The 57671-nt window shown below is 39.6% G+C and carries 52 protein-coding genes (2 of these 52 cut by a window edge); 45 read left to right on the top strand and 7 right to left on the bottom strand.

What is annotated here, in order from left to right; genetic code table 11:
• The 7 genes from radA to ACTO1Y_RS06200 form a co-directional block, all read left to right on the top strand.
• Positions 1 to 112 carry the final stretch of a DNA repair protein RadA gene (gene radA / locus ACTO1Y_RS06230; protein WP_303942265.1) on the top strand. Its footprint begins 1253 nt before the window's first position, so 112 of the gene's 1365 nt are visible here — the last part of the coding sequence; the start codon falls outside the window, past its left edge; its stop codon occupies positions 110 to 112.
• 70 nt (positions 113 to 182) lie between these two features.
• Positions 183 to 878 (top strand): TIGR00266 family protein, encoded by a 696-nt coding sequence (locus ACTO1Y_RS06225; RefSeq protein WP_441348681.1) that lies wholly within the window; start codon positions 183 to 185, stop codon positions 876 to 878.
• A gap of 162 nt (positions 879 to 1040) precedes the next feature.
• Positions 1041 to 1535 carry a beta-class carbonic anhydrase gene (locus ACTO1Y_RS06220; protein ID WP_441348680.1) on the top strand — a complete coding sequence of 165 codons (495 nt, stop codon included), beginning with the start codon at positions 1041 to 1043 and terminating at the stop codon, positions 1533 to 1535.
• A gap of 215 nt (positions 1536 to 1750) precedes the next feature.
• Positions 1751 to 2719 carry a ribose-phosphate diphosphokinase gene (locus tag ACTO1Y_RS06215; RefSeq protein WP_006150516.1) on the top strand — a complete coding sequence of 323 codons (969 nt, stop codon included), beginning with the start codon at positions 1751 to 1753 and terminating at the stop codon, positions 2717 to 2719.
• A 271-nt stretch (positions 2720 to 2990) separates the two neighbouring features.
• A complete protein-coding gene (gene abpA / locus ACTO1Y_RS06210; protein WP_441348679.1) occupies positions 2991 to 3623 on the top strand; it encodes an amylase-binding adhesin AbpA in 633 nt (210 codons plus the stop codon).
• A 76-nt stretch (positions 3624 to 3699) separates the two neighbouring features.
• Positions 3700 to 4542, top strand: coding sequence for a class B sortase, LPKTxAVK-specific (gene srtB, locus ACTO1Y_RS06205; protein ID WP_373114004.1), 843 nt, complete (start codon positions 3700 to 3702; stop codon positions 4540 to 4542).
• Positions 4543 to 4682: 140 nt separating this feature from the next.
• The gene (locus ACTO1Y_RS06200; protein ID WP_441348678.1) at positions 4683 to 5120 is read left to right on the top strand and encodes a CoA-binding protein; all 438 of its coding nucleotides are present in this window, start codon (positions 4683 to 4685) and stop codon (positions 5118 to 5120) included.
• A 28-nt stretch (positions 5121 to 5148) separates the two neighbouring features.
• On the opposite strand, the gene ACTO1Y_RS06195 is transcribed toward ACTO1Y_RS06200, so the two are convergent.
• Positions 5149 to 6159, bottom strand: coding sequence for a YeiH family protein (locus ACTO1Y_RS06195; protein WP_441348677.1), 1011 nt, complete (start codon positions 6157 to 6159; stop codon positions 5149 to 5151).
• Positions 6160 to 6313: 154 nt separating this feature from the next.
• Between ACTO1Y_RS06195 and ACTO1Y_RS06190 the strand changes: the two genes are divergently transcribed.
• From ACTO1Y_RS06190 to ACTO1Y_RS06175, 4 genes are read left to right on the top strand one after another with little or no spacing between them, the layout of a single operon-like run.
• Positions 6314 to 7483 (top strand): pyridoxal phosphate-dependent aminotransferase, encoded by a 1170-nt coding sequence (locus tag ACTO1Y_RS06190; RefSeq protein WP_254727195.1) that lies wholly within the window; start codon positions 6314 to 6316, stop codon positions 7481 to 7483.
• Positions 7480 to 8250 (top strand): DNA repair protein RecO, encoded by a 771-nt coding sequence (gene recO, locus ACTO1Y_RS06185; protein ID WP_235083604.1) that lies wholly within the window; start codon positions 7480 to 7482, stop codon positions 8248 to 8250. Before ACTO1Y_RS06190 ends, recO begins: the two co-directional genes overlap by 4 nt.
• Complete coding sequence (plsX, locus tag ACTO1Y_RS06180) at positions 8247 to 9239, top strand: phosphate acyltransferase PlsX (protein ID WP_006150504.1); 993 nt, start codon at positions 8247 to 8249, stop codon at positions 9237 to 9239. The genes recO and plsX overlap by 4 nt, the downstream gene beginning before the upstream one ends.
• 1 nt (position 9240) lies before the next feature.
• Positions 9241 to 9477, top strand: coding sequence for an acyl carrier protein (locus tag ACTO1Y_RS06175; RefSeq protein WP_235083605.1), 237 nt, complete (start codon positions 9241 to 9243; stop codon positions 9475 to 9477).
• A gap of 53 nt (positions 9478 to 9530) precedes the next feature.
• Here ACTO1Y_RS06175 and cysK read toward each other — a convergent pair whose 3' ends face one another.
• Complete coding sequence (gene cysK, locus ACTO1Y_RS06170) at positions 9531 to 10457, bottom strand: cysteine synthase A (protein ID WP_006150537.1); 927 nt, start codon at positions 10455 to 10457, stop codon at positions 9531 to 9533.
• Positions 10458 to 10603: 146 nt separating this feature from the next.
• The gene (locus ACTO1Y_RS06165; protein ID WP_441348676.1) at positions 10604 to 11239 is read right to left on the bottom strand and encodes a YigZ family protein; all 636 of its coding nucleotides are present in this window, start codon (positions 11237 to 11239) and stop codon (positions 10604 to 10606) included.
• A gap of 55 nt (positions 11240 to 11294) precedes the next feature.
• Here ACTO1Y_RS06165 and ACTO1Y_RS06160 point away from each other — a divergent pair, with 55 nt between their 5' ends.
• The 19 genes from ACTO1Y_RS06160 to polA all read left to right on the top strand — a co-directional run bounded on the left by ACTO1Y_RS06160 (position 11295) and on the right by polA (position 32217).
• A complete protein-coding gene (locus tag ACTO1Y_RS06160) occupies positions 11295 to 12593 on the top strand; it encodes a DEAD/DEAH box helicase (protein ID WP_441348675.1) in 1299 nt (432 codons plus the stop codon).
• The gene (locus ACTO1Y_RS06155) at positions 12590 to 13252 is read left to right on the top strand and encodes a ComF family protein (RefSeq protein WP_006150533.1); all 663 of its coding nucleotides are present in this window, start codon (positions 12590 to 12592) and stop codon (positions 13250 to 13252) included. Before ACTO1Y_RS06160 ends, ACTO1Y_RS06155 begins: the two co-directional genes overlap by 4 nt.
• 79 nt (positions 13253 to 13331) lie before the next feature.
• Positions 13332 to 13880 carry a ribosome hibernation-promoting factor, HPF/YfiA family gene (gene hpf / locus ACTO1Y_RS06150; protein ID WP_006150510.1) on the top strand — a complete coding sequence of 183 codons (549 nt, stop codon included), beginning with the start codon at positions 13332 to 13334 and terminating at the stop codon, positions 13878 to 13880.
• 216 nt (positions 13881 to 14096) lie between these two features.
• Positions 14097 to 15305: an acyl-CoA dehydrogenase FadE gene (gene fadE / locus ACTO1Y_RS06145; protein WP_441348674.1), complete on the top strand. Its 1209-nt coding sequence runs from the start codon at positions 14097 to 14099 to the stop codon at positions 15303 to 15305.
• Between the two features lie 103 nt (positions 15306 to 15408).
• On the top strand, positions 15409 to 16257 hold the full coding sequence (locus ACTO1Y_RS06140) for a 3-hydroxybutyryl-CoA dehydrogenase (protein WP_006150532.1): 849 nt from the start codon (positions 15409 to 15411) through the stop codon (positions 16255 to 16257).
• A gap of 18 nt (positions 16258 to 16275) precedes the next feature.
• Positions 16276 to 17454, top strand: a complete 1179-nt coding sequence (locus ACTO1Y_RS06135) for an acetyl-CoA C-acetyltransferase (protein WP_441348673.1) — start codon at positions 16276 to 16278, stop codon at positions 17452 to 17454.
• 277 nt (positions 17455 to 17731) lie between these two features.
• Positions 17732 to 18511, top strand: coding sequence for an enoyl-CoA hydratase/isomerase family protein (locus ACTO1Y_RS06130; protein ID WP_269797869.1), 780 nt, complete (start codon positions 17732 to 17734; stop codon positions 18509 to 18511).
• A gap of 16 nt (positions 18512 to 18527) precedes the next feature.
• Positions 18528 to 19253 carry a CoA transferase subunit A gene (locus tag ACTO1Y_RS06125; RefSeq protein ID WP_441348672.1) on the top strand — a complete coding sequence of 242 codons (726 nt, stop codon included), beginning with the start codon at positions 18528 to 18530 and terminating at the stop codon, positions 19251 to 19253.
• 1 nt (position 19254) lies between these two features.
• Complete coding sequence (locus tag ACTO1Y_RS06120; RefSeq protein ID WP_006150518.1) at positions 19255 to 19905, top strand: 3-oxoacid CoA-transferase subunit B; 651 nt, start codon at positions 19255 to 19257, stop codon at positions 19903 to 19905.
• 124 nt (positions 19906 to 20029) lie between these two features.
• A complete protein-coding gene (locus ACTO1Y_RS06115) occupies positions 20030 to 20938 on the top strand; it encodes a LysR family transcriptional regulator (RefSeq protein WP_269797867.1) in 909 nt (302 codons plus the stop codon).
• A 16-nt stretch (positions 20939 to 20954) separates the two neighbouring features.
• Positions 20955 to 22067 carry an acyl-CoA dehydrogenase gene (locus ACTO1Y_RS06110; RefSeq protein WP_441348671.1) on the top strand — a complete coding sequence of 371 codons (1113 nt, stop codon included), beginning with the start codon at positions 20955 to 20957 and terminating at the stop codon, positions 22065 to 22067.
• A 4-nt stretch (positions 22068 to 22071) separates the two neighbouring features.
• Positions 22072 to 22986, top strand: a complete 915-nt coding sequence (locus ACTO1Y_RS06105; RefSeq protein WP_006150515.1) for an MBL fold metallo-hydrolase — start codon at positions 22072 to 22074, stop codon at positions 22984 to 22986.
• A gap of 111 nt (positions 22987 to 23097) precedes the next feature.
• Positions 23098 to 24036: a DUF561 domain-containing protein gene (locus ACTO1Y_RS06100; RefSeq protein ID WP_441348670.1), complete on the top strand. Its 939-nt coding sequence runs from the start codon at positions 23098 to 23100 to the stop codon at positions 24034 to 24036.
• A gap of 180 nt (positions 24037 to 24216) precedes the next feature.
• Complete coding sequence (locus tag ACTO1Y_RS06095) at positions 24217 to 26190, top strand: DHH family phosphoesterase (RefSeq protein WP_441348669.1); 1974 nt, start codon at positions 24217 to 24219, stop codon at positions 26188 to 26190.
• Complete coding sequence (rplI, locus tag ACTO1Y_RS06090) at positions 26187 to 26639, top strand: 50S ribosomal protein L9 (protein WP_441348668.1); 453 nt, start codon at positions 26187 to 26189, stop codon at positions 26637 to 26639. The genes ACTO1Y_RS06095 and rplI overlap by 4 nt, the downstream gene beginning before the upstream one ends.
• 42 nt (positions 26640 to 26681) lie before the next feature.
• Positions 26682 to 28040: a replicative DNA helicase gene (gene dnaB, locus ACTO1Y_RS06085; RefSeq protein WP_441348667.1), complete on the top strand. Its 1359-nt coding sequence runs from the start codon at positions 26682 to 26684 to the stop codon at positions 28038 to 28040.
• Entirely contained in the window at positions 28037 to 28303 is a 267-nt protein-coding gene (locus tag ACTO1Y_RS06080) for a Veg family protein (RefSeq protein ID WP_006154753.1), read from the top strand. The genes dnaB and ACTO1Y_RS06080 overlap by 4 nt, the downstream gene beginning before the upstream one ends.
• 94 nt (positions 28304 to 28397) lie before the next feature.
• Positions 28398 to 29519, top strand: a complete 1122-nt coding sequence (locus ACTO1Y_RS06075; protein ID WP_441348666.1) for an SH3 domain-containing protein — start codon at positions 28398 to 28400, stop codon at positions 29517 to 29519.
• A gap of 64 nt (positions 29520 to 29583) precedes the next feature.
• Positions 29584 to 32217 (top strand): DNA polymerase I, encoded by a 2634-nt coding sequence (polA, locus tag ACTO1Y_RS06070; RefSeq protein ID WP_235083616.1) that lies wholly within the window; start codon positions 29584 to 29586, stop codon positions 32215 to 32217.
• 116 nt (positions 32218 to 32333) lie between these two features.
• Here polA and ACTO1Y_RS06065 read toward each other — a convergent pair whose 3' ends face one another.
• Together ACTO1Y_RS06065 and ACTO1Y_RS06060 are read right to left on the bottom strand one after the other, a co-directional pair.
• The gene (locus ACTO1Y_RS06065; RefSeq protein WP_441348665.1) at positions 32334 to 33782 is read right to left on the bottom strand and encodes an APC family permease; all 1449 of its coding nucleotides are present in this window, start codon (positions 33780 to 33782) and stop codon (positions 32334 to 32336) included.
• Positions 33783 to 34206: 424 nt separating this feature from the next.
• Positions 34207 to 36294 carry a GH92 family glycosyl hydrolase gene (locus tag ACTO1Y_RS06060; protein ID WP_441348664.1) on the bottom strand — a complete coding sequence of 696 codons (2088 nt, stop codon included), beginning with the start codon at positions 36292 to 36294 and terminating at the stop codon, positions 34207 to 34209.
• A gap of 147 nt (positions 36295 to 36441) precedes the next feature.
• On the opposite strand from ACTO1Y_RS06060, the gene ACTO1Y_RS06055 reads away from it, so the two are divergent.
• The 15 genes from ACTO1Y_RS06055 to ACTO1Y_RS05985 all read left to right on the top strand — a co-directional run bounded on the left by ACTO1Y_RS06055 (position 36442) and on the right by ACTO1Y_RS05985 (position 56046).
• Positions 36442 to 37836: a hypothetical protein gene (locus ACTO1Y_RS06055; protein ID WP_441348663.1), complete on the top strand. Its 1395-nt coding sequence runs from the start codon at positions 36442 to 36444 to the stop codon at positions 37834 to 37836.
• Between the two features lie 127 nt (positions 37837 to 37963).
• Positions 37964 to 39244 carry a glycoside hydrolase family 125 protein gene (locus ACTO1Y_RS06050; RefSeq protein ID WP_441348662.1) on the top strand — a complete coding sequence of 427 codons (1281 nt, stop codon included), beginning with the start codon at positions 37964 to 37966 and terminating at the stop codon, positions 39242 to 39244.
• Between the two features lie 241 nt (positions 39245 to 39485).
• Positions 39486 to 42131 (top strand): alpha-mannosidase, encoded by a 2646-nt coding sequence (locus ACTO1Y_RS06045; RefSeq protein ID WP_441348661.1) that lies wholly within the window; start codon positions 39486 to 39488, stop codon positions 42129 to 42131.
• Between the two features lie 84 nt (positions 42132 to 42215).
• Complete coding sequence (locus ACTO1Y_RS06040) at positions 42216 to 43085, top strand: ROK family protein (protein ID WP_441348660.1); 870 nt, start codon at positions 42216 to 42218, stop codon at positions 43083 to 43085.
• The gene (locus ACTO1Y_RS06035) at positions 43079 to 44959 is read left to right on the top strand and encodes a beta-N-acetylhexosaminidase (protein ID WP_441348659.1); all 1881 of its coding nucleotides are present in this window, start codon (positions 43079 to 43081) and stop codon (positions 44957 to 44959) included. Before ACTO1Y_RS06040 ends, ACTO1Y_RS06035 begins: the two co-directional genes overlap by 7 nt.
• 201 nt (positions 44960 to 45160) lie before the next feature.
• Entirely contained in the window at positions 45161 to 46090 is a 930-nt protein-coding gene (locus tag ACTO1Y_RS06030) for an ABC transporter permease (protein ID WP_441348658.1), read from the top strand.
• Between the two features lie 13 nt (positions 46091 to 46103).
• Positions 46104 to 47024 carry a carbohydrate ABC transporter permease gene (locus tag ACTO1Y_RS06025; RefSeq protein WP_441348657.1) on the top strand — a complete coding sequence of 307 codons (921 nt, stop codon included), beginning with the start codon at positions 46104 to 46106 and terminating at the stop codon, positions 47022 to 47024.
• A 106-nt stretch (positions 47025 to 47130) separates the two neighbouring features.
• On the top strand, positions 47131 to 48624 hold the full coding sequence (locus ACTO1Y_RS06020; RefSeq protein WP_441348656.1) for an ABC transporter substrate-binding protein: 1494 nt from the start codon (positions 47131 to 47133) through the stop codon (positions 48622 to 48624).
• Positions 48625 to 49005: 381 nt separating this feature from the next.
• Positions 49006 to 50199: an L-lactate MFS transporter gene (locus tag ACTO1Y_RS06015; protein ID WP_441348655.1), complete on the top strand. Its 1194-nt coding sequence runs from the start codon at positions 49006 to 49008 to the stop codon at positions 50197 to 50199.
• 196 nt (positions 50200 to 50395) lie between these two features.
• Positions 50396 to 51382 carry an oxygen-dependent tRNA uridine(34) hydroxylase TrhO gene (gene trhO / locus ACTO1Y_RS06010; protein WP_006151074.1) on the top strand — a complete coding sequence of 329 codons (987 nt, stop codon included), beginning with the start codon at positions 50396 to 50398 and terminating at the stop codon, positions 51380 to 51382.
• Positions 51383 to 51509: 127 nt separating this feature from the next.
• On the top strand, positions 51510 to 52370 hold the full coding sequence (locus tag ACTO1Y_RS06005) for a DUF4299 family protein (protein ID WP_441348654.1): 861 nt from the start codon (positions 51510 to 51512) through the stop codon (positions 52368 to 52370).
• A gap of 144 nt (positions 52371 to 52514) precedes the next feature.
• Complete coding sequence (locus ACTO1Y_RS06000) at positions 52515 to 52994, top strand: TM2 domain-containing protein (protein ID WP_441348653.1); 480 nt, start codon at positions 52515 to 52517, stop codon at positions 52992 to 52994.
• Between the two features lie 206 nt (positions 52995 to 53200).
• Positions 53201 to 53584 (top strand): TM2 domain-containing protein, encoded by a 384-nt coding sequence (locus tag ACTO1Y_RS05995; RefSeq protein WP_441348652.1) that lies wholly within the window; start codon positions 53201 to 53203, stop codon positions 53582 to 53584.
• Positions 53585 to 53674: 90 nt separating this feature from the next.
• Positions 53675 to 54862: a hypothetical protein gene (locus ACTO1Y_RS05990; protein ID WP_441348651.1), complete on the top strand. Its 1188-nt coding sequence runs from the start codon at positions 53675 to 53677 to the stop codon at positions 54860 to 54862.
• Complete coding sequence (locus ACTO1Y_RS05985; protein ID WP_441348650.1) at positions 54859 to 56046, top strand: Mbeg1-like protein; 1188 nt, start codon at positions 54859 to 54861, stop codon at positions 56044 to 56046. Before ACTO1Y_RS05990 ends, ACTO1Y_RS05985 begins: the two co-directional genes overlap by 4 nt.
• 82 nt (positions 56047 to 56128) lie before the next feature.
• On the opposite strand, the gene ACTO1Y_RS05980 is transcribed toward ACTO1Y_RS05985, so the two are convergent.
• Entirely contained in the window at positions 56129 to 57088 is a 960-nt protein-coding gene (locus tag ACTO1Y_RS05980; RefSeq protein ID WP_441348649.1) for a DUF6574 domain-containing protein, read from the bottom strand.
• A 30-nt stretch (positions 57089 to 57118) separates the two neighbouring features.
• Positions 57119 to 57671 carry the 3' portion of a DUF4097 family beta strand repeat-containing protein gene (locus ACTO1Y_RS05975; protein WP_441348648.1) on the bottom strand. 395 nt of this gene lie beyond the right edge of the window, so 553 of the gene's 948 nt are visible here — the last part of the coding sequence; its start codon lies beyond the right edge, outside the window; the stop codon is at positions 57119 to 57121.

The following is a 57671-nucleotide window of genomic DNA, read 5'->3' as shown; positions in this document are numbered from 1 at the left end:
TACAAAAATCTATGTACCAAAGAATTCTTTAACTGGAATCAAGCCACCTAAGGAAATTCAGGTGATTGGGGTGACGACTATTGGAGAAGTCTTGAAAAAAGTATTCTCCTAATAGTTGTACTCAGGTTTAGATTACTAATTATTTTATTGCTAACAATTATTAAAACAAGGAGGAATTTCTGATGAAATTTTCTATGGATAGTCACATGCAATTTCCTTTGGTAGAGTTGTCGCTCAACCAAGGAGAAACAGTCTTTATCCAGCGTGGAAGCATGGTCTACCATACGCCTAATGTAAGCCTCAATACCCAGCTCAATGCTAGCGGTTCTGGCTTGGGACGTTTTGTCAAAGCTGTAGGACGTTCCATGGTTTCTGGTGAAAGTACCTTCATTACTCAAGCTATTGCAGAGTCTGACAACGGACATCTTGCTTTAGCACCAGATACTCCTGGTCAAGTGATTGCTCTTGAACTTGGCGAAAAGCAGTATCGCTTGAATGATGGGGTTTTTCTGGCTCTTGATGGAACGGCTTTCTATACAATGGAGCGCCAGTCTATTGGGAAAGCTCTGTTTGGAGGGCAAGGCGGTCTCTTTGTGATGACTACTCAAGGTCAGGGAACGCTTTTGGCAAATGCTTTTGGTTCGATTAAGAAAATTGAACTCCAAAACCAAGAAGTGACGATTGACAATGCCCATGTGGTGGCTTGGAGTCAGTCTTTAGACTATAATATTCACTTAGAAAATGGCTTCTGGCAATCTATAGGTACGGGTGAAGGAGTGGTGAATACCTTCCGAGGGACTGGTGAGGTCTATGTACAAAGTCTCAATCTTCAAAGCTTTGCAGGTTCTCTTAATAAGTATATCCAAAAAGGTTCATAATATTTAAAAAACTAGGACAGAAACCCAAGCTAGACGCTGGATGTATCTGTCCCAGTTTTTTTATATGAAAGTTGACAGCTGACAAGACAAAGAAAAGATGGTAAGATAGGAGATAAATAATTTGGTGTTCAAATTATCTGGCAGACTAGAAAGTGAGTTGTCATGTCCTATTTTGAAAATTTTTTAAAAGCCAATCAAGCTTATGTAGAACTACATGGAGATTTGCATTTATCCATTAAACCTAAGACCAAGGTTGCAATCGTAACTTGTATGGATTCGCGTCTACACGTTGCGCCAGCTCTGGGGTTGGCTCTGGGAGATGCCCATATTTTACGGAATGCGGGTGGTCGAGTGACGAACGATATGATTCGCTCGCTTGTGATTTCCCAACAACAGATGGGGACAAGAGAGATTGTAGTTCTTCACCATACAGACTGTGGGGCTCAAACCTTCAATAACGAGGATTTTCAAGAGCACTTGAAATGTGAATTGGGAGTTGATGTATCTGGGCAGGATTTTTTACCGTTTCAAGACATCGATGAGAGTGTCCGAGAGGATATGAAGTTGTTGCGAGAATGTCCCTTAATTCCAGATGATGTCATAATTTCAGGAGCTGTTTATGATGTAGATACAGGTAGTATGAGAGAGATATACTAACTTTCTATTGAAAAGCTTCTAGAGTAGCATGAAGTAGTATGATAAGATAGATAAATTTTTGCTTTAATATCACTAATATAAAATAGCATAAGATAAGGGTATAAATGTCTACTCTTGTCTTATTTTTTATTGAAAAATCAAGAAAAAAGCGCTACAATGGTAGATGGAAAATATTGTAAAAAAACACAAGTGATACATAAATACTGGAGGAAATCATGTCTTTTTCTGATTTAAAGCTGTTTGCCCTTTCTTCAAATAAAGAATTGGCAGAACGTGTGGCGCAAGAGATTGGGATAGAATTGGGAAAATCGACTGTTCGTCAATTTTCAGATGGAGAAATTCAAGTTAACATCGAAGAATCTATCCGTGGGAAACATGTCTTTATCTTACAATCAACTAGCTCACCTGTAAATGACAATCTACTAGAGATTTTGATTATGGTTGATGCTTTGAAACGTGCCAGTGCAGAATCTGTCAACGTTGTAATGCCTTACTATGGTTATGCGCGTCAGGATAGAAAAGCGAGAGCACGTGAACCAATCACTGCAAAACTCGTGGCAAATATGCTTGAAGTAGCTGGAGTAGATCGTTTGTTGACGATTGATTTGCACGCTGCACAGATTCAAGGATTCTTTGATATTCCTGTTGATCACTTGATGGGTGCTCCTTTGATTGCGGATTACTTTGAGCGCCGTGGTATGGTTGGTTCTGACTATGTTGTTGTCAGTCCAGACCATGGTGGTGTCACTCGTGCTCGTAAATTAGCAGAGTTCTTGAAAACTCCAATTGCCATTATCGATAAACGCCGTAGCGTAGACAAAATGAACACTAGCGAAGTGATGAATATCATTGGTAAGGTTGAAGGTAAAACTTGTATCTTGATTGACGATATGATTGATACAGCTGGAACTATTTGTCACGCAGCAGATGCCCTTGCTGAGGCAGGAGCTGTTGAAGTTTACGCAAGCTGTACGCACCCAGTTCTTTCAGGGCCAGCTATGGACAACATCCAGAAATCAGCTATTAAAAAATTGGTTGTTTTGGATACTATCTACCTACCAGAGGAACGTTTGATTGATAAGATTGAGCAAATCTCTATCGCTCATCTTTTAGGCGATGCAATCATCCGTATCCATGAAAAACGTCCTCTTTCTCCGTTATTTAGTATCGAGAAGACTATTTAAATTTACAGTTTAGGAAATAAAAAAACGCTTATAAATTCAGAATCCTATCGCTCACAGAAGTCCGTATCGTTCGGAGTTTAAATATTTTTGTATCAATTGTTTCAAGAATATTATTTGATTTTTTAAAATAGAATGAATTTTACTTATTTTTTACCAGAAAAAATAAATTTATTTAAAAAAAGCTTGACAACTTAGATTTATATGATATAATTTGATGTAATAAGGGTTGTCCTTATAAATTAAATTTTAAAATTAAAGAGGAGATAAAACAATGAAGAAAGTTTTATTATCATCAGTAGCAGCTCTTGCAGTATTTTCTGCAGCAGCTCCAGCATTTGCATCTGACAATTCATATAGCTCAAATGCATTGATTCAAAAACACTACGTTTCAGAACGTGATATCGCTGACGAAGCAAACACACAAGTAGCAGCACACGAAGCTGAAATTAACGCTGAAGCTGAAAACAAAGATGCAGTTGTAGCAGCAAGACAAGCTCTTGAAGCATACGGATCAGGTCACCTTTACGGCGATTACGTTGCTAAACTTGAAGCAGCTCGTACTGAAGCTCGTAACGACGTGCGTAACGAGCATGTAAGAGACCTTCAAAAAGCATTCCGTAACTCAGCTATGGCTGAAGGTAAATACTGGAACGATCCAACTGGCGTTCAAGACAATAAAACACGTGAAATGCGTGATGCAGAAGATAAAGCTCTTAACCACGGTGTAGCAGCTGATCAAGTATCTCCTGATCAAGCAGCAGCTGATCAAGCAGCAACTCAACCAGAAGGTGGCAAACCAGGTGCTGTAGACCAAGCTAAAAAAGCTGATGCAGCAGCTAAAAAAGCAGGAGCATCTGCAAAAGCAGGTCAAAAAGCTCTTCCAAAAACACACGCTGTTAAATAATTTATTTATTTGGTGAAGTATACTATCACTGAAACTTTGTTTCAGTGATTTTTTTAGTAAATAACGAGGTAGAAAAATGAGTGGACACTCTAGAACAAAGAAAACACCAATTACTAAAATAATTGCTTCTATCGCAGCAGTAGCTATCGTTGCTTTGGGAGGCTTGTTTATATATAATAACAGCTTCTCAGCATCAAGTGAGAATAAGACGACTGAAACTACCGTTACCCAGGAAGCGTCAAAGCAAGCTTATACTGCTAGCGAGGAAGAAAAGGAATATCTCTCTAATAAATTTAAAGGTTTACTTGCAACAAACTCTGAAACTGTGGGGTATGTATATATTCCGGGTACACAGTTAGATGAACCAGTCGTTCAAACAACGGATAATGCGACTTATTTAGATAAGCGCTTTGATGGCGTTAACGAGCCTTTAATGGGGACAGTCTTTATGGACGCTGATAACAAAAAGGACTTTAGTGATCGATTGACTTGGTTATTTGGTCACGCTCGTGGTAGTAAAGTTCCTGACCACCGTATGTTTAAAGATGTGAACTATTTCAGTCGCCAAGATTATTTTGATGAGCATCCTTATGTAGTTATTGAAACTCCAGAGAGAAAGTATTATTATGAAGCTGTTGCCATGATTATTGTTCCAGAAGAAACAGCATTTTACCGTACTTCTTTTGATGATGATGCGGATTTTGAGAAACAGCTAACTACTATTTATGATACTGCAGAGGTTAAGAAACCAAATGTTAAAGTATCAGCTAAGGATAAATATCTTGTACTTTCTACTTGTCGTGAAGAAGATGATACAATTCGTGCCAATCTCTACCTTCGACAAATTCCTGATTCAGAGATGAGTGACTTTGTCAAACAACACGGAGAAAGCCTTCAGTATAAACCAACAAGAGAATAATCTTTAATAAAATCTTTATGAATCCTCTTAAAATTAAATGAATAGTTTAATTTTGGGAGGATTTTTTGATTTTTGTTTTTATAGTAAATTTCTGCAAACCCTTTCAAAATATGCTATAATGATGAAAAAGGAGGATTTTTATGACTCAAGAATTTATCAATCCAAGTGATGGCGTAGTACGTCAGTATTTAACAACTAGCAAAACGGTAGCTGTAGTAGGTCTGTCGGATCGCGAGGAAACAACTAGTAATCGTGTATCTAAGGAGATGCAGTCTCGAGGATATAGAATCATTCCAGTCAATCCGAAATTAGCAGGCCAGGAAATTCTTGGAGAAAAGGCTTATGCAAGCCTTGCTGAGATTCCTTTTCATGTAGATATTGTGGATGTTTTCCGTCGCAGTGAGTTTTTACCAGATGTTGCACGTGACTTTCTACAAGCAGATGCACAGATTTTCTGGGCCCAACTTGGTCTTGAAAATAAAGAGGCAGAAGAAATTCTCCGAGCTGGCGGATGTGAAGATATTGTGATGAATCGTTGTATTAAGAAAGAACATACACGATTGATTCTTGAACAATAAAAAGGTAGCCTTTAGGCTACCTTTTGTCTTAGATAATACCGATGAGTATTTGCATGCCAAGACTAGTCAGGATAATGGCAATCCAGCAGAGGGCTCCAAGTAGAATAGATTTACCGCTGGACTTGATCATGGTGATGAGATTGGTTTTGAGACCGATAGCGCTCATGGCCATGATAATGAGGAATTTAGAGAGTTGTTTGAGAGGTGCAAAAAAGCTGTTGCTGACACCGAATGAAGTGAGAATAGTAGTTAGCAGAGAAGCTAGGATAAAGTAGAGAATGAAAACGGGGAAGATTTTTTTAAGCTTCACTCCTTGTTTGTTACCTTGTTGACGGCTCTGCCAGTAGGAGAGGAAGAGAGTAATAGGGATAATAGCCAGGGTACGTGTCAGTTTGACAATAGTGGCAGATTCAAGAGTGTTGGTATGGTATAGAGTATCCCAGGCACTAGCAGTAGCTGTCACAGAGGAAGTATCGTTGACCGCAGTACCCGCAAAGAGAGCAAAACCTTCGTTGGAAAGATGGAGCCAAGAACCTAGAGTTGGAAAGATAAGAGCTGCCAAGACATTGAAGAAAAAGATAACAGAAATGGCTTGGGCCACTTCTTTTTCCTTGGCGTGAATAACAGGAGCAGTCGCTGCAATGGCAGAACCGCCACAGATAGAAGAGCCTACACCAATCAAGGTAGCTAGCTTTGTATCAAGGTTAAACAAGCGTTGGAAAAAGAAAGCTAAAATTAAGGCGATAGAAATGGTTGAAAGGATAACAGGGAGGGAAGATTTTCCAACTGCGAAAACTTGAGAGATATTGAGTCCAAATCCAAGCAAGATGACAGCGTACTGGAGTAATTTTTTAGAGCTATAAGTCAAACCAGCATCCAGTTGTTTATAGGAAGTGAGAAAGGGATGGAGAATCATGCCAATAAAGATGGCAAAAACAGGTGCCCCAATAACAGGCAAGAAACTTCCTAAAATCCAAGAGATGATAGAAATGATAAGACAGACTAGAAGTCCGGTCCCATTTTTTGATAGAAATGACATAAAAACCTCCGAAAATAAGCACTTCTTATTATAAGCTTGTCTATCAAAAAAGTAAAATAGAAAGTGGAAAATAGGCTGTAACTAAATGGATTTTTGCGGTCAAGGAGCTTTTGTAGTATAATAGATATATGTTCTTTAATCAAGGAGGGTATCTATGGACTTAACCAAGCGCTTTAATAAACAATTAGATAAGATTCAAGTTTCCTTGATTCGTCAGTTTGACCAGGCTATTTCAGAGATTCCTGGAGTCCTGCGATTGACCTTGGGAGAACCAGATTTTACAACGCCAGATCATGTCAAGGAGGCTGCAAAGCGAGCCATTGACCAGAACCAATCCTACTATACAGGGATGAGCGGTTTACTGACCTTGCGTCAGGCGGCTAGTGATTTTGTAAGAGAAAAATACCAGCTAAACTATAATCCTGAAAATGAAATTCTAGTCACTATTGGTGCGACAGAGGCTTTGTCAGCTACCCTAACAGCTATCCTAGAAGAGGGAGACAAGGTTCTCTTGCCAGCTCCTGCCTATCCTGGCTATGAGCCGATTGTCAATCTAGTGGGGGCAGAGATTGTCGAGATTGATACGACGGAAAATGGTTTTGTCCTGACTCCTGAAATGTTGGAAAAGGCAATTTTGGAGCAGGGTGATAAGCTTAAGGCTGTCATTCTCAACTATCCAGCTAATCCAACTGGTATCACTTATAGTCGCGAGCAATTAGAAGCCTTGGCAGATGTTCTACGTAAGTATGAGATTTTCGTAGTCTGTGATGAGGTCTACTCAGAATTGACCTATACAGGGGGAAATCATGTCTCTTTGGGAACGATGCTGAGAGATCAAGCCATTATCATTAACGGCCTTTCTAAATCCCATGCCATGACAGGATGGCGTTTAGGTTTTATCTTTGCACCAGCAAACTTCACTGCTCAACTCATCAAGAGTCACCAGTACTTGGTAACTGCAGCAAATACCATGGCGCAACATGCTGCAGTGGAAGCTTTGACAGCTGGTAAAGATGATGCAGAACCGATGAAGAAGGAGTATATCAAGCGTCGAGACTACATTATCGAGAAGATGACGGACCTTGGCTTTGAGATTATCAAACCAGATGGTGCTTTTTACATTTTTGCTAAGATTCCTGCAGGTTACAATCAAGATTCTTTTGCTTTTCTAAAAGATTTCGCTCATAAGAAGGCTGTTGCCTTTATCCCAGGTGCTGCCTTTGGTCAGTTCGGAGAAGGGTATGTTCGCCTATCTTATGCAGCCAGCATGGAAACGATTAAAGAAGCCATGAAACGACTTGAGGAGTATATGAAGGAAGCATGATTCAGTCTATTACGAGTCAAGGCCTGGTACTCTACAATCGTAACTTTCGTGAGGATGATAAGCTGGTCAAAATCTTTACAGAGCAAGCTGGGAAACGGATGTTTTTTGTGAAACATGCTAGCAAATCTAAACTTGCTCCAGTCATTCAACCCTTGGTGCTGGCTCGTTTTCTCTTAAAGGTTAACGATGATGGACTCAGCTATATCGAGGATTACCATGAGGTAAAGACTTTTCCGAAAATCAATAGCGACCTTTTTGTTATGGCATATGCAACCTATGTTGCAGCCTTGGCAGATGCGAGTTTGCAGGATAATCAGCAGGACGCGCCCTTGTTTGCTTTTTTGCAAAAAACTTTGGAGTTGATGGAAGAGGGCTTAGACTATCAGGTTTTGACCAATATTTTTGAAATTCAAATTTTGACACGTTTTGGGATTAGTCTGAATTTTAATGAGTGTACATTTTGCCACCGTGTGGGACAAGCCTTTGATTTTTCTTTCAAGTACGGTGCCTGCCTTTGCCCAGATCATTATCATGAAGATGAAAAACGATGCCATTTGAATCCCAATATTCCTTATCTACTTAATCAATTTCAAGCCATTGATTTTGAGATTTTGGAGACTATCTCGCTCAAGTCTGAAATCAAGCAGGACTTGCGTAAGTTTATAGATCAAATCTACGAGGAATATGTCGGTATTCACCTAAAATCAAAGAAATTTATTGATTCCCTAGCCGACTGGGGACAATTACTAAAAGAGGAAGACAAATGAAAAAAATCGCAGTAGACGCAATGGGTGGCGATTATGCACCACAAGCTATTGTAGAGGGTGTCAATCAAGCCCTTGCTGACTTTTCAGATATTGAGATTCAACTTTACGGAGACGAAAGTAAAATCAAGCAATATCTAACAGCTACAGACCGCGTCAGCATTATCCATACAGATGAGAAAATTGACTCTGACGATGAGCCTACAAAAGCTATCCGCAAAAAGAAAAATGCTAGTATGGTCTTGGCGGCTAAGGCAGTTAAGGACGGAGAAGCAGATGCTGTTCTCTCGGCAGGAAATACAGGAGCTTTGTTAGCAGCAGGATTTTTCATCGTTGGTCGTATCAAAAATATCGACCGACCTGGGCTTATGTCAACATTGCCAACGATTGATGGTAAGGGGTTTGATATGCTGGATCTCGGAGCTAATGCCGAAAATACAGCTCATCATCTGCATCAATACGCTATCCTAGGTTCCTTCTATGCCAAGAATGTTCGTGGTATTGCAAATCCCCGTATTGGCCTTCTTAACAACGGTACAGAAAGCAGTAAGGGAGATCCACTACGCAAGGAAGCCTATGACTTATTAGCAGCTGACGAGAGTTTGAATTTTGTCGGGAATGTGGAAGCACGTGACTTGATGGATGGTGTTGCAGATGTAGTCGTAACCGATGGTTTCACGGGAAACGCTGTTCTCAAAGCTATTGAAGGTACTGCTATGGGGATCATGGGATTACTTAAGAATGCCATTGTAGGTGGTGGACTTAGAGCCAAGCTCGGCGCATTCCTTCTCAAGGATAATCTCAGAGGTTTGAAAAAACAGCTCAACTATTCAGATGTTGGTGGTGCCGTCTTGTTTGGCGTTAAGGCGCCTGTTGTTAAGACTCATGGATCAAGTGACGCTAAGGCTGTATACAGTACACTTCGTCAGATTCGTACCATGCTTGAGACAGATGTAGTTGCACAGACTGCGCGTGAATTTTCAGGAGAATAATATGACAGATAAAGAAATTTTTGACCGTGTTGTTACGATTATCCAAGAACGTCAAGGGGAAGACTTTGTCGTAACCGAAAACTTGAGTTTGAAGGATGATTTGGATGCTGACTCTGTGGATTTGATGGAATTCATCTTAACAATCGAAGACGAATTTGGAATCGAAATCGGTGATGAAGAAATCGACAACCTCAATAGCGTCGCAGATGTATTAGCCATCATTAAAAATAGAACATAAGAAAAAGCAACATGCTAGGCATGTTGCTTTTTCTAATTGGTGTATTTAGGAGACTACACTTCAAATTCATAAAGTGCTGTGGATAGGTAACGTTCTCCGTTATCTGGTGCAAGTGCAAGGACTTTTTTACCTGCTCCAAGTTTTTTAGCGACTTCAATTGCTGCATAGATAGCTGCAGCAGAAGAAATACCTACTAAGAACCCTTCTTTTCCACCGATTTCACGACCAAGTGCAAGAGCATTGTCTGATGTTACGCGAACGATACCATCGTAAGCTTTTGTGTCAAGTGTTTCTGGGATGAATCCAGCAGAGATACCTTGAATTTTATGAGGCCCAGGTTTTTCACCTGATAAGATAGCTGATTCGTCTGCCTCAACTGCAAAAACTTGAATGTTTGAATTCGCAGCTTTAAGAGCATGAGAAACACCTGAAATAGTTCCTCCAGTACCAACACCGGCAACAAAGGCATCTAAACCGTCAGCTCCGAAATCAGCTAGAATTTCAGCTCCTGTTGTTCTTTCGTGAACTTCTGGGTTAGCTTGGTTGATAAATTGCAAAGGTAGGAAACCATCACGTTCAGCAGCGATTTCTTCAGCTTTAGCAATAGCGCCTTTCATACCTTCACTTCCTGGAGTTAGAACGAGTTCGGCACCATATGCTTGGATGATTTTACGACGTTCCACACTCATTGTCTCAGGCATAACGATGACAACTTTGTAGCCTCTAGCAGCACCAACCCATGAAAGACCGATACCAGTGTTTCCGCTTGTTGCCTCTACAATAGTAGAACCAGGTTTAAGTTTGCCTTCTTGTTCAGCTTTTTCAATCATGCTTAGAGCAATGCGGTCTTTAACGGATGACCCTGGGTTAAAGGCTTCTAGTTTTACGTAAACATCTGCTGCACCCTCAGGTACGATGTTGTTCAATTTAACAATCGGTGTTCTACCGACAAGTTCAGTGATATTGTTATAAATCGCCATATTAGCACCTCTATATATAAGATGCTACTAGTATAACGCTAACTTTACCTTTTGTAAAATATAGAAATCCTATCGAAGCGATAGGATTTTTTTATATCGGATATAAAAGAGTAAGGTTAGATAAATAAGGCAGTATTTCCGTTATTTTATCCTAAGTTTATAGGAACCTCGACTTCTCGTAAACCTTGATCTGTTAAGGTGACTTTCCCATTGAAAAATTCTATGAGAGAAGCTTTGATAGTTTCTTTATCTTCCTTATCAACAAAAATGATTGTTTCGACCTGATCAGTGAAATTTGTTTCAAGTTCCATGAGATTATGTTCTTTAAGAAAATTGCCATATTCTTGATATTGAGCATAACTCATTTGAATCTGAATCCCTGCTTGTTCTTTAATTTCTACAATTCCAATCTCTTTGACAGCAAGAGCAACACTACCTGCATAAGCCCTGATAAGACCACCAGCTCCAAGCTTGATACCACCAAAATATCTGGTAACAACTACACAGACATTGGTTAAATTGTGATTTTCCAGAACACCTAGCATAGGTACGCCGGCAGTACCACTAGGCTCTCCATCGTCACTAGTTCGTTTAATTTCACTCCGCTCACCGATAATAAAAGCAGAGCAGTTGTGGGTCGCTTTATAGTGTTCTTTCTTAATAGCAGTGATGAAAGCTCGAGCTTCTTCTTCACTATAGACGCGCTTTGCATGGCAAATAAAGCGTGATTTTTTGATTTCTTCTTGGACTTGTCCGTCCTCTTTAATTGTTCTACATTCCATATTTTTATTGTACTAAAAAATAGGATAAAGTTCTAGATTTTACGAATAAAGAAGTATGAAAATAGATCCAAATTATCTAGGACGTCTTTTTACTGAAGAGGAATTAAGTGTAGCAGAGCGTGAGTTAGCAGTGAAACTCCCAAGTATGCGAAAAGAGAAGGGAAAACTAGTTTGTCAACGATGTGATAGTGTGATTCAAGAAGAATGGTTATTGCCCATTGATGCATACTACTGTCGAGAATGTCTGTTGATGAAGCGAGTTAGGAGTGATCAAGGTTTATATTATTTCCCTCAGGAAGAATTTCCAAAACAAAAGGTTCTTAAATGGCAGGGACAATTGACTCCATTTCAAGAGAAAGTATCAAAAGGATTACTTAAAGCTGTAGAAAGTCAGCAGCCAACTTTAGTTCATGCCGTGACTGGCGCTGGGAAAACAGAGATGATTTATGAAGTTGTGGCAAAAGTCATTAATGATGGTGGGGCAGTTTGTTTAGCGAGCCCCCGGATAGATGTTTGTTTGGAGTTATATAAACGACTACAAAATGATTTTGCCTGTAAAATCGCGTTGTTACATGGGGAATCTGAACCATATTTTCGGACACCTCTAGTTGTTGGAACGACTCACCAGTTATTAAAATTCTATCAAGCTTTTGATTTACTAATAGTTGATGAAGTTGATGCTTTTCCCTATGTTGACAACAAGATGCTTTACAAAGCTGTAAAGAATTGTGTAAAGGAAAACGGACTCAGCATTTTCCTTACAGCCACCTCTACAGATGAATTGGATAAAAAGGTTCGCTTAGGAGAGTTGAAAAGGTTAAGTTTACCAAGGCGGTTTCATGGTAACCCCTTAATAATTCCCAAACCAGTCTGGCTATCTAAATTGGACAATTACTTAGACAAACATCGTCTACCACCCAAATTAAAAAGCTATATAGAAAAACAACGAAAATCAGGCTATCCATTACTCATTTTCGCTTCAGAGATTAAAAAAGGAGAGAAGTTAAAGGAAATCTTGCAGCTGCAGTTTCCAAATGAGAAAATAGGCTTCGTATCGTCTGTTACAGAAGATCGATTAGAACAAGTTCAAGCATTTAGAGATAGAGAATTAACCATCTTGATAAGTACAACAATATTGGAACGTGGAGTTACCTTTCCATGTGTAGACGTAATGGTTGTCGAAGCAAATCATCGCCTCTTTACAAAATCGAGTTTAATTCAAATTGGAGGACGAGTTGGACGCAGCATGGATAGACCAACTGGAGATTTAATTTTCTTTCATGATGGATTAAATAGTTCGATTAAAAATGCCATAAAAGAAATTAAGTTGATGAATAAGGAGGCGGGTTTATGACTTGCTTACTATGTGGACAACACTTGGGAAGTAATTTAACCTTTAGAAATCTTCTTTTTTTAAAAAAGGAGGCAGGTTCGCTCTGTTTTACGTGCTCCTCAAGTTTCGAAAAAATAGGAGAAGAACATTGTCCAACCTGCTATAAAGCAGGAGTGTCAACCTCGTGTCAAGATTGTCAACTTTGGTGTAAAGAAGGGATTGATGTCAGTCATGAAGCGATTTTTACTTATAATCAAGCAATGAAGGATTACTTTAGCCGCTACAAGTTTGATGGAGATTATATTCTTAGAAAGATTTTTGCTTCAATTTTAAAAGATAAACTGCGAAAGTATAAAGAGTTTCAAATTCTTCTCATTCCCTTGAGTCCAGAGAGATTCTCTAAAAGGGGATTTAATCAGGTTGAGGGCTTAATAGAAACTACAGGTTTATCCTATCTGGATTTATTAGGAAAAAGTGAAGTGAAAGCAAGCTCTTCAAAAAATCGTTCAGAACGTTTAGCCACAGAACTCCCATTTTTTATTAAAAACGGCGTTACGATCCCAAAGAAAATTTTATTAATTGATGATATTTATACGACAGGTGCGACTGTTAATCGTGTCAAGAGTATGCTAGAGAATGCAGGAGCAGAAGAGGTTAGAACATTTTCCCTCGTAAGATGAGGAAAAAGATTGCAATAATTTTTTGAAAGCGTTATAATAAATATAGAAAAACAAATATGTTTAGAAAGAAGGTACTTATATGATTAAATATAGTATCCGTGGTGAAAACCTAGAAGTAACAGAAGCAATTCGTGATTATGTAGTTTCTAAACTCGAAAAGATCGAAAAATACTTCCAAGCAGATCAAGAACTAGATGCACGTGTAAATTTGAAAGTGTATCGTGAAAAGACTGCTAAGGTAGAAGTAACAATTCCACTTGGATCTATTACTCTTCGTGCAGAAGATGTTTCTCAAGATATGTATGGATCCATTGATTTGGTAACAGATAAGATTGAACGTCAAATTCGTAAAAATAAAACAAAAATTGAACGTAAGAACAGAAACAAAGTTTCTACTAGCCAATTATTTACAGATGCTTTAGTTGAAGATTCAGATGTTGCTCAAGCTAAAGTTGTTCGTTCAAAACATATTGATTTAAAACCAATGGACCTTGAAGAAGCACTTCTTCAAATGGATTTATTGGGTCATGATTTCTTCATTTACATCGATGTTGAGGACGAAACAACTAATGTAATTTACCGTCGTGAAGATGGAGACATTGGCCTTCTTGAAGCAAAAGAATCATAAGATATTGTCGTTTAATATATAAGTGGGCTGTTGAAAACAGCTCACTTATTTGATTTTACAAAGATATAAGTTGGAGTATTAACTCAACTTATAGGGCTATTTACTTTAATTAAGTAGACAAAAGAAAGCGCTTTAAGTTAAAATAGTCATGTCAACAAATATTGAGCGTAAAAATGTAAGCGCTCTAAAATTAATTTATTACAAAGGAGTCCACAGATGGCAACTAAAGAAGAAATCTTGCGCGAATTATATCCAGAGGATCTATTCCACTATGCAGATGGTTTAACATTGGGAGAAGCAGAAGTTTTACAAGAAACTCGTCGTTTGATTGAAAAACACCTTCGTCCTGTAATTAATGAATATTGGGAAGCACCTGATTTCCCATTCGAACAATTTTACGCTGTAGCAAAAGGCGCACAAATCATGAACAACCCTAAATTGTTCGAAGGACGAGAAGGAAACTACAAACCATCAGAACTTTACATCGCATTCTTGTACCTTGAATTAGGTCGTTTCGATGCTTCTATTGCAACATTCTTCACAGTACATGGTGGACTTTGCTACAACACAATCTTGCTTGGTGGTGATGAGCGTCAACAAAAAGAATTCCTTCCTAAATTGGCTGCATTTGACTGGCAAGGATGTTTCGCTTTGACTGAGCCATTGTCAGGTTCTGACATCGCTGGTGGTCTTGCTACAACAGCTGAGCGCGTTGGAGACAAATGGATCTTGAACGGTGAAAAACGTTGGATCGGTGGATCAGACACAGCTGACGTTGTTCCAGTATTCGCTCGCGACGTTGAAGATGGACGCGTGAAATGTTTCATCGTTCGTAAAGGTGCTCCAGGATACCACGCTGAGCCAATCCCTCACAAAGTTTCTCTTCGTTGCGTACGTAATGGTCACATTACTATGAAGAATGTTGAAGTTCCAGATTCAGACCGTTTGGTAAACATCAACGGATTTGGCGATGTAGCTCGTATCTTGACATTTACTCGTGCTGACGTTGCTCACATTGCAACTGCAATCACTTGTGGATCATTTGTTGCAGCTCTTAAATACGCTAAAGACCGTCAACAATTCAAACGTCCAATTGCTTCATTCCAGATCGTTCAAGAAAAATTGGCTAGAATGCAAGCTAACGCAGTAGCAGCACTTTCTTACTCAGCTCGTATCGCAGAAATGCAAGAAGCTGGTAACGAATTGATGCTTAACTCTGCACTTGCTAAATTGCATAACTCATTGGTAATGCGTGAAACAGTTGCCCTTGCACGTGAAACATGTGGTGGTAACGGAATCACTCTTGAAACTGACGTAGCTCGCTTCTTTGCAGATGCTGAAGCAATCTACACTTACGAAGGTTCTCACGAAGTGAACGCATTGATCGTTGGTCGTGAACTCACTGGTGTCGGTGCATTCGTATAATTCGTATAATAATGAATTTGGAACGGTTGCTTAGCATTTGCTGAAAGACCGTTCCGATTCTTTCTTTATAAACTTTATATATTAAAATGAATAGGAGAAAAAAATGAGTATTTCTAAAGTAATGATCATTGGTTCTGGTCAAATGGGTAGCGGAATCGCGCAAGTATTCGCTCAATCTGGTTTTACAGTATACCTTAATGACATTAAAGAAGAATTTGTACAAAGAGGGATTGATAATATCACTAAACAATTGGCTCGTTCAGTAGAAAAAGGACGTATGTCAGAAGAAGAAAAAGGAAAAATCTTGGGTAACTTGATTCCTTCAACTTCTTACGAAGATGCTAAAAACGTTCAATTGGTTATTGAAGCTGCTACAGAAAACAGAGATATCAAACTCAGCATCTTTAAACAATTGGATGAAATTACTGCTCCTGAAACAATTTTGGCTTCTAACACATCATCTCTTTCTATTACGGATATTGCTGCGGCTACAGTTCATCAAGAACGTGTAATTGGTATGCACTTCTTCAACCCAGCACCAGTCATGAAGTTAGTTGAAGTGATTCGTGCTCTTCAAACTTCAGATGAAGTTGTAAAAGCAGTTCGCGAATTGACTGAAAAAATTGGAAAAACTGCAGTTGACGTTAAAGACTCTTATGGATTCGTTGTTAACCGTGTGTTAATCCCAATGATTAACGAAGCTATCTTTATCCTTGGTGAAGGTGTTGCTTCTGCAGAAGAAATTGATGAAGCTATGAAATTGGGTGCAAACCATCCAATTGGCCCATTGGCACTTGCTGACTTGATCGGATTGGATGTATGTTTGGCAATCATGGGAGTATTGAATAACGGCTTCGGTGATCCTAAATACCGTCCAGCACCACTATTGAAGAAAATGGTTGAAGCTGGTAAACTAGGTCGTAAGACTAAAGAAGGATTCTTTAAATACTAAGATTATAAGGAGCAAATAATGAAAGAAGCAGTTATTGTTGCAGCGGTTCGTACACCTCTAGGTGCCTTCGGTGGAAGCTTGAAAGATGTTTCTGCTGTTGATTTGGGAAGTTTAGTTATCAAGAGCGCTATCGAAAGAGCAAACTTGAAACCAGAACAAGTTGATGAAGTTATCATGGGTAACGTCCTTGGTGCAGGCCTTGGACAAAACGTTGCACGTCAAATGAGTGTTAACGCGGGTATCCCAGTTACTTCTCCAGCATTCACTATTAACAAAGTTTGTGGATCTGGTTTGAAAGCAGTTCAATTGGCAGCTCAAGCAGTATTGTGCGGAGACGCAGATATTGTTGTAGCTGGTGGTGCAGAAAACATGAGTCAAGCTCCTTACGTTGTTCAAAACCAACGTTGGGGATCTCGTATGGGAGACTCTAAAGTAGTAGATTCTATGCTTCGTGACGGTTTGACAGATGCTTTCGGAGGTTTCCACATGGGTATTACAGCAGAAAACGTTGCTGAACAATATGGAATCACTCGTGAAGACCAAGATAACTTTGCTGTTCAATCACAACAACGTGCAGTTGCAGCTATTGAAGCTGGTCGCTTTAAAGAAGAAATCGTTCCAGTTGAAATTCCACAACGTCGTGGGGAGCCTATTGTATTTGATACAGATGAGTTCCCAAGAAAAGACGCTTCATTTGAAGGACTTTCTAAACTTCGTCCAGTATTCAAGAAAGATGGTACTGTGACTGCTGGTAATGCCTCAGGTATCAATGATGGTGCTGCAGCAGTTATAGTTATGAGTGCTGACAAAGCTAAAGAATTGGGAGTTCCAGTATTGGCAACTATCAAATCTTACGCAAGCGCTGGTCTTGATCCAAAAATTATGGGTTGCGGTCCAATCTATGCATCTCGTAAAGCACTTGAAAAAGGTGGATTTACAGTTGCAGATCTTGACTTGGTGGAATCAAACGAAGCATTTGCGGCTCAAGCATGTGCAGTTGGTAAAGAACTAGGTCTTGATCCAGAAAAAGTAAACGTTAACGGTGGAGCTATCGCTCTTGGACACCCAATCGGTGCTTCAGGATGCCGTATCTTAGTTACTCTTCTTCACGAAATGGAAAAACGTGATGCAAAACGTGGTCTTGCTACACTTTGTATCGGTGGAGGAATGGGTACTGCAGTTATCGTAGAACGTTAATTCCTACTTTATTCGATTGACTAAAATGTATTATATCTTACCTGAAATCTCCTCGGAGAATTTCGGGTAAGATATTTTTTATTCTAAATAATTAGAAGTCTAAAGTATCAAAATAAAAGCGCTTTCCTATAAGACGAACTTATAGTTCCAAGCATAAATACTAAGTGGACCGTTGTTAATAAATAAGGTATTATTATAATGTAAGCACTTACATTAGTATCGGTATTTGTTGACGCAGTACTCTATACTCAAAAAAACTTAAAGTAGGAGGAGAATAATGAGTAATACAGTTTTATTAGAGGTTAAAGATGGTATCGGTTATATCACCATTAACCGCCCAGCAGCTTTGAACGCGTTGAGTTCAGAGGTTTTGACGGATTTAAATCTTGTTTTGGATGAAGTAGAAAAACATGAAGACATCCGTGTTGTTATTTTGACTGGCCAAGGTGATAAAGCATTTGTTGCAGGGGCTGATATTAAGGAAATGGACCAAATGTCTCCAATCCAAGCCTTCGAATACATGACATATGCCAATGATACATTTACCCGTCTGTCTGATCTTACTCAACCGACTATTGCAGTTCTTAATGGATATGCTTTGGGAGGCGGTTTGGAGCTTGCACTCTCAACGGATATTAGAATTGGCTTTGAAAAGACGATGGTAGGATTCCCTGAAGTTGGCTTGGGTATCATTCCTGGTTTCGCAGGAACACAAAGAATGTCTCGTTTGATCGGTACTAGCAAGACAAAAGAATTGATCTACACTGCTAGAATCGTCAAAGGAAATGAAGCCTATGACCTAGGTATATTGAACAAACTTGTTCCAGCTGAGGAATTATTGTCATCTGCTGAAGAACTAGCTAAAAGTATCATGAAAAATGCTCCGTTGGCTGTTGAAAAAGCTAAGCATGTCATTCAAGTTGGTTCAGAACTTCCTCTTAAGAATGCAATTCGTTTAGAGACAGAAGCTGAAGCTCTTCTCTTTTCTACTGAAGACAAAGTTGAAGGAATGCGTGCTTTTGTCGAAAAACGTAAAGCCGTGTTCAACCGTAAATAAAAATTGAGGTGTTAGTATGAAAGCTGTTTTATCATTACAAGAAGCTATTTCTAAAGTAAAACCTGGTGATGTCGTAGGGATTTCAGGATTCCTTGCTGTTGGTGAACCTTTGGAGTTGATCGAAGAGTTGGTTAGACAAAATCAACAAGATTTGACTTTGGTTTCAGTTGTTACTTCACATCCAGGTAAAGAAGTGGGTGTTGGACGCCTTTGTGAAAACCACCAAGTTAAAAAATATGTTGCTGCCCACATTGGTACATCTCCTGCTGCTCAAAAAGCATACTTTAGTGGAGAAATGGAAGTAGAATTCACTCCAATGGGTACTGTTGTTGAACGTCTTCACGCTGCTGGAGCAGGTCTTGGAGGAGTTTTGACACCGACAGGAGTTGGTACTATTTTAGAAAATAACCATGAAAAAATTGTTCGCAATGGTCGCGAGTACCTCCTTTATGATCCTCTAAAACTTGATGTAGCATTGATTAAAGCTACAAAAGCAGATAAGTACGGGAACTTGTACATTGATGGTACAACTAAGAACATTTCATTGCAACTAGCTCTTGCAGCAGATACAGTTATCGTTGAAACAAATGAAATTGTTGAAGTTGGTGAAATTAAACCGGATGACGTTTATATTCCGGGTATCCTTGTTGACTATGTAGTCCAAGGCTTAACTCCAGAAGAACACCACAAGATGATGGGTGAACTCTGGACAGAGACTAATAAATTAGCGGGGGTAAAATAATATGAAACCAAAAGAAATTATTGCAAGACGTGTTGCTCTTGAATTTAAAGATGGTGATGTTGTAAACCTTGGATTTGGTATTCCAAATGCTTCTGCAGACTTCATCCCAGAAGGTGTTAACGTAATTCTTCAAGCTGAAAATGGTGCCCTTCGCTTTGGTGAAACACCAACTAAAGATACTTACAATCCTAACCTAGCAAACTCAGGTGGTGCCCCAATCACTCTCCTTCCAGGAGCTGCTTTGTTTGATTTGCAAACATCATTTGCGATTATTCGTGGTGGTCACGTTGATGCGACTGTTCTTGGAGCTCTTGAAGTAAGCCAAGACGGAAGTATTGCAAACTGGCTTATCCCAGGAAAATTTGCACCAGGTATGGGTGGAGCAATGGACCTTTTGGTAGGTGCTAAACGCGTAATTGGAGCAATCCAACATACTACAGGTGGCGAATCTAAACTTTTGAAAGAGTGCACATTGCCTCTATCAGCTAAAGGAGTATTAGATCTTGTCATTACAGAACTAGCTGTTTTTGGATTCAAAGATGGTAAATTCTTGTTGAAAGAAGTAGCACCAGGTGTAACTGTAGAAGAAGTTCTTGAAAAAACAGCCGGTGACGTTATTGTTGCAGAAGATGTGAAGACAATGCCTATCTAGGCTAATGCTGGCTATTTTCTTCTGAGCATGATATTATATATGTAAACGATACTATCGTCTTTTTAGGCGGTAGTATCAATTGGTATCTAAATGTAAAAATAAATGGAAGTAAGGTGATAGCTAAGTGGATATTATACAAATGAACTATTTCATTAATATAGTCGAATGTGGTTGCAATCTTTCGATTGCAGCAAAGAAGATCCATATTAGTCAGTCAGCCTTAAGTCAATTTGTAACAAATTTTGAAGCAGCTGAAGGAATCCAATTATTCAATCGAAAAAATGGTAGATTGGAAAGTTTGACTGAGGCAGGACGAAAGATTTATCGTTTTGCCACAGAAATTGTTAATCGTCACGAAGAGATGCTTTCAATGATTCATATTGAATCACAAAAGCAGAGAGGGACTATTAATCTTGGTATTCCTTCTTTGATATTAAGAACGTTCTTCTCAAACGCTCTACCGCATTTTTTGAGAAACAACCCTCACATTTATATTCAAGTTATAGAGGGTGGAGGGAAAGAAATTCACCAAAAAATGAGTGACGGTGATTTGAACCTAGCATTTTTAATTGAGCCAACAAACTTAGATGCACAAAAATTTGAACAACATATTATTCATTTAGACGAGTATGTTGCTTATATGGATAAACATCATCCATTAGCACAGAAAGAAGCGCTAGATTGGTCTGATCTTGCTGATTATGATTTAGCAATCTTTAATAAAACATTTACGACTTATGATTTGGTGGTTGAGAAACTTCGTTCACAACGCATAAATACTAAATTTGCTTATTTATCATCTACTTGGGACTTTTTAATTGAGTCTACTTATCAAACAGATTTGATTACAATTTTACCAAAATCTGTTGAAACTCTTGTAGATAGTAGTCGCTTCCAAACTGTTCGATTTAATGACCCGATTCCTTTTAATGTTTGGTTCTGTAGACCGTACAAGGATTCCTACAACGAGGTCGAATCCTATGTGTATGAAGAATTGTTAAAAGGGTATTATCAACCCTTGTCTGAGAATTAGCTTGGGGTGAAGAGTAATGATCTACAATGATAACCTTGCTAAAAGGTATAATGCAGAGATAAGCAGTCTAATTGCAAGCTTTTTTGAGCATAGAACAGATAAAAATCAATTTCCAAGAGAATTGTTCGATAAGTTTATTGAATCTTTTGATATATTTTCATCCATCGTAAGGGATGAAGATTCGATTTTAAGCGAAGAATTCATGACTTTTATTCGTTTAATCTCAAAAGAATTTGCTGCTTTTTCGACAGTTTTATTAACCCAGGCTTGCTATGGGATTTATCCTATTAATCGATACGGTAGTTCTAAACAAAAAAGTCTATATCTTGAAAAATTAATTAAAGGAGAGATATTGGCTGGTCTAGGTTTTTCTGAGGGGTATCTTGGCGAAAATCTAGAATTAGTGAATACAACTGCGACTAAAACGAGTAATGGGTGGCGTCTTTCAGGTAAGAAATCGATTGTTTCAAATTGCCGTTTTACGGACATACTTTTTATATTTGCCAAAGTAGAAAATGATGAAAAGAAACCGTCGTTTGGATTTTTTATCGTAGACACTAAGGCCCCAGGTGTTTACTTTGGAGAAGATATCCCTAAACAAGGACTAAAAGGTTTACCAATCAGTTCAGTTACTTTTGATAATATTGAATTATCAGAGGATAGTTTATTAGGGATGACTTTAGCTGGTCAAGAACAGTTAAATGACTTTGTTCGAAAGCTTCAATTAGGTTTAAGCGCAGTTTCTATTGGAATTTCCGAAGGAGCTTTTGAAAAAGGTTTATCTTTTCTAAAGGTGAAACGTGGTTTTGGTAAGAGGTTGATTGATGCGACGATTTATCAACATCAATTTGCTGATTTATATACAAAACTATGTGCAGCAGAAGCGTATTTCAATTCATATAAAAATCAAATGTTAGATGATTCTTTGTATGTTTCACAGATTAAATTATTTACTACAAAAGTAGCTATTGAAATTTCTGAAGAGATTATCAGATTAATAGGTCCGCTACAAGCACAGGATAAAAGCCCGATTGATCGTTATTTAAAAGATGCTAAAACTATTGAAAGTTACGGGAAATCTGGAGACTCAATTCGAAAAAGAATAGCACACCAGTGGCTAAAGGAGTAATAAAATGACAGAACTCAAGTTGCAAGAGTATCAATTTCACGATATGAAATTGACATGGCTACGAGGAGCTGATAAATTAACTGATGCAGGGACATTATTTGGTCCTGTTCCAAAAGTTGTGTGGTCTCGATACTATCCAACAAATGAAGACAATATGATGTCTGAGTTGACAGATCCCATCTTGATTCAATACAAAGGGAAGAATTACCTGATGGATGCGAGTTTCGATACGGCAAAATTGTCTGAGAAACAAAGACGCAATCTAGGAATTTTATCTGAAAGTAAAATCGAAGAGAGTTTAGAGCTTTTAGGCTTGTCTCCAGAGAAGATTGATTATGTACTGATGACACATATGCACCATGACCATTCAGGTGGCCTGACACGCGTTAATTCTGAGGGCAATCTTGTTTCTAAGTTTCCAAATGCAAAGATTATTGTTAATGATATAGAATGGTACGAGATGAGAAATCCTAATAATCGTACTCGCGGAACTTACCTCAAAGAGAATTGGGAACCGATTCAAGATCAAGTTACAACCTTCTCAGATTCGATTGATATCATTCCAGAAATTCAAATGATTCATACTAGCGGTCATAGTAATGGGCATTGTATCATATTGCTTAAACAGGGTGAAGACACAATGATCCATATGGGGGACCTCATGCTAACACACGTTCACCGCAATCCACTTTGGGTTCCAGCTGTAGATGATTACCCTATGAAATCTATTTCAGCTAAAGATAAGTGGCTTCGCCAGGCCTTTGAAAACAACTATAAATTCTTCTTCTATCACGATCAGTTCTTTGCAGTTGCAGAGTTTGATAAGGAAGGAAAAGAATTTGTAAACTATGTATTGCGTTCACGTCCACCAGTGATTCCATTTACTGAACAGCAAGATCGTAGACCAGACTTTTTATAATAGTTATGTATAAGGAGACAAATGACTAAATTCTCTTGTTTGTCAGGTACAGGTAAATAATGCCTGCTACATTTCAAACACCAGCTGACATAAAAATAAAGGAGTAAACATATGTCTATTACTAAACTTTTACAAATCAAATACCCTATTTTCCAAGGGGCTATGGCTCAAATTTCTCACTATCAACTAGCTGCTGCTGTATCAGAAGCTGGAGGTCTTGGAATCATCGCTTCTGGTGGCATGACTGGTGAACAACTTCGCGAAGAAATTCGTGAATTGAGAAAATTAACTGACAAACCTTTTGGTGTTAACATCATGTTGATGATGAAAAACATTAAAGATATCGTAACAGTTATTATCGAAGAAAAAGTTCCAGTTGTTACTACTGGTGCAGGAACTCCAAAACACATCATGCCATACTTGAAAGAAGCTGGTGTTAAAGTTATTCCAGTTGTTGCTAGTGTAAAACATGCTCAAAAGATGCAAGAATTAGGGGTTGATGCAGTTGTTGCTGAGGGTTCAGAAGCTGGTGGACACATCGGAGAAACTAACACAATGGCTTTGATTCCACAAATCGTGGATGCAGTTGACATCCCTGTTATCGCTGCGGGTGGTATTGCTGACGGTCGTGGATTGGCTGCTGCCTTTACACTTGGAGCTCAAGGTGTACAAATGGGTACTATCTTCTTGGCTTCAAACGAATGTCCAATTGCTGATGCTTATAAAGAAGCTGTCCTTGCAGCAAATGATACAGCAACTGCTGTTACTGGACGTATCACAGGAGCTCCTGTTCGTTGTATTCGCAATGAAATGACAGACCACTACATCGAATTAGAACAAAAAGGTACAAACCGTGAAGAGCTTGAGGAAATTACTATCGGTTCACTTTCTAAAGCTGTTTACGAAGGTGATACTGTACACGGTTCAATGATGAGTGGACAAATTGCAGGTATGGTAAAAGAAATTAAACCATGTAAAGAAATCATCGAAACAATCGTGGCAGAAGCACAAGAACGTCTTAAACACGTTGAAATTTCAGTAGGCGAATAATCTATCCAACAGAGTAGATTCTTAAGGCAAATATAAAAGTATATCTATAGGAGGGCGATTTAATCGCCCTCTTTTGTTCTTTAAAAACCTTTACAAAACACTTGTCTAATATCCTTGTAAACTTCCTTAAGTTCGCTTTTTGCCTATATTTATGGTATAATAATGCGCAAGAGGTTTGTAATGAAAAAAAATGAAATGAATCCCTTATTTGTTTACTTATTTGTTGGGATTTCCTTTATAATCATGACCGTATTGGTTGTTTTTCTTCAAAATAATCTAGTCACAATAGTATGTTTACTTTTCTTGATGGTAGCATTTCTTTTGCTATTTTATTTTCAGAAGAAATCTTATCAGAAAACTGAAATTGAACAAATCCAGTACGTAAACCATCAGGCGGAAGATAGTTTAAGTTCACTATTAGAACAGATGCCTGTTGGAGTTGTCAAACTAAACATGGAAAGTAGTGAGATTGAGTGGTTTAATCCCTACGCTGAGCTAATGCTGACAACGGAAGATGGAGAAATTGACCATTCTCAAGTTCAAGAAATTATAAAAACAGCCATATCTTCGCCTGGAATTTATGCCAATGTGGGAGAAAAGCGTTATGCAGTGCATTTAGATAGAAACTCGGGGGTGCTCTACTTTTTTGACGTTTCTGGAGAATACGAAGCCACAGTGGAATTGGTGACGAGTCGTCCTGTTATTGGTGTTATTTCGGTAGATAATTATGATGATTTAGAGAATGAAACATCTGAATCTGATATCAGCCATATTAATAGTTTTGTTGCGAATTTTGTTGCAGAATTTACTGGAAAACATCAAATGTTCTCTCGTAGAGTGGCCATGGATCGTTTCTACTTGTTTACTGATTATACGGTTTTAGAACAATTGATGCAGGATAAATTTTCTGTAATTGATACTTTTCGTGAAGAAGCCAAACAGAGAGATTTACCATTGACTATGAGTATGGGCTTATCATACGGTGATGGCGATCATGAGGGCATTGGTAAAGTTGCTTTATCAAATCTCAATCTTGCAGAAGTTCGTGGTGGAGACCAAGTTGTTGTCAAAGAAAATGATGAAACGAAGAATCCAATTTATTTTGGTGGTGGAACGGCAGCTTCTATTAAGCGAACAAGAACACGTACAAGAGCGATGATGACGGCAATCTCTGAAAAATTGAAGAGTGTTGATCATGTTTTCGTTGTTGGTCATAAAAACTTAGACATGGATGCTTTGGGTTCTGCGGTTGGGATGCAATTGTTCTCTAGTAATGTCTTGGATGAAAGTTATGTAGTCTATGATGCTGAACAAATGTCTCCTGATATTCATCGAGCCATTCAATTTTTAGAGAATGAGGGAGTAACAAAACTCCTTAATCTAGATCAGGCTATGGAAATGGTCACTAATCGTTCTTTGCTTGTAATGGTAGACCATTCTAAGACGGCCTTGACCTTGTCAAAAGAGTTTTATGATTTGTTCACACAAACGATTGTTATTGACCACCATAGACGAGATCAAGATTTCCCAGATAATGCGGTTATTACCTATATAGAGAGTGGAGCAAGTAGCGCGAGTGAGCTTGTAACAGAGTTAATCCAATTCCAAAACTCTAAGAAATCACGATTGAGTCGTATTCAAGCAAGTGTTCTGATGGGCGGTATGATGCTAGATACCAAGAATTTCACCTCTCGTGTGACTAGCCGAACATTTGACGTAGCGAGCTATCTAAGAACACGTGGAAGTGATAGTGTTGTAATTCAGGAACTTGCGGCGACTGACTTTGAAGAGTATCGATTGGTGAATGAACTCATCTTACAAGGACAGGCTGTACAACCTTCTATTCTTGTCGCTCAGGCCAAGGATACTAAGGAATATGATACTGTAGTGATTAGTAAGGCAGCCGATACGATGCTGGCCATGTCAGGTATTGAAGCTAGTTTTGTCATTGCAAAAAACCGCCAAGGGGATATTTCCATTTCTGCACGAAGTCGTAGTAAGATTAATGTGCAACGGATTATGGAAGAATTGGGTGGTGGAGGCCACTTCAACCTGGCAGCTGCTCGACTTACAGATATGAGTCTGCAAGAAGCAGGTGATAAATTGAAAACCATTATTTCTAATGAACTTAGTGAAAAGGAGACAGAGGAATGAAAGTAATCTTTTTAGCAGATGTAAAAGGAAAAGGAAAAAAAGGCGAAATCAAGGAAGTTCCAACAGGTTATGCACAAAATTTTTTGATTAAGAAAAATCTTGCTAAAGAAGCGACTTCTCAAGCAATTGGAGAGTTGCGTGGTAAGCAAAAATCTGAAGAAAAAGCGCATGCTCAACTTCTTGCAGAAGCAAAAGAAATTAAGGCGAAACTTGAAGCAGAAGAAACAATTGTTGAGTTTGTTGAAAAAGTTGGTCCAGATGGAAGAACTTTTGGTTCAATTACTAGCAAGAAAATTGCGGAAGAGCTTCAAAAACAATTTGGAATTAAAATTGATAAACGCCATATTCAAGTCCAATCTCCAATTCGTGCGGTTGGCTTGATTGATGTTCCTGTAAAAATTTATCAGGATGTAACTGGTGTCATCAATCTTCGTGTAAAAGAAGGCTAATCTAGATTTGAGTAATTATGTTGTAAAAGGAAGGGAAATCTGATGGCAGAAGTAGAGGAACTACGAGTTCAGCCCCAGGATATCTTGGCAGAACAATCAGTATTGGGAGCTATATTTATCGATGAGAGTAAACTCGTGTTTGTTCGAGAATATATTGACTCTCGAGACTTCTTTAAGTATGCTCACCGTTTGATTTTTCAGGCCATGGTTGATTTGTCAGATCGTGGCGAAGCTATTGATGCAACAACTGTTCGTACGATTTTAGACAATCAAGGTGACTTGCAAAATATTGGTGGGCTATCCTACCTTGTTGAAATTATCAACTCTGTACCGACCTCTGCTAACGCTGAGTACTATGCAAAGATTGTAGCAGAGAAGGCTATGCTTCGTCGCCTGATTGCTAAGTTGACAGAATCTGTCAATCAAGCTTATGAAGCGTCTAGTCCTGTGGATGAAATTATTGCTCAGGCAGAAAAGGGCTTGATTGATGTTAGCGAAAATGCTAATCGTAGTGGGTTTAGAAATATTCGTGATATCCTAAACCTAAACTTTGGAAATTTGGAAACTCGCTCACAACAAACATCTGATATTACAGGAATTGCTACTGGTTATCAAGATTTGGATCATATGACTACAGGTTTACACGAGGAAGAGTTGATTATTATAGCAGCTCGTCCTGCTGTTGGTAAGACGGCCTTTGCTTTAAATATTGCTCAAAACATTGGAACTAAGCTTGACAAGACCGTTGCAATTTTCTCTCTCGAGATGGGGGCCGAGAGTTTGGTCGACCGTATGTTGGCTGCCGAAGGGCTAGTAGAGTCTCACTCAATTCGTACAGGACAACTGACTGAGGAAGAATGGCGTAAGTACACCATTGCTCAAGGGAATCTTGCTAAAGCAAGCATCTATATCGATGACACACCCGGAATCCGGATTACTGAAATTCGGTCACGCGCTAGAAAATTGTCTCAGGAAACAGGCAATCTTGGATTAATCTTGATTGACTACCTGCAGCTAATCACAGGAACAGGCAGAGAAAACCGTCAACAAGAGGTGTCAGAGATTTCACGTCAGTTGAAGATTTTGGCCAAGGAATTGAAGGTTCCCGTTATCGCGCTGAGTCAGTTGTCGCGTAGTGTTGAACAACGTCAAGATAAAAGACCGGTATTATCAGATATTCGTGAGTCTGGATCTATCGAGCAGGATGCGGATATTGTAGCCTTTCTTTATCGTGACGACTATTATGAGCGTGGTGGCGAAGAAGAGGAAGGTCTTCCTAATAACAAAGTAGAAGTTATTATCGAGAAAAACCGTAGCGGTGCACGTGGAACGGTAGAATTGATTTTCCAAAAAGAGTATAACAAGTTTTCAAGCATTTCGAAGAGAGAGGAACAAAGATGACAGATGCATTTACAGATGTAGCCAAGATGAAAAAAATCAAAGAGGAAATCAAGGCGCATGAAGGACAAGTAGTGGAAATGACCTTAGAAAATGGTCGTAAACGCCAAAAGAATCGCTTAGGAAGACTCATTGAAGTTTATCCATCGCTCTTTATCGTTGAATTTGGAAATGTTGAAGGGGACAAACAGGCCAATGTCTATGTTGAATCCTTCACCTATTCAGATATTTTAACGGAAAAGAATTTGATTCACTATTTGGATTAAGGTTGAAAGTGAGAGTATTCTCACTTTTTTCTTTTTCTTTCGAATGATATAAATGAGGTTAACCTCAAAAATTTATCTATTCGAAGGAGAATGAATGACATATAGTAAAAAGGGAACTTTTCTAAAGAGAACGACGGTGGGTACAGCATCATTATTGCTAGCAGGTGCTTTTTTGTTTGGTGGAGGAACTGTTCATGCCAATCAGGTAAACAATGGCTCAAAGGCACGTGGTGATGATTATCCCTATTATTATAAAAATGGAAATCAAAATATTGATAAATGGCGCCTATACTCAAGACAGTGCACATCTTTTGCAGCTTTTCGATTAAGTAGTGTTAATGGATTTGAACTACCAGCTGCTTATGGGCATGCGAAAGAATGGGGCTATCGAGCTCAAAAAGAAGGATATCATGTAGATCAGAGACCAGCGATTGGGGCTATTGCTTGGAGCACGAGGGGAACGCATGGTCATGTAGCTTGGGTTTCTAACGTGATTGGAGACATGATTGAAATCGAGGAGTACAATTACGACTATACAGAAACGTATCATCGTAGGACAGTAAAAGCAAGTTCTATGACTGGATTCATTCATTTTAAAGATGTAGGGAATGCTAGTGTAGGAAATTATCAATCTGTACTAGCCTCTAGTGGAACACATTATTTTACAGAAAAAGCAGCTATTATGAATCAGCCATCATTGACATCTACTATCATCGACTACTACGAACCTGGAATGAGTGTTCATTATGATCAAACTCTTGAAAAGGATGGTTATAGATGGATTAGTTATATGTCACGAAGTGGGAATAGACGTTATATCCCGTTAATTAAAACGGCAACCTCTAAGAATGGATGGGAAAAACAGGGGACAATCTGGTACTACTATGAAAATGACAAAGTGGCTCTTGGTTGGAAAAAAATAGACGGAAGTTGGTACTATTTCCAAACAAGTGGTGCCATGAGAACAGGATGGCTAAAAGACGGATCTAAGTGGTACTACTTGAAATCATCTGGAGAAATGCAGACGGGATGGTTAAAGGATAAGGGCATTTGGTATTACCTCGAAAGCTCAGGTGCTATGAAGTCTAGTCAGTGGTTCCAGGTTTCAGGGAAATATTATTACGTAAACGCATCTGGAGAATTGGCAGTAGATACGACAATAGATGGTTTCCAAGTCGACAGTAACGGTGCGCGAGTAGAAAAATCAACTCAATAAGCCTTCTCCTATAATCTAACTCTTAGCAATGGTATTTTTCCCTGCTTTCCTTTATAATGGGTGTATGGACAAGAAAAAATTATTACTAATTGACGGTTCTTCAGTTGCTTTCAGAGCATTCTTTGCGCTTTATCAGCAACTGGATCGTTTTAAAAATGACAATGGACTTCATACCAATGCAATCTACGGTTTTCACCTGATGCTAAATCATCTGTTGGAGCGTATTCAACCGAGTCATATCTTGGTTGCTTTTGATGCGGGGAAGACGACTTTCCGTACAGAGATGTATGCAGATTATAAGGGTGGTCGTGCCAAGACTCCGGATGAGTTTCGGGAGCAATTTCCTTTTATCCGTGAGTTGCTAGACCATCTGGGGATTCGCCATTATGAGTTGGCCCAGTATGAAGCAGATGATATCATTGGTACCCTGGGTCGCTTGGCTGAAAAGGAATCTTTTGATGTAACTATCGTCAGTGGAGACAAGGATTTAATTCAGTTAACGGATGAACATACGGTGGTTGAGATTTCCAAGAAAGGTGTAGCTGAGTTTGAGGCATTTACACCGGATTATCTCATGGAAAAGATGGGCATCACACCAACTCAATTTATCGATCTTAAGGCTCTCATGGGAGATAAGTCGGATAATATCCCTGGCGTAACTAAGATTGGTGAAAAGACAGGTATTAAGCTTTTGCTTGAACATGGCTCACTTGAAGGGATTTATGAAAATATCGATAGTATGAAGGCTTCTAAGATGAAGGAAAATCTTGTCAATGACAAGGAACAAGCCTTCCTATCTAAAACACTAGCAACTATCGATACGAAAGCACCGATTGAGATTGGACTGGATGATTTGGTTTATAGCGGTCCAGATGTGGAAAACCTTGGTAAATTCTACGATGAGATGGGCTTCAAACAACTGAAACAGGCCTTGAATGCTTCTCAGACCAATCAAACTGAAGCATTGAACTTTACTATGGTTGATAAAGTGAGCGAAGATATGCTTAGCGCCGACTCCATTTTTCACTTTGAGCTCTTTGGGGAAAACTACCATACAGATGAATTGATTGGTTTTGCATGGTCATGTGGGGATCAGCTCTACGCTACAGATAAGTTGGAACTGCTGCAGAATCCGATTTTTAAAGATTTTCTAGAAAAAACACCTCTAAAAGTGTATGATTTTAAGAAAGCAAAAGTTCTCTTAAATCGTTTTAGTTTGACTTTGCAGGCCCCTGCTTTTGACAGTCGTTTAGCCAAATATCTTCTATCGACAGTAGAGAACAATGAAATTTCAACCATTGCTAGTCTTTATGGCCAAACTTACCTAGTCGATGATGAAACCTTCTACGGTAAAGGTGTCAAAAAAGCTATCCCAGAGCGAGAGAAATTCTTGGAACACTTGGCTCGTAAGGTTGCTGTATTGGTTGAGACGGAGCCTGTCTTACTTGAGAAATTAAGTGAAAACGGGCAACTAGACCTCCTCTATGACATGGAGCAACCTCTGGCCTTTGTCCTTGCTAAGATGGAAATCGCTGGGATTAAGGTTAAAAAAGAAACCTTAATGGAGATGCAAGCTGAAAATGAGCGGGTCATTGAAAAACTGACGCAAGAAATTTATGAGCTGGCTGGTGAAGAGTTTAATATCAATTCACCCAAGCAATTAGGAGAACTACTCTTTGAAAAGTTAGGTCTTCCTCTAGAATATACTAAGAAAACCAAGACCGGTTACTCGACAGCAGTAGATGTCTTGGAGCGTCTAGCTCCTATTGCACCAATTGTCAAGAAAATTCTTGATTACCGTCAGATTGCTAAGATTCAATCTACTTATGTGATTGGTTTACAGGACTGGATTTTAGCTGATGGCAAGATTCACACGCGCTATGTACAGGATTTGACTCAGACAGGGCGTTTGTCTAGTGTCGATCCAAACTTGCAAAATATTCCTGTTCGGTTGGAACAAGGTCGCCTCATTCGTAAGGCTTTTGTACCAGAGTGGGAAGATAGTGTCCTTCTCAGTTCGGACTATTCACAGATTGAGTTGCGAGTTTTAGCCCATATCTCTAAAGATGAGCACTTAATCAAGGCCTTTCAAGAGGGGGCTGACATCCATACCTCAACAGCTATGCGGGTTTTTGGAATTGAACGCCCTGAGGATGTGACTCCAAATGATCGTCGTAATGCCAAGGCTGTTAACTTTGGAGTGGTCTACGGAATTTCAGATTTTGGTTTATCGAATAATCTGGGCATCAGCCGTAAAGAGGCTAAGGCTTACATTGATACCTACTTTGAACGCTTCCCAGGTATCAAAAACTACATGGATGAAGTGGTACGTGAGGCACGTGATAAGGGTTATGTAGAGACCCTCTTCAAACGTCGCCGTGAGTTACCAGATATCAATTCGCGTAACTTTAACATTCGTGGTTTTGCGGAACGTACAGCGATCAATTCACCTATCCAGGGTTCGGCTGCAGATATTCTCAAAATCGCTATGATTCAGTTAGATAAAGCCTTGGTAGCAGGTGGTTATCAGACTAAGATGCTGTTACAAGTACACGATGAAATTGTTCTTGAAGTGCCTAAGTCAGAATTAGCTGCTATCAAAAAACTCGTCAAACAAACCATGGAAGAAGCAATTCAACTGAGTGTTCCATTGATTGCTGATGAGAATGAAGGCGTGACTTGGTATGAAGCCAAGTAAAAAATGAATTAGCAGACAAAAAGAAATCCCCTTTGAATAGTATTGTTCAAGGGGATTTTTGTTGAGAAAATTTTGCAAGCAAAGATAAAAGTGATGTTATCTAGCTGGTAGTAGCATTATTTAATGTCTTTCTTTTGTTCTCTTTTAGCAAGTATTGGTAGAATAACACCCAAACCAATCAGAATAATTGGTGTTAAGATATTTGTAAGTAGAGAGAATTGCCAAGCAGTTGGATTCTCAGCATAGTTAATTTTTGGAACCATACCAAGGATACAAGCAAAGGCAGTAAAGAGGAAGCACCAAGTACCGATAACAAAGCCAAGCTTAGGATTGTTCACAAACTTGTATTCGGCATTTTTGTATGTTTTCCAAGCACGGTTGAGCATCATGTAGGCAAGGAATACCCAGAGATAACGCATCGGCATCACGATAGAATTGAGGTTGGTCATCCATTTTACAAGTCCGTCAATTTCCTGAATACCAAAAATTGGAAGGATGATGATAAGGCTAACGAGGACGCCTGTAAGGAGGTAACCGTTAATGAGGACACCTTTTTCAGTACGTTTACGAAGCCAGCTTGGGATGTAGTTTTCGTCAGCGTTATTGAGTAGGATTTGTAATGGTGCGTCAATAGAGAAGGCAAGTGCTGCGATTTGTCCGACCATGTTTGTAAGAGCATAGATTACGACAAAGAGGTTTCCAACGCCCCAATAATTTCCTAACATTTGGAAGGCTTGATAAGCACCATTACGCATGAGGTCTTCAGGGATATTATTGCCATCAAATAGCATTCCCATGGCAACAGAACCGAGGATAGCAGAGAGACCGACCATGATGGCCATGACAATCATACCTTTTGGAAATTCTTTTGCAGGATTGCGAGTCTGATTCACATAAGGGGAAATTTTTTCACAACCACCAACTGCAAAGACTAGTAGTGAAATCGTTGTAAAATAAGAAAAATCAAAGTTTGGAATGTAGGTGCTTAGTTGATCCATGTGTGGTGTCGCAAACTGAATATCTGGCTTGATGAAAGGCAGACCGACAGCCAAAAGCACGAAGAGTAAAGACATAACCAACATAGCACTTCCTGCCAAGCTACCGATGACTTTTAGAGTTGCCAATCCCTTTGTAGAAAGGTAGAGGAAAAGTCCAAAGATTAGTAAGCTGAGAATAACAATCCAGTGGAAGTCAATTTGTTTAAGAAATTGTCCGTTACCTTGTAAGGCCCATCCAAGTGGAATCAGGATCCCTTGTGGTTTTTGTGCGAGGTAAGGAATGTGAACAACCCAGTAAGTCCAAGCAGCAAAGTAGGCGAGACGTTTGGTTGATGTTTTTTCAACCCAGTCACTAACACCGCTTCCGCTCTCCTTGAAGGTAGAACCTAGTTGTCCAACGATGAGAGAATAAGGGATAAAGTAGAGTGCGAGGATTAAAACCCAAGATACGACGACAGAAATTCCCTGTTGAGAATAGTTGTTGACGACGTTTCCTAGCCCCCAAACCATGTTGAAGGCAATCAGAGAAACCATCAGCCAATTAAGTTGGTGTTGATCTTTTTTCATAATGTCTCCTTTTCTGATAATTTCAGTATATCATGTTTTTTTGAAAGCGCCTAACAAAATTTGAAATTTACTATAAAAATTGTAAAAACCAGCTAACAGATAGGCACTAGGGTTGCTTAGTTGAGAAAAACTTATCCACAATTTGTGGAAAAATCAATACCTACAGATTCGAAATATTTTAATAGTTTTGGTTCGGGAGAAATAGAAGAAATTGAGGAGTAACATCAGATAAAAAACCAGTATAATGCTTGATGTAGCAAAGTTTGTTGGCTATTTTTTATTCTAAATCATAGAGAATGGAATTGGAAAGATATTTTGGAAAATCTTGAAAATATTTTCCGAAGAAAGTTTGAAGGTTATTCACAACTTGTGGATAACTTTGTATGAATAGGAAACCCCTTTGCGCGTGACAAAGGGGCTTAGTTTATTGATGGTTTGGTAACCAGCTGAGTGTAAAGTCGATAGATTGGGCGTTTAGCAAATCTTGGTGATCAATACTCTGAACTTCTTGTCCGTCAAGATGACAGTCTTGGACAAAGTGGAAGTGTTCATGATTTTGCTGAGTACGAATATCCAACCACTGTTCTTTTTCTGCCAGATAGACACGAAGGTGGTCAAAGAGTGGAATTCCAAGGTCATAGTTTGCTTTTCCTGGGCAGGTCGGGTAAAGTCCAAGAGCAGACCAGACATACCAAGCTGATAGACTACCGTTATCCTCATCTCCTGGATAAGCATCCCAGCCAGATCGAAAGGCTTTTTGACGAAGGGTCTTGATTAGGAGACTGGTATATTGAGAATAATTACTATATCGAAAAAGATAAGGGATGTGGAAACTTGGTTGGTTTGAAATGGCTAGTTGACCAAATGGCGCTGTTGCCATTTCGCTCATCTCGTGAATTTCATATCCATAACCCGTCGTTTCAAAGAGTGGGAGACTTTGGCAAGTTTTCAAAAGATAGTTGCTAAAGGCTTCTTTTCCACCCATAAGTTGACTAAGGCCAGAAATATCATGTAAAACACCGAGACTGGCTTGAATAGCTGAGCATTCGGCGTAGTCCCGTCCCCAACTATAAGGAGAAAAGTCAGGACGGAAGTTACCATCTACATCACGCGCCCTCATATATCCTGTTTCAGGATCAAATAGATTCTGATAGTTTTTAGAATAGTGAGCATAGGTTTTTGCTAGATCTTCTTGCTCTAATTTTGCTGCACAAGTAGAGATGCAAAAATCACTGTAGGCATAGTCCAGTGTATGACTGACACTTTCGTGATAGTCTGTTGATAGATAGCCTAACTCTTGGTATTGTGCCAGACCGTGTCGCCCGTTGATAGATTTTGGATCTGCCTTGGTCGCAGTTTCAAGCATAGCTTTGAGAAATTCTTCTTCAAGATCAGGTGCCATGTCTTTACAAGCACTATCTGCAATAAGACCATCAATCAGGGTTCCAGGCATCATTCCCCTTTCGTCAGGGGCAAGCCACTTAGGCAGATATCCAGTATCACGATAGCTATTGAGGAAGCCTTCTAGAAACTGACGATAGCGCTCTGGAATAATCAAGGCAAAGAGTGGGAATGAAGTACGGAAGGTATCCCAAAAGCCATTGTTGGTATAGAGTAGACCAGGCTTGATAGTTCCTGCAGCTAGATCCATATGGATGTTTTCGCCTTGCTCATTTACCTCATAAAAGGTTTGCGGGAAAAGGAAAAGTCTGTAGAGGCAGTGGTCAAAAAATGTTCTGTCTACTGGCCCAGTTTCCACAACATCAAAGCGACCTAGGAGGTCTTCCCAACTCACTTTAGCGTTTGTTTTCGTTTCTTCAAAATCCTGTTTAGGAAGATTAAAGAGGGTCTGTTCTTTAGAAATAAAGGAAGTTGCTAGTTGAACCTGAGCTTCTGCTCCAGCCAAGTCAATTCGCCAGTCCTGTCCCTCTTGATTGATAGATAGAATATCCGTAGAGAATGCGAGAGCAGTAAACATGACGAGAGGACTTTTATTGGTTTCGGTTTCGCCTGTTTGTCTCAGGGCAAGAGTTCGCTTATCGACTTGTTCGACTGTTAGTTTATCCGCCGCGTGAAGATAGAGGGAAAGTTTTTTTCCTTGTATCTGTCTTAGTTGAATAGAAGCTCCATAGCAAGTGGGACTTAACTGAGTTTCAATCTGATAACGCTCAGAAAAAATTCTGAGATAATGAGGATTGAAAATAGCACGCTCAGGATTATAGGAAGACTGACGATGGAAGAGCGAGTCGCCGCTGATTTCTCCTGTTACTGGTGTCAGTAAGAGCCAGGAGTAATCCTCAATCCAAGGGCTAGGTTGGTGGGTTAGTCGAATACCCTGAAAGATAGGAAGATGGGGATCAAAAAACCATGCCCCTTCTTGATCACTGGTTTGGGGGACAAAGTAATTCATGCCAAAAGGAACCCCAGTGTATGGTAGGGTGTTTCCTCGTGAAAATGCATGTTTACTGGCTGTTCCAAAACGCGTATCAATGGTTTCAAGTATAGGTTTCATAGTGATTTCCTTCTGTAGAAGTTTTGTATTCAGTATAACACAAAAATAAAAAAAGCATATAGAAGTAAAAGAATGTATAAATATATATATTTAAAATTTACAAATATAATCTTTTTTGCTAGAATGAGGGTAAGAAAGGAGATTATTATGAGTAATATTGATGAACACTCTACTAATGAAGAGTTAGTAGAAAAAGAGGAGTTGCAATCTGTGGAAGCAACAGAAGAGGATGTGAAAGAAAAAACACCTTCTTCAGAGACAGCAGAACCTACAGTTGAGAAAGAAGAAGCACCATCTTCTACGGGAACTCCAAAGCCTGCGACAGAGGAGTCATCTAAAGAAGCAGTTGCTACACCTACAGCTACTAAAGGTTTTGATGTAAATGAACTTGTGGAAAAAGCAAAAGATTTATTCCAAAAGAGAAAAATTGCTGTTATTGGTGTTCTTGCAGCAGTTGCTGTACTAATTGTTGCGCTTGTTGGTTTCAAGGTATATGATTCTCAACCAAAGAGCTTGTTAGATGTTGTTCAAGTACAATTTTCAGGATACGATGAGTCTGGAACATTGACTTACAATAGTGATGAAGTTACAGCTAAGCTTCAAGAAATAGCTTATAAAAAAGCTGGATTTAGTGCCAGACAAGCAGAAGGACTGGCACAAAAAGATCCAGTTACTTTTTCAGAAGTTACCAGAGATCCAAAACTAGCGTCAAAATATAGCAAGGCAGATGCTTTGATTAGAAGTGTCCAATTTAGCTTTGATAAAACAAGTGACCTAAAAAATGGAGATGAGGTTACTTTCAGCGTTGTGACTACTTCAAAGAGTGCACCGGTTAAGGCTGAAAAGAAAACCTTCAAAGTTGAAAATCTTAAAGAATATGAAAAAGTTTCAGCTTCTGATTTGTTGACTGAAACACCTGTAACATTCGCTGGACTTAACGGCTATGGTACTGTTTCAATCGCTAAAAATTCTAAGAATGAAACTTACTTCGATTTTGAAAATGGTGAACGTCCAAAGAATTTGAAAAACGGCGATAAAGTTACTTTGAAAGTGAATGATGCTTATATTAATTCTTTGAAATCATCTGGTAAAATGGTAGATTCTAAGACTGTCGAAGTGACTGTCGAAGGACTTAAAGACTTGAAAGATGTGAAGAACTTTGCTGATTTGTTGAAGAAGAATGAAGACTACAGCAAGTCAGAACACAAGAATGATTCATATACTACGTATACTTTAGAGTCACAAGGAAGCTACTTGAAAGTGATTCCTGGCGAAGACAAAAATTCAAGTGCGAAAATCTCCTTAATCACTGTCTACAAAGTCACAAAGACAAGCTCTGGATTTTCAAACTCAACAACTGTCCGCTACAAATACTTCGGTTATGATGCCTTCCTATTGAAGGACGGAAACTTGGATCTCAATACGGCTTCGAAAGTGTCTGACAGTTGGGGAACTGAAGACTATGAAGGTTTGAAATCAGAATTGTTGACGAACGGATATAAAGAATTCGATAATAAAAAAGACAATAAGAAAAGTGAATAAAAAGTTGGGCTTTCCCAACTTTTTTTCATAAGTTTGTTTCAAAACGACTTTAGTTTGTGTATATCTTTTGGACCTATTTTTTCTTATACTGAAAATGAAAATTTGTTTGAAAGAGGCAAAACAGTTTATGGTTTATTCAAAAGAAATTGTCAGAGAGTGGCTAGATGAGGTAGCGGAGCGTGCTAAAGATCATCCGGAATGGGTAGATATTTTTGAACGTTGCTATACAGACACTTTAGACAATACAGTTGAAATCTTAGACGACGGCTCGACCTTTGTACTGACTGGAGATATCCCAGCTATGTGGCTTCGTGACTCAACTGCTCAGCTGAGACCTTATCTTCATGTGGCTAAAAGAGACCCTCGTTTGCGTCAGACCATTGCTGGTTTGGTCAAACGACAGATGACTTTGATTCTCAAGGATCCCTATGCCAACTCTTTCAATATTGAGGAGAACTGGAAGGGCCATCACGAGACTGATCACACCGATTTGAATGGCTGGATTTGGGAGCGCAAGTATGAAGTTGATTCGCTTTGCTACCCTTTGCAGTTGGCTTATCTTCTGTGGAAAGAAACTGGTGAGACTAGCCAGTTTGATGAAACTTTTGTCACAGCGACCAAGGAAATTCTTCATCTCTGGACAGTTGAACAAGACCACAAGAATTCACCGTATCGCTTCGTTCGTGATACCGACCGTAAGGAAGATACGTTGGTTAATGATGGTTTTGGACCTGACTTTGCCGTGACAGGGATGACCTGGTCAGCCTTTCGTCCAAGTGATGACTGCTGTCAGTATAGCTATTTGATTCCGTCAAATATGTTTGCAGTGGTTGTCTTGGGTTATGTGCAAGAAATCTTTGCAGAATTGAAACTAGCCGATAGCGAGAGCATTATTGCTGATGCCAAACGACTCCAAGCTGAGATTCAAGAAGGAATCGAAAATTACGCCTACACTACAAATAGTAAGGGCGAGAAGATCTATGCCTTTGAGGTAGACGGTCTAGGAAATGCTAGCATCATGGATGATCCGAACGTACCAAGTTTGTTGGCTGCTCCATATCTGGGGTACTGTGATGTTAACGATGGAGTGTATCAAGCTACTCGTCGCACTATCCTGAGCCCTGAAAATCCATACTTCTACCAAGGAGAGTACGCAAGTGGACTTGGAAGTTCTCATACCTTCTACCGCTATATCTGGCCGATTGCCCTTTCTATCCAAGGATTGACAACAACGGATAAGGCAGAGAAGAAATTCTTGCTAGATCAGTTGGTTGCCTGTGATGGTGGAACAGGTGTGATGCACGAAAGCTTCCACGTAGACGATCCGACACTCTACTCACGCGAATGGTTCTCATGGGCCAACATGATGTTCTGCGAATTAGTCTTGGATTACTTGGATATTCGCTAATACTCTTCGAAAATCAAATTTAAACCACGTCAGCTTCGCCTTGCCGTATATATGTTACTGACTTCGTCAGTTCTATCTACAACCTCAAAGCAGTGCTTTGAGCAACCTGCAGCTAGCTTCCTAGTTTGCTCTTTGATTTTCATTGAGTATAAGGAGCACGCTTTAGCTTCACTGATTCTTGTTAGAATTACAAGTTTATATTTAAAACATTAAAAATTTAAGTTAGAATGAGGTTTTACTCATGGAAAATGTTGTTGTACATATCATCTCTCACAGCCACTGGGATCGTGAGTGGTATCTACCTTTTGAAAGTCACCGTATGCAATTGGTGGAACTTTTTGACAATCTGTTTGATCTTTTTGAAAATGACCCTGAATTCAAGAGCTTCCACTTGGATGGACAAACCATCGTCCTCGATGACTATTTAGAAATTCGTCCTGAAAACCGTGACAAGGTGCAGCGTTATATCGACGAAGGCAAATTGAAGATTGGGCCTTTCTATATCTTGCAGGATGATTACTTGATCTCCAGTGAAGCCAATGTCCGCAATACCTTGATTGGTCAAGCTGAATGTGCAAAATGGGGCAAATCTACGCAGATTGGTTACTTCCCAGATACCTTTGGAAATATGGGGCAAGCTCCTCAAATTCTTCAAAAATCAGGTATTCACGTAGCAGCCTTTGGTCGTGGTGTTAAACCAATCGGATTTGACAACCAAGTCCTCGAAGATGAGCAATTCACTTCTCAATTTTCTGAAATGTACTGGCAAGGTGCAGACGGTAGCCGTGTACTCGGTATCCTCTTTGCTAACTGGTACAGTAACGGGAACGAAATTCCGGTAGATAAAGACGAAGCTTTAGCTTTCTGGAAACAAAAATTGTCAGATGTTCGTGACTATGCATCGACTAATCAATGGTTGATGATGAACGGATGTGATCACCAACCAGTTCAACGAAATTTGAGTGAAGCCATTCGTGTGGCAAACGAACTTTTCCCTGACGTGACCTTTGTTCACAGCTCCTTTGATGAATACGTTCAAGCAGTCGAAAGTGCACTTCCTGAACACCTATCAACTGTTACAGGTGAGTTGACTAGCCAGGAAACGGATGGTTGGTACACCCTTGCCAATACCTCATCTTCACGTATTTATCTCAAACAAGCCTTCCAGGAAAACAGCAACTTGCTAGAGCAAGTCGTGGAACCATTGACTATTCTTACAGGAGGGCATAATCATAAGGATCAGTTGACCTATGCTTGGAAAGTGCTTTTGCAAAATGCACCACACGATAGCATCTGCGGATGTAGTATTGACGAAGTTCACCGTGAAATGGAAACTCGCTTTGCCAAGGTCAACCAAGTTGGGAACTTCGTCAAAACAAACCTTCTCAATGAATGGAAACACAAAATAGCAACTCAGGAAGCACAAAGCGACCACCTCTTTACAGTCATCAACACTGGATTACATGACAAGGTTGATACTGCCAGTGTTGTGGTAGATGTAGCCACTTGTGATTTCAAGGAATTGCACCCGACAGAAGGCTTTAAGAAAATGGCGGCTTTGAGTTTGCCAGATTACCATGTTCAAGATTTGGATGGTCATGTCATTGAAGCCAAGATTGAAGACTTGGGGGCAGGTTTTGGTTATACCTTACCCAAGGATAAATTCCGTCAACCTTATATTGCACGTCAAGTGCGCGTGACAATTCCAATTCACCTTGCACCACTTTCTTGGTCAAGCTTCCAATTAGTCGAAGGGCCAGCAGCACAAAGCGATGGTATCTTCCAAAATGGAGTTATTGATACTCCATTTGTGACCGTAAGTGTAGATGAAGGTATCACAGTCTACGACAAGACTACAAACGAAGCTTACGAGGACTTTATCCAATTTGAGGACCGTGGCGATATCGGGAATGAGTACATTTATTTCCAACCAAAAGGAACAGAGCCAATTTTCGCTCAACTGAAAGGTTATGAAGTTCTGGAAAACAATGCTCGCTATGCTAAGGTCTTGCTCAAACACGACTTTACTATTCCAGTCAGCGCAGATGAAAAATTAGATGCTGAACAAAGAGGCATCATCGAGTTCATGAAACGAGATGCAGGTCGTTCAGAAGAGCTGACAACTATTCCCCTTGAAACTGAGATGACTGTCTTTGTGGACAATCCACAGATTCGCTTCAAGACGCGCTTCACCAATACAGCTAAGGATCACCGCATTCGTCTCTTGGTCAAAACTCATAACACTCGACCAAGTAACGATTCTGAAAGCATCTATGAAGTAGTGACACGACCAAATAAACCAGCAGCTTCTTGGGAAAATCCTGAAAATCCACAACATCAACAAGCCTTTGTCAGCTTGTATGATGACGTCAAAGGGGTAACAGTGGCCAATAAAGGATTACATGAATACGAAATTTTAGGGGACGATACCATTGCCGTGACCATTCTCCGTGCTTCAGGTGAGCTAGGTGACTGGGGCTACTTCCCAACACCAGAAGCCCAGTGTTTGCGCGATATCGAAGTTGAGTTTGCAGTAGAATGCCATCAAGCCGGCGAACGTTTCTCAGCCTTCCGTCGTGCCAAAGCCTTCCAGGTGCCATTTACAGCTCTTCAAGTTGCAAAACAAGAAGGTAGCGTCGCTGCAACAGGTAGTCTCTTCAACCATGCAGCCCTCAACTTGCCACAAGTCTGCCCAACAGCCTTTAAAGTTGCTGAAAATGAAGAAGGGTACGTCCTTCGTTACTACAATATGAGTCAAGAAAATGTTCGCGTGTCTGACAAACAACAAACCATTCTTGACTTGTTGGAACGCCCATATCCAGTTCATTCAGGACTATTGGCACCGCAAGAAATTCGTACAGAATTGATTAAAAAAGAAGAAATTTAATTTCAAAAAGAAAACATAAACAGAAAGGAGGAGCGAAAAAGTAAGAACCAACTGCTGATTCGCTCCTTTTTACAGGTAAAAGCAATGACCATTGCAACGATTGATATCGGAGGGACTGGGATTAAGTTTGCTAGTCTCACTCCTGATGGAAAGATTTTAGATAAGGCCAGCACCCCAACGCCAGAGACTCTAGAAGAGTTGCTTGCTTGGTTGGACCAACGTTTGTCAGAACGTGACTACCGTGGGATTGCCATGAGTGTGCCAGGGGCTGTTAATCAAGAAACAGGGGTGATTGAGGGAATTAGCGCCATTCCTTACATCCATGGTTTTTCTTGGTATGAGGCCCTTGCTCATCGCAAACTGCCTGTTCATTTAGAAAATGATGCCAACTGTGTTGGACTCAGTGAACTGCTAGCTCACCCAGAGATTGAGAATGTAGCCTGTGTCGTAATTGGTACAGGGATTGGTGGTGCCATGATTATCAATGGGAAACTTCACCGAGGTCGTCATGGTTTGGGTGGTGAGTTTGGCTACATGACCACCATCGAACCTGCAGAAAGACTCAATAACTGGTCGTTACTAGCTTCTACGGGAAACATGGTACGTTATGTGATTGAAAAATCAGGTCAGTCTGACTGGGATGGCCGTAAGATTTATCAAGAGGCGGCAGCCGGCAATGCCCTTTGCCAAGAAGCTATTGAACGCATGAATCGTAACCTAGCTCAAGGCCTGCTCAATATCCAATACCTGATTGATCCAGATGTGATTAGCCTAGGTGGCTCTATCAGTCAGAACCCAGATTTTATCAAAGGGGTGCAAAAAGCAGTAGACGCCTTTGTGGAAAGATATGAAGAATATACTATCGCTCCAGTCATTCAAGCTTGCACCTATCATGCAGATGCCAATCTCTACGGTGCCCTTGTCAACTGGTTACAGGAGGAAAACCAATGGTAAGTTTTACAGGACTTAGTCCCAAACAAGCCCAATCTATCGAAGTATTAAAAAATCACATTTCTCTACCAGATGTAGAGGTGGCAGTCTCTCAGTCTGACCAAGCTTCTATCTCTATCAAGGGTGAGAATGGGCAGTATCAACTGACCTACCGTAAGCCTCATCAACTCTACCGTGCTTTATCTGTGCTAGCAACAGCTTTAGCAGAAGGGGACAAGGTAGAGATTGAAGAGCAGGCGGCCTATGAAGATTTAGCCTATATGGCGGACTGTTCGCGCAATGCCGTGCTTAATGTCGCATCGGCCAAACAGATGATTGAGGTCTTAGCTCTCATGGGCTACTCAACCTTTGAGCTCTATATGGAGGACACCTATCAGATTGAGGGACAGCCTTACTTTGGTTATTTCCGTGGGGCTTATTCAGCTGAAGAATTACAGGAAATCGAAGCATACGCCCAACAGTTTGACATGACCTTTGTCCCATGCATCCAAACCCTGGCCCACTTATCAGCCTTTGTCAAATGGGGTGTCAAAGAAGTCCAACAACTCCGCGATGTAGAAGACATTCTTCTCATCGGTGAAGAAAAAGTCTACGACCTGATTGACGGTATGTTTGCGACGTTATCTAAACTACAAACTCGCAAGGTCAATATCGGGATGGATGAAGCTCACTTGGTCGGTTTGGGTCGTTATCTTATCTTGAACGGTATTGTGGACCGTAGTCTTCTCATGTGCCAACACTTGGAGCGCGTGCTGGATATTGCAGACAAGTATGGTTTCCACTGCCAGATGTGGAGTGATATGTTCTTCAAGCTCATGTCAGCAGATGGTCAGTATGACCGTGATGTGGAGATTCCAGAAGAAACGCGTGTTTACCTAGATCGTCTCAAAGGCCGTGTCACCTTGGTTTACTGGGATTATTATCAGGATAGCGAGGAAAAATACAACCGAAACTTCCGTAATCACCACAAGATTAGTCAAGATATCGCCTTTGCTGGTGGTGCCTGGAAGTGGATTGGTTTTACGCCCCACAACCATTTCAGCCGTCTTATTGCAGTAGAAGCCAATAAAGCTTGCCGTGCCAATCAGATCAAGGAAGTCATCGTGACAGGTTGGGGGGACAATGGTGGGGAAACAGCCCAGTTCTCGATTCTGCCTAGCTTACAAATCTGGGCAGAACTTAGCTATCGTAATGATTTAGAGCGTCTATCAGCTCACTTCAAGATCAACACAGGCTTATCGATTGAGGACTTTATGCAACTTGACTTGGCTAACCTCTTGCCAGACCTACCAGATAATCTCAGTGGTATCAACCCTAATCGCTATGTCTTTTATCAGGATGTTCTTTGCCCAATCCTTGACAAGCACATGACTCCTGAGCAGGACAAACCACACTTTACCCAGGCAGCTGAGACTCTTGTTGCTATTAAAGAAAAAGCAGGAAACTATGCTTATCTCTTTGAAACTCAGGCTCAGTTGAACCAGATTTTAAGCAGTAAAGTAGATGTGGGCCGACGCATTCGTCAAGCCTATCAAGCAGGTGATAAAGAGAGTTTGCAACAAATTGCTAGGGAAGAATTACCAAAATTAAGAAGCCAGATTGAAACCTTCCACAAACTCTTTAGCCACCAATGGTTGAAAGAAAACAAGGTCTTTGGCTTGGATACCGTAGACATTCGTATGGGTGGGCTCTTGCAACGGATCAAGCGCGCAGAAAGTCGCATTGAAAACTATCTAGCAGGCGAAATCTCTCGTATCGACGAACTAGAAGTAGACATCTTGCCATTCAACGATTTCTACGGGGATCAAGAGTTCGCAGCCACAACGGCTAACCAGTGGCATACTATTGCGACAGCTTCGACTATTTATACGACCTAGAAAAACTCTATTCAGAAAAGAAGTTTCTCGTGAAACCTATTCTTATATAAAAAAGTTCTCCACATAAAATAATTTGTGGAGTTTTTTCTATAATTTGTAGTTTAAACTGTCCTAAAAATAAGAGTATACTATTTTTGTAAACGTTATCAAGACTAAAAATGTGAGATTATGAAGTTTTAGAAAATAAAAAGGGAGGAAATTATGAACAAGTTTTCAAAAACTTTAAGAGATAATTGGATTTTTCTCTTAATGGTTCTACCAGGGACAATTTGGTTGATTTTATTCTTCTACATCCCAGTATTTGGGAATGTGGTTGCCTTCAAAGACTACCATATGACTGGTGAAGGATTTGTCCACAGTATTATAAATAGTAGATGGGTCGGACTAGATAACTTCAAGTTCTTGTTTAGTTCAAAAGATGCCTTTGTCATTACTCGAAATACAGTTCTCTACAACCTTGGATTTATCTTTATCGGTTTGATTGTATCAGTTGGTATTGCCATTATCCTTAGTGAACTTCGATCTAAGAGAATGGTTAAAATCTACCAAACCTCTATGTTGTTTCCTTACTTCCTATCTTGGGTTATCATCAGTTTCTTTACAGATGCTTTCCTAAACATCGATAAAGGGCTTATCAACCGTACCCTAGAATCTTTTGGAATGAAGGGGATTAACTTCTACGCTGATATCAGTATCTGGCCTTTTCTTCTCCTCTTCCTAGGTGTCTGGAAAGGCTTCGGTTATAGTAGTGTTATGTACTACGCAACCATCATGGGTATTGATCCAACTTACTACGAAGCAGCAACAGTTGACGGTGCTAGCAAATGGCAACGTATCCGTAACGTAACCATTCCTCAGTTGACACCGCTAGTGACAGTATTGACCATCCTTGCAGTCGGAAATATCTTCCGTGCAGACTTCGGTCTTTTCTACCAAATCCCTCACAATGCTGGTCAGCTCTATAGTGTAACAAACGTATTGGACGTCTATGTCTTTAACGGATTGACTCAGACAGCAGATATCGGTATGGCTTCGGCAGCCGGCCTCTACCAGTCAGTTGTCGGTTTGATTCTGGTTATCCTATCAAACTTACTTGCAAGACGTGTTGATCCTAACTCGGCACTATTCTAGAAAGGAGGAGCATATGGCAAAAAAAATTCAAAAAGAAAAAATTGATAATGTTGGCATACACTCCTTCAGCAAAAAAGCAGATATTTTCTTTAGTATCATATCTGGTTTGCTAGCCTTCTCTTGTATCTTGCCTTTCATCTTTGTTATCATTATCTCAATTACAGATGAGAAGAGTATCGTTCAACATGGATATAGCTTCTTCCCATCACAATTTGGATTAGATGGCTTTGAGTTTTTGGCTCAGTTCAAAGATAAGATTTTACAAGCGCTTTTTATCTCAGCTTTTGTAACAGTTGTTGGAACTTTGACAAACGTCTTTATCACAACAACATACGCTTACGCCATCTCTCGTACAACATTTAAGTATCGTAAATTCTTTACAGTCTTCGCTCTTCTCAGTATGTTGTTCAATGCTGGTTTGGTACCAGGCTACATTGTGGTAACTCAGTTGCTTCACCTTGGTGATACCATTTGGGCCTTGATTGTTCCAATGCTTCTATCACCATTCAACATCATGTTGATGCGTTCCTTCTTCAAGAAGACCATCCCAGAAGCAATCCTCGAATCAGCTCGTATCGACGGGGCTAGTGAGGCTCGGATCTTCTTCCAAATCTGTTTACCACTTTCTCTTCCAGGGATTGCGACTATCACACTTTTGACAGCACTTGGATTCTGGAACGACTGGTTTAATGCTCTACTTTATATCAAGAGTGACAACTTGTATCCATTGCAATATTTGCTCATGCAAATTCAAAACAACATGGATTACATTGCTAAGTCAGTTGGGATGTCAGGACAACTTGCAGTTGCCCTACCAAAAGAAACAGGTCGTATGGCCATGGTCGTAGTTGCGACTGTTCCAATTGCGATTCTCTATCCATTCTTCCAACGCTATTTTGTAAAAGGTTTAACTATCGGTGGTGTTAAAGAATAAGAGACGCTGAGAAACAAGTTTTCTCTACCCTATCTAACTTTTCTTTGTTGAAAAGTAGATCACTAAAATTGTTTTAAATTTAAAAATAAAAAAAGGAGTTTTTATCATGAAAAACTGGAAAAAATATGCTTTTACTTCAGCTAGCCTTCTAGCTTTGGCTGCTGGACTTGCAGCTTGTGGTAACCTTAAAGGAAACAACCAAAAAGCTGCTGAATCATCATCATCGTCATCAGGTGACAAAACTGTTATCAAGATGTACCAAATCGGTGACAAACCAGATAACTTGGATGAGTTGCTAGAAAATGCAAACAAAATCATCGGAGAAAAAGTTGGTGCTAAATTAGATATCCAATACCTTGGTTGGGGTGACTACAGCAAGAAAATGTCAGTTATCACTTCATCAGGTGAAAACTATGATATCGCATTTGCAGATAACTACGTTGTAAACGCTCAAAAAGGTGCTTATGCTGACTTGACAGAATTGTACAAGAAAGAAGGAGCTGACCTTTACAAAGCACTTGACCCAGCTTACATCAAAGGTAACACTGTAAACGGTAAAATCTATGCAGTTCCAGTTGCAGCCAACGTTGCATCTTCACAAAACTTTGCTTTCAACGGCCCACTTCTTGAAAAATATGGAATCGATATCTCAGGTGTAACTTCATACGAAACACTTGAACCAGTATTGAAACAAATCAAAGAAAAAGCTCCAGATGTAATGCCATTCGCTGTTGGTAAAAACTTTATCCCATCAGAAAACTTTGACTACCCAGTTGCAAATGGTCTTCCATTCGTCATCGACCTTGAAGGCGACACTACTAAGATCGTAAACCGTTACGAAGTTCCTCGTTTCGTAGAACACTTGAAGACTATGCACAAATACTATGAAGCAGGATACATTCCAAAAGACGTAGCAACAAGCGATACTTCATATGACCTTACTCAAGATACTTGGCTTGTTCGCGAAGAAACAGTAGGACCAGCTGACTACGGTAGCAGCTTGCTTTCTCGTGTTGCTAACAGAGATATCAAAATCAAACCATTTACTAACTTCATCAAGAAAAACCAAACAACTCAAGTTGCAAACTTTGTAATCTCAAACAACTCTAAGAACAAAGAAAAAGCAATGGAAGTGTTGAACCTCTTGAACACTAACCCAGAACTCTTGAACGGACTTGTTTATGGACCAGAAGGCAAGAACTGGGAAAAAGTTGAAGGTAAAGAAAACCGTGTTCGTGTCCTTGATGGATACAAAGGAAACACTCACATGTCAGGATGGAACACTGGTAACAACTGGATCCTTTACATCAACGAAAACGTTACAGATGAACAAATTGCACAATCTAAGAAAGATTTGGAAACTGCAAAAGAATCTCCAGCGCTTGGATTCATCTTCAACACTGACAACGTGAAATCTGAAATCTCAGCTATCACTAATACTATGCAACAATTCGATACAGCTATCAACACTGGTACTGTAGACCCAGAAAAAGCTATTCCAGAATTGATGGAAAAACTTAAATCTGAAGGTGCTTACCAAAAAGTATTGGATGAAATGCAAAAACAATACGATGAATTCTTGAAAAGCAAAAAATCTTAAGATAGATTGATTTCGTGTATTCATTCCTAAAAAGAGCAATCACTATCTTGTCTGGGTATTTCCAGATGGGGTAGTGATTCTTTTTTATAGTTGTTGCGAAAAGGCTAAAGAGATGGCTATAATAGCCTTTTAAAAATATTCATAATAATATATGAATAGAGCTTAATTGAGCTAATACCCCTATTAGTTTAATTAAGTAGATTTTCAAATGAATCTAGCTTATAATAAATATACAAGACAATGAAAGCGCTTAACATTGTGAAAATTACTTTATCTATTTATTGATTTCTAGACTAGTCATCTAGGATAAGTAGGTGAAAAACCGACAATATTTGTCAACAATTCCCTTTGGGAATAAGAATTTTACATGAGGTTATTCATATGAAAAAAACACCCAATCGTTGGTTAATTTTGGCAGCAGCCATTTTAACGAATCTCTCTCTAGGCGCTGGTTACGCCTGGTCAGTCTTTCAAAAGGCACTGCTAGAAACCAATGCTAGTCAAGGATGGGTTCAAGCCCAGACTTCTTTGGCCTTTAGTATTTCTTTTGCAATGGTACCTGTTGGTATGATTATTTTTGGTCCTAAAGTCGATTCAGTAGGACCTAAGAAATTTGTATTTTTAGGTGGTATTCTCTTTGGTGCTGGTATGTTTGCTACAGGATTTGCTACCTCTCTTCCAATCCTTTACCTCACTTACGGGGTTGTCCTAGGACTTGGTATCGGTGCTGCTTATGGAGCATCTACTTCAGTTGCCACTAAGTGGTTCCCAGATAAAAAAGGTCTAGCTGGTGGTTTGACAGCAGCAGGTTTTGGGTTGGGTCCCCTTATTATCGGTCCAGTTGCCAAAGCTTTGATTGCTTCTATGGGTGTTTACTCAACATTCAAAGTATTAGGTATCATTCTTCTAATTGTTATTTGTACGTCTTCATTGGTAATGGAAAAAGCTCCTACGGCTGCGCCAGTAGCTGGAGCTGCTCAACCAGAAGGTAAAACTTACAAAGAAATGCTCCGTGACGGAAATTACTGGCTTCTATGGTTGATTTATGTTCTTGGTGCTACTGGTGGAATGATGATCATCGGTTCTGCTGCAGCAATTTCTGACCAATATCAACTTGTTGGAGAAGCTACTCTCTTCGTTATGTTAGTATCTATCGCTAACACATTTGGACGTATCTTCTGGGGTACAGTTTCTGATAAGATTGGTCGTTACCCTACAGTTATTGCTATGTTTGGAGCAGTTGCTGCTGGATTGTTGCTCACAGCCTTATTCAAAGGCCCAGGAAGCATCTTGGCTATCCTTGGTGTAATGATGGTTGCCTTGTCATTCGGTGGTTTCCTAGGTTCTTTCCCAGGTATTACTGCTGAAAACTGGGGAGTAACTTATGTAGGAACAAACTACGGTTGGATGTTTACTGCATACGGTGTTGCTGCGATTGCAGGCCCTCAGCTAGGTGCACGAATTGCCCAAGCCAACCAAGGAGACTATACAATGGCCTTCTTCATCGTAATCGGTATGGCATTTGTTGGTATTCTTCTACAGCTTTTCTACATGGCTAAAATGAAAAAAGCTTAAAATCATAAATCCTTGGAAAAATCCAAGGATTTTTTATTGTTTTAAATCATATGTGGGATTGGAAATCAGAACGAGTCCTAGTTATAGGAGGTTAATTTTCAGTCAAATAAATTGCAATCGCTTTTCTTTATCGGTATACTAGTATAGTTAGATGAAAAATTCTGAAAATTTAAGAATAGAAAAGAGAACAAATCTTATGGCAAAAGATATTCGTGTCTTACTTTACTACCTCTATACTCCAATTGAGAATGCGAAACAATTCGCTGCAGATCATTTGGCCTTCTGTAAATCTATCGGTCTAAAAGGTCGTATCCTTGTGGCTGATGAGGGTATTAACGGAACAGTTTCAGGTGACTACGAAACAACACAAAAATATATGGACTATGTTCACAGTCTCCCAGGAATGGAGAATTTATGGTTCAAGATTGATGAAGAAAACGAGCAAGCCTTCAAGAAGATGTTTGTTCGCTACAAAAAAGAAATTGTTCACCTTGGTCTTGAAGACAATGACTTTGACAATGACATTAATCCATTAGAAACAACTGGTGCTTACCTATCTCCAAAAGAGTTCAAGGAAGCTTTACTTGATGAAGATACCGTTGTCTTAGATACACGTAATGACTATGAATATGATTTAGGTCATTTCCGAGGAGCAATTCGTCCAGAAATCCGTAACTTCCGCGAGTTACCACAGTGGGTTCGTGATAACAAGGAAAAATTCATGGATAAACGTGTCGTGGTTTACTGTACAGGTGGAGTACGTTGTGAAAAATTCTCTGGTTGGATGGTTCGTGAGGGTTATAAAGATGTTGGTCAATTGCACGGAGGTATTGCAACATACGGTAAAGACCCAGAAGTTCAAGGTGAGCTTTGGGATGGTAAAATGTATGTCTTTGATGAGCGTATTGCAGTCGATGTCAATCATGTCAATCCAACCATCGTCGGAAAAGATTGGTTTGATGGCACACCGTGCGAACGCTATGTCAACTGTGGAAATCCATTCTGTAACCGTCGTATCTTGACATCTGAAGAGAATGAAGACAAGTACCTCCGCGGGTGCTCACACGAGTGTCGTGTTCATCCACGCAATCGCTATGTTTTAGAGCATGAATTGACGCAAGACCAAGTCATTGAGCGTTTAGCAGTGATTGGTGAGAACCTAGATCATTCTGAAGTTATATAAAAGTATCAACAGTCCTTGGAAAAGGGCTGTTTTTCTATGCTTTTTACCCAAAAATCTAAAATTTGTTTCTGCATCTTTCAGGAAAATAGTGTATACTATATGTAAACGATTTCAAAGGAGCCCATGTATGGTGAAAGCATTTTTTATTCCAAATAAACAAAGTGTCCTAGGACAACAGGAGATTTTAACAGCAAAATCAATCTTAGCCCTTGTAGATGGCTTGGAATCTCATAGTTATGATGCTGTCTATCTCCGTCAACCTCTTAATCGCCTCGAGTATATCGAGTGTGGAATCGTGGGTAGATCTCAGTTCCTCTTTAAAGTTCGCTACCTAGACTCTCAAAAAGGCTATCAAGTAATCATCCCTGACTTGATTACAAGAGCTGATTGGGAGATTGTAGAAGCTCTCTTGCAAGCCTTATCAAGTAAGGTCGGTGAAGTAGTTGAAGGATTGGCAGACTTTGATTTGGAAAATTATTTCCACGATACTGTCAAAAACTATTTGGCGGATAAGGGTGCTCGTTTGGGCTTCTGCCAAGGAATTCTATCACCTGTTTACTTTGACAAGAAGGATTTAGAAAGCTTCTTAAAAGAAGATGGTTTGGCACGTTTTGAAGCATTAGTCAAAAAGGTTCAAGGGTCGGATGCATATCCTGCCAGCGCCAAATTCTATCCAGATAGCGAGGGTAAGGTTCATGGTATCTACCACCTGGCTCAGGGAGTGAAAACAATCTTGCCGAAAGAACCAGTGATTCCAGCGCCTTATGTTGAACAGTTGGTAGGAAAAGAGCTTGTCTGGGAAATTGATCTAGTAAAAATTTCTGGAGATGGCTCAAAACCAGAAGACTATGAAGCGGTAGCTAGACTGGATTATCAAACCTTCTTGGGGGCTTTGCCAGAAGAACTCTATCAGAACTTAGATGCTAACCAAGTAGAAGTAGGACCAGTTTCAGGCGAGGATTTTGAAACACTGGCAAATGTAGAATAAAGGAATTCTAAGGGAAGATGTATTGAATGTTTTTCTTTTGGTTAAATTGAACTGGGACTTTGAAAAACATAGAAAACACAGAGGAAATTTGACAAAGAAGGAAAAAATGTCTAAAATATAGGAAAACATAAAGAGGAGATTATTATGTCAAACTTTACAGATTCATTCTTGTCAGCAAATACTGCTAACTTTCCGTCAGAGCAACTTCCATCACTTCGTGAACGCTTGAGCCAACTAGACGATTCACAAGCAAACCAAGTGATTGCTGCTACAGACGTTAAAAACCCTACAACAGCTTTGATTCTTTCAATCTTCTTAGGTGCATTAGGGGTTGACCGTTTCTACATTGGTCATACTGGTCTAGGAATTGGTAAGCTCTTGGCTACATTGCTATTGCCTATCATTACACTCGGATTCTCACTTTTCTTTACATGGATTTGGGTTGTTGTTGACTGGTTCCTTATCATGAACGCTACAAAAGCAGCAAACTTTGAAGCTATCAATACAGCTCTTGCTACAATGACAGCTACTCCAGAAACTGTAGAAGTCATTGAAGAAAAAGTAGAAGTCGTTGCAGAACCAGCGGAAGTTGTTGAAGAACAAGTAGAAGCTACTGAAGAATAAGTAAATATATCTTTTGCATATAAGAATCCTGTCAAAGATTGACAGGATTTTTTGTTTACAGAAGCCAAAGAATAAATGTGACACGAGTGAAAGGAAGTATGATAGAGACAGTAAAAACCGGCCTAAACAGGCGGTAAACCAAGAGAAAATTTGACAAAAGGGGAAAAAATCTCTAAAATAGAAGAAAACATAAAGAGGAGATTATTATGTCAAACTTTACAGATTCATTCTTGTCAGCAAACACTGGGAGCTTCCCATCGGAGCAACTTCCATCACTTCGTCAGCGTTTGAGCCAATTAGATGACTCACAAGCAAACCAAGTGATTGCTGCTGCAAACATCAAAAATCCTACAACAGCTTTGATCCTTTCAATCTTCCTTGGTACTCTTGGAGTTGACCGTTTCTACATTGGTCACATTGGGTTAGGAGTTGCAAAACTTCTTTTGGCTTGGTTGACCTTTGGTATCTGGACAGTCATCGATTGGTTCCTAATCATCAATGCTACTAAGAAAGCAAACTTGACAGCTATTAATAATGCCCTTGCTACAATGACAGTACCTTCAGCTACCACAGAAGCAAACGAAGGATAAGTAGATTAACGTTTAAAGATAAGTAGTGTTATAAAACTCGGGGAAGCATCCCGCTCACTACTTATCTTTTTTTGACAGTAAATAAAGCAAATGATTAAAGAAACTAGATTATTAGTATACTTGACAAGTATTGTATTTAATGCAGAAATAATGCGATACGGAAGTGTAGTTTTTGATGATAAGGTTGTTAAAAAGCTTTCCTCAATCGATGAGAATACTTCATGGGTAAATGGTCTACAGGCTGTAGCTTATGAAACGGAAGGTGAGGACACTATCTATATCGTTGTCAGAGGGGCTGATGTAGGGATTGGGAAAAAACTCTTTCGTAAGACGGGAGCTGATGCTCGTTTCATCCCCAAGGTGAATGACGAAGATAGTTTCAAAACGATTTTTCAAGACTGGATTTATAGCTCGACTCTAGGTAGTATGGGCTTGGTCCACCTGTATCAGTATGATAGTCTTCAAGCGTTTTATCATTCCTTGAGAAAGAAATATCCCCATAAACGCTTTGTAGTTTCAGGTGTATCTTTGGGAGGTTTGCTTGCCCAACGCTTATATATCTTTGAGGATGGGATAGAGAGATGCATAACATTTTCTGCGACTTCCCCTTGGTGGACCTTTAATAGACGTAGCCAAGAAATGTTGAAACAGTCTAACTTTTTACAGAATGATGAGGGGCTCATAAACTTCTATTCCAATCATGATCCGTTCCGTTTTTTGCCTTTGTTTAAAAGACATTTGGGGCAACAAAAGAATGTGCTCTTACAACCTTTCCAATCTCGTTCAAACTTTTTTGCGACAGTGATTGAAAGAATGTACTGGGCACATATCCCCAATTATTATACCTACACAGATACAGGCAGCGTAAGGCAGAGACAAGATCATTCTAAAATACAGAAATGGAACAACTGGTTAAACAGTAGCGCGAGTTATTCAAACTTGATAAACATTAGCGTAGTGGCAATAAGTATCATATTGGCCCTTGTTTTAGCCCTTGTTTTCCCGCTTTTGAACACTTACGACATTCTATCTCCAATTTATAGTCTGGAATCATCATTTGGAATTTTCTTTTCACTTGCTAGTGGACTCTTGTTTTTCTGTTTTTTAATTCCAACTTTATTAGTAAAAACCAACTGGAAGTATCTGATGTTTCTGTTGAATTTGGCAATGTTATGGTTTGCTCCATTTTGGGCATTGCTACTTGCGTTAAGTATCATATTCGAGTCCATTTCGAACAAGGAAGAGAACATCAATAAAAAGATAGGGAGGGTAGAATGAGGAACATCATTGATTATGCTCAGGGGTTGAAAACATACTCATTTGACAAAGTCTTTTTTAAAGATTTAGATGTCCTGGCGCTGACAGAAGTGGCCTATTTACCTTTTGAGCAGATTGTTAAAAAAGACGAAATCTCTTTAGAAAAAATATCGCAACATTACACTGCAATCAATGGCGACAAGGGAGAAATTTTATCGGTTATCACAACTCCAAGGATTGAGCTTTTAGGTATTCTAGGTAACAGTGAGCGATACGGGGCTATCGAAGCTTTTGATTTTATTAATAAAATCGATTCGAAGATTGATCGTCAATTTTCAGCTATAACTTATCGTCTCGAAGATGAAAAATATTTGGTTGTTTTTCGAGGGACAGATGAGAATCTAATTGGCTGGAAAGAAGACTTCCATATGACCTTTATGCATGAGGTCCCAGCCCAACAATCAGCCCATCAATACTTAGAGAAGCGGATGACGGAGTATCCAGGAGAGTATATTGTATCTGGTCATTCTAAAGGTGGCAATCTTGCGATTTATGCCAGCTCAAAATTGGATGAAGAAAAACAAAAGGCTGTTACAGGGATTTATGCATTTGATGCTCCGGGCCTTCATGAGTCCCTTTTGGAATCAGAAGGATTTCTCCGAATAAAAGATAGAATCGCCTCCTACATTCCTCAAGACTCAATGGTGAGCGTCTTATTGGAGCCACCGGTGAATGCACAAGTTGTCAAGAGTAACGCCATTTTGCTTCTTCAACACGATACTTTCTCTTGGGAGGTGGGACAATTAGACTTTGTCCAAGTTGAAAATCAATCTCAGCTTAGTATCCATGCCGACAAGGTCATTTCGAGTTGGTTAGAAAACATGACTAATGATGAAAAGCAAGAGTTTTCAGATGTTATCTTTGATGTCTTTTTGGAATCAGGCATCAACAAATTTGCAGACATAACTGTTGATACTCCGAAGAAGATTATCAACATTGTTAATAATATGACTCGTCTGACATCTGAACAAAAGAAGATGACTATACAGGTCTTTTTCAAACTATTCAATGCTCAATTTGATGTCTTTAAGAGTTATCTTCCAAAGCCCATTCAAAAGGTCGAAGGTAAAGTGGAACATTTTGCCAAAAGTGCATTTTCAAATATCACAGGAGTTTTCAAAAGGTCTAAACGAAAAGGTAAATAGATTTTCTCGAAACTACAAGATGAGAAATAGTGGTTCGTTAGACATATAAAATCCCAGCTATTCTTAAATAGCTGGGATTTTTTTATAAGAAGACAAGAATTCGAAGATAGTCGAAAACAAGTGCCATTTCTGCTAGGAAGAATAGAAATAGAATGCCACCGTTGACTAGGAATGCCAAGAGGAGACGATAGAAGGAGTCAACTTGACTGTCCTTGCTAGGTCTTGAAATGATATAGAGGTTACCAAGTAGAACCATGCCCATACTAATGAGGCAGAGAAGAGCCGCAAAGCGTAGACCGTTAAAGAAGGCAAAGAAGCTAGCAATACCTGTCAAGAGAATTGGGATAGCCAAGAGTCTGCTATGTACTTGAAAGGCTCTTTCCAATGTCCAATCACTGTCCTGATCGACAAAACGTTTGACTACAAATCCACCCATGAGGATAGAGAAGAAGAACAAACTTGTCGCTACCAGGATGGAGAAGATAGAAAAGAGATTTAGTGAAGGGAGATGCTGGAGAGCTTTAGAGTCGATGGCTGCCATGCGGCCGTAGTAGCCTTGCTTGGCGTGATAAACTGTAAAGAGGAAACTCGTGGCAGAAAAGATAGTTAGGAGCGCAAAGGCAGTGTAACTGTGTTTTTTATCTGTATCGAACCTTGCTGTTGGCTCTTTAAGGGCACCTTGTAACCAAATCCAAAAGTCAGCTAGTTCTTCTTTGAAGATTGCCGTTTTTGTAGGTACAGGATCTGGGACAAATGGACTTTCCAAAGATTTGCTAGGCTGAGGTGCTTCTTTGACAGGCTCTTCTGACTGGTCTGTCTTTGTTGCCGGCTCTTCTTCAGGTTCTTCTTGTTCTTCGGCCTCTACTTTTTCTAGGTCAGTTTCCTGATTTTCAGGATTGGCTTGGGAATTTTCCTCGACTACTGGCAACTCTTCTTTTTCTTTTAGTTCTTCCTCGGGAATGACTGGGTCAGATGAACTATCTTTTTTATCATTGATGGCTGTTTTCTCGAAATCAGCACTTTCAAACCATTCTTGAGTCATGATGAGACCTCCCTTTTGATTAGTAACTTTTTATTTATGATATCTATAAGAAGGCGAGCGAACCTCCTCTTTTGGTAGATTGATGTCTTGACCAGCTTTTGCGACAAGTAAATCTTGTGTATCTTTTTTCTCTGAATTGTAAGGATTAGAGAACTCTTCGTCTTCCTTGTTTTCCTCATACGGATTATATCCTTCCCGACTACGATGATAGATGGAACCATGGTCAGAAGAAAGTTCTACATTAATTCTGTCAAATTCTTTTTGGGTTAGCTTTAGGGTCATGTCTTTTTCTGACTCTAATTCCACTCTACCATGGACTTGGATGTCGTCAGCAGAGATATGTTCATGTTCTGCTTGGATGCGGCTATCAGTCAGACTGGTTTCAAATACATTGACAATTCCAGTTGTAGTCAGTTGGCTATTTTTAATCTCGCTATCAGTGATACGAAGGAGATATCCATTTGACAGAATCTTGGCATTGCTGATTTTTGCATTGGAAATTGAAAGGATACGATGGTTTACCTGGGCAGTTAGATTTTTTAAGTCTTTTCCTCTTGGTAATGAGAGAACAACTTCATCATTG

This window comes from Streptococcus sp. V728 (assembly GCF_052077995.1).
Taxonomy (GTDB): domain Bacteria; phylum Bacillota; class Bacilli; order Lactobacillales; family Streptococcaceae; genus Streptococcus; species Streptococcus infantis_B.
This window is presented reverse-complemented; position numbering and strand designations above follow the sequence as displayed.

Bases quoted from the DNA above. Each gene is read 5' to 3' on its own strand.
- abpA (WP_441348679.1), top strand. From the start codon at position 2,991: ATGAAGAAAGTTTTATTATCATCAGTAGCAGCTCTTGCAGTATTTTCT.
- ACTO1Y_RS06160 (WP_441348675.1), top strand. From the start codon at position 11,295: ATGAAAATAGATCCAAATTATCTAGGACGTCTTTTTACTGAAGAGGAA.
- ACTO1Y_RS06105 (WP_006150515.1), top strand. From the start codon at position 22,072: ATGACAGAACTCAAGTTGCAAGAGTATCAATTTCACGATATGAAATTG.
- polA (WP_235083616.1), top strand. From the start codon at position 29,584: ATGGACAAGAAAAAATTATTACTAATTGACGGTTCTTCAGTTGCTTTC.
- ACTO1Y_RS06065 (WP_441348665.1), bottom strand. From the start codon at position 33,782: ATGAAAAAAGATCAACACCAACTTAATTGGCTGATGGTTTCTCTGATT.
- ACTO1Y_RS06080 (WP_006154753.1), top strand. From the start codon at position 28,037: ATGACAGATGCATTTACAGATGTAGCCAAGATGAAAAAAATCAAAGAG.
- ACTO1Y_RS06125 (WP_441348672.1), top strand. From the start codon at position 18,528: ATGAAAGCTGTTTTATCATTACAAGAAGCTATTTCTAAAGTAAAACCT.
- fadE (WP_441348674.1), top strand. From the start codon at position 14,097: ATGGCAACTAAAGAAGAAATCTTGCGCGAATTATATCCAGAGGATCTA.
- ACTO1Y_RS06140 (WP_006150532.1), top strand. From the start codon at position 15,409: ATGAGTATTTCTAAAGTAATGATCATTGGTTCTGGTCAAATGGGTAGC.
- hpf (WP_006150510.1), top strand. From the start codon at position 13,332: ATGATTAAATATAGTATCCGTGGTGAAAACCTAGAAGTAACAGAAGCA.
- ACTO1Y_RS06060 (WP_441348664.1), bottom strand. From the start codon at position 36,294: ATGAAACCTATACTTGAAACCATTGATACGCGTTTTGGAACAGCCAGT.
- ACTO1Y_RS06030 (WP_441348658.1), top strand. From the start codon at position 45,161: ATGAACAAGTTTTCAAAAACTTTAAGAGATAATTGGATTTTTCTCTTA.
- recO (WP_235083604.1), top strand. From the start codon at position 7,480: ATGATTCAGTCTATTACGAGTCAAGGCCTGGTACTCTACAATCGTAAC.
- ACTO1Y_RS06135 (WP_441348673.1), top strand. From the start codon at position 16,276: ATGAAAGAAGCAGTTATTGTTGCAGCGGTTCGTACACCTCTAGGTGCC.
- ACTO1Y_RS06075 (WP_441348666.1), top strand. From the start codon at position 28,398: ATGACATATAGTAAAAAGGGAACTTTTCTAAAGAGAACGACGGTGGGT.
- ACTO1Y_RS06020 (WP_441348656.1), top strand. From the start codon at position 47,131: ATGAAAAACTGGAAAAAATATGCTTTTACTTCAGCTAGCCTTCTAGCT.
- ACTO1Y_RS06095 (WP_441348669.1), top strand. From the start codon at position 24,217: ATGAAAAAAAATGAAATGAATCCCTTATTTGTTTACTTATTTGTTGGG.
- ACTO1Y_RS06100 (WP_441348670.1), top strand. From the start codon at position 23,098: ATGTCTATTACTAAACTTTTACAAATCAAATACCCTATTTTCCAAGGG.
- ACTO1Y_RS06215 (WP_006150516.1), top strand. From the start codon at position 1,751: ATGTCTTTTTCTGATTTAAAGCTGTTTGCCCTTTCTTCAAATAAAGAA.
- ACTO1Y_RS06175 (WP_235083605.1), top strand. From the start codon at position 9,241: ATGACAGATAAAGAAATTTTTGACCGTGTTGTTACGATTATCCAAGAA.
- ACTO1Y_RS06045 (WP_441348661.1), top strand. From the start codon at position 39,486: ATGGAAAATGTTGTTGTACATATCATCTCTCACAGCCACTGGGATCGT.
- ACTO1Y_RS06220 (WP_441348680.1), top strand. From the start codon at position 1,041: ATGTCCTATTTTGAAAATTTTTTAAAAGCCAATCAAGCTTATGTAGAA.
- plsX (WP_006150504.1), top strand. From the start codon at position 8,247: ATGAAAAAAATCGCAGTAGACGCAATGGGTGGCGATTATGCACCACAA.
- ACTO1Y_RS06005 (WP_441348654.1), top strand. From the start codon at position 51,510: ATGGTGAAAGCATTTTTTATTCCAAATAAACAAAGTGTCCTAGGACAA.
- ACTO1Y_RS06165 (WP_441348676.1), bottom strand. From the start codon at position 11,239: ATGGAATGTAGAACAATTAAAGAGGACGGACAAGTCCAAGAAGAAATC.
- ACTO1Y_RS06200 (WP_441348678.1), top strand. From the start codon at position 4,683: ATGACTCAAGAATTTATCAATCCAAGTGATGGCGTAGTACGTCAGTAT.
- ACTO1Y_RS06155 (WP_006150533.1), top strand. From the start codon at position 12,590: ATGACTTGCTTACTATGTGGACAACACTTGGGAAGTAATTTAACCTTT.
- ACTO1Y_RS06040 (WP_441348660.1), top strand. From the start codon at position 42,216: ATGACCATTGCAACGATTGATATCGGAGGGACTGGGATTAAGTTTGCT.
- ACTO1Y_RS06055 (WP_441348663.1), top strand. From the start codon at position 36,442: ATGAGTAATATTGATGAACACTCTACTAATGAAGAGTTAGTAGAAAAA.
- ACTO1Y_RS05990 (WP_441348651.1), top strand. From the start codon at position 53,675: ATGATTAAAGAAACTAGATTATTAGTATACTTGACAAGTATTGTATTT.
- ACTO1Y_RS06025 (WP_441348657.1), top strand. From the start codon at position 46,104: ATGGCAAAAAAAATTCAAAAAGAAAAAATTGATAATGTTGGCATACAC.
- ACTO1Y_RS06050 (WP_441348662.1), top strand. From the start codon at position 37,964: ATGGTTTATTCAAAAGAAATTGTCAGAGAGTGGCTAGATGAGGTAGCG.
- ACTO1Y_RS06035 (WP_441348659.1), top strand. From the start codon at position 43,079: ATGGTAAGTTTTACAGGACTTAGTCCCAAACAAGCCCAATCTATCGAA.
- ACTO1Y_RS05980 (WP_441348649.1), bottom strand. From the start codon at position 57,088: ATGACTCAAGAATGGTTTGAAAGTGCTGATTTCGAGAAAACAGCCATC.
- ACTO1Y_RS06225 (WP_441348681.1), top strand. From the start codon at position 183: ATGAAATTTTCTATGGATAGTCACATGCAATTTCCTTTGGTAGAGTTG.
- ACTO1Y_RS05985 (WP_441348650.1), top strand. From the start codon at position 54,859: ATGAGGAACATCATTGATTATGCTCAGGGGTTGAAAACATACTCATTT.
- ACTO1Y_RS06015 (WP_441348655.1), top strand. From the start codon at position 49,006: ATGAAAAAAACACCCAATCGTTGGTTAATTTTGGCAGCAGCCATTTTA.
- ACTO1Y_RS05995 (WP_441348652.1), top strand. From the start codon at position 53,201: ATGTCAAACTTTACAGATTCATTCTTGTCAGCAAACACTGGGAGCTTC.
- trhO (WP_006151074.1), top strand. From the start codon at position 50,396: ATGGCAAAAGATATTCGTGTCTTACTTTACTACCTCTATACTCCAATT.
- ACTO1Y_RS06130 (WP_269797869.1), top strand. From the start codon at position 17,732: ATGAGTAATACAGTTTTATTAGAGGTTAAAGATGGTATCGGTTATATC.
- ACTO1Y_RS06110 (WP_441348671.1), top strand. From the start codon at position 20,955: ATGATCTACAATGATAACCTTGCTAAAAGGTATAATGCAGAGATAAGC.
- ACTO1Y_RS06120 (WP_006150518.1), top strand. From the start codon at position 19,255: ATGAAACCAAAAGAAATTATTGCAAGACGTGTTGCTCTTGAATTTAAA.
- ACTO1Y_RS06000 (WP_441348653.1), top strand. From the start codon at position 52,515: ATGTCAAACTTTACAGATTCATTCTTGTCAGCAAATACTGCTAACTTT.
- ACTO1Y_RS06195 (WP_441348677.1), bottom strand. From the start codon at position 6,159: ATGTCATTTCTATCAAAAAATGGGACCGGACTTCTAGTCTGTCTTATC.
- ACTO1Y_RS06190 (WP_254727195.1), top strand. From the start codon at position 6,314: ATGGACTTAACCAAGCGCTTTAATAAACAATTAGATAAGATTCAAGTT.
- srtB (WP_373114004.1), top strand. From the start codon at position 3,700: ATGAGTGGACACTCTAGAACAAAGAAAACACCAATTACTAAAATAATT.
- rplI (WP_441348668.1), top strand. From the start codon at position 26,187: ATGAAAGTAATCTTTTTAGCAGATGTAAAAGGAAAAGGAAAAAAAGGC.
- dnaB (WP_441348667.1), top strand. From the start codon at position 26,682: ATGGCAGAAGTAGAGGAACTACGAGTTCAGCCCCAGGATATCTTGGCA.
- cysK (WP_006150537.1), bottom strand. From the start codon at position 10,457: ATGGCGATTTATAACAATATCACTGAACTTGTCGGTAGAACACCGATT.